The sequence below is a fragment of the Pseudarthrobacter sp. 1C304 genome (assembly GCF_052245515.1).
Taxonomy (GTDB): Bacteria; Actinomycetota; Actinomycetes; order Actinomycetales; family Micrococcaceae; genus Arthrobacter.
This window is the reverse complement of the sequence record NZ_JBQQCH010000001.1, coordinates 1-55,225: the sequence shown is the minus strand read 5'-3', so window position 1 is coordinate 55,225 and position 55,225 is coordinate 1. Positions and strand designations below refer to the sequence as shown.

The 55,225-nt window shown below is 68.0% G+C and carries 53 protein-coding genes and 1 pseudogene (1 of these 54 cut by a window edge); 36 read left to right on the top strand and 18 right to left on the bottom strand.

Annotated features, from left to right (window positions below; genetic code table 11):
- Positions 1–357, bottom strand: partial view of a uracil-DNA glycosylase gene (locus tag ACTWQD_RS00270; protein WP_443194211.1) — the 5' portion only. It extends 261 nt beyond the left edge of the window; 357 of the gene's 618 nt are visible here — the first part of the coding sequence; the start codon lies at positions 355–357; its stop codon lies off the left edge, out of view.
- A 146-nt stretch (positions 358–503) separates the two neighbouring features.
- Between ACTWQD_RS00270 and ACTWQD_RS00265 the strand changes: the two genes are divergently transcribed.
- From ACTWQD_RS00265 to ACTWQD_RS00240, 6 genes are all read left to right on the top strand, one after another.
- A complete protein-coding gene (locus tag ACTWQD_RS00265) occupies positions 504–950 on the top strand; it encodes a GntR family transcriptional regulator (protein WP_443194210.1) in 447 nt (148 codons plus the stop codon).
- Positions 947–1,894, top strand: a complete 948-nt coding sequence (locus tag ACTWQD_RS00260) for an ABC transporter ATP-binding protein (protein WP_443194209.1) — start codon at positions 947–949, stop codon at positions 1,892–1,894. The genes ACTWQD_RS00265 and ACTWQD_RS00260 overlap by 4 nt, the downstream gene beginning before the upstream one ends.
- Positions 1,891–2,580 carry a hypothetical protein gene (locus ACTWQD_RS00255; RefSeq protein WP_443194208.1) on the top strand — a complete coding sequence of 230 codons (690 nt, stop codon included), beginning with the start codon at positions 1,891–1,893 and terminating at the stop codon, positions 2,578–2,580. The genes ACTWQD_RS00260 and ACTWQD_RS00255 overlap by 4 nt, the downstream gene beginning before the upstream one ends.
- A 408-nt stretch (positions 2,581–2,988) precedes the next feature.
- A complete protein-coding gene (locus ACTWQD_RS00250) occupies positions 2,989–4,209 on the top strand; it encodes an exonuclease domain-containing protein (protein ID WP_443194207.1) in 1,221 nt (406 codons plus the stop codon).
- A gap of 8 nt (positions 4,210–4,217) precedes the next feature.
- Entirely contained in the window at positions 4,218–4,721 is a 504-nt protein-coding gene (locus ACTWQD_RS00245) for a hypothetical protein (protein WP_443194206.1), read from the top strand.
- A 141-nt stretch (positions 4,722–4,862) separates the two neighbouring features.
- Positions 4,863–6,995, top strand: coding sequence for a glycoside hydrolase family 3 C-terminal domain-containing protein (locus ACTWQD_RS00240; protein WP_443194205.1), 2,133 nt, complete (start codon positions 4,863–4,865; stop codon positions 6,993–6,995).
- A gap of 74 nt (positions 6,996–7,069) precedes the next feature.
- On the opposite strand, the gene ACTWQD_RS00235 is transcribed toward ACTWQD_RS00240, so the two are convergent.
- Positions 7,070–8,650, bottom strand: a complete 1,581-nt coding sequence (locus ACTWQD_RS00235; protein ID WP_443194204.1) for a DUF222 domain-containing protein — start codon at positions 8,648–8,650, stop codon at positions 7,070–7,072.
- A gap of 98 nt (positions 8,651–8,748) precedes the next feature.
- On the opposite strand from ACTWQD_RS00235, the gene ACTWQD_RS00230 reads away from it, so the two are divergent.
- Positions 8,749–9,258, top strand: coding sequence for a hypothetical protein (locus ACTWQD_RS00230; RefSeq protein ID WP_443194203.1), 510 nt, complete (start codon positions 8,749–8,751; stop codon positions 9,256–9,258).
- Between the two features lie 7 nt (positions 9,259–9,265).
- Here the strand turns inward: ACTWQD_RS00230 and ACTWQD_RS00225 are convergent, their stop codons facing one another.
- Positions 9,266–10,756, bottom strand: coding sequence for an amidohydrolase (locus ACTWQD_RS00225; RefSeq protein ID WP_443194202.1), 1,491 nt, complete (start codon positions 10,754–10,756; stop codon positions 9,266–9,268).
- Positions 10,757–11,084: 328 nt separating this feature from the next.
- Between ACTWQD_RS00225 and ACTWQD_RS00220 the strand changes: the two genes are divergently transcribed.
- The 9 genes from ACTWQD_RS00220 to ACTWQD_RS00180 all read left to right on the top strand — a co-directional run bounded on the left by ACTWQD_RS00220 (position 11,085) and on the right by ACTWQD_RS00180 (position 18,956).
- A complete protein-coding gene (locus tag ACTWQD_RS00220; protein ID WP_443194201.1) occupies positions 11,085–11,456 on the top strand; it encodes a hypothetical protein in 372 nt (123 codons plus the stop codon).
- Positions 11,453–12,508, top strand: coding sequence for a zinc-dependent alcohol dehydrogenase family protein (locus ACTWQD_RS00215; protein WP_443194200.1), 1,056 nt, complete (start codon positions 11,453–11,455; stop codon positions 12,506–12,508). The genes ACTWQD_RS00220 and ACTWQD_RS00215 overlap by 4 nt, the downstream gene beginning before the upstream one ends.
- Positions 12,505–12,951, top strand: coding sequence for a flavodoxin family protein (locus tag ACTWQD_RS00210; RefSeq protein WP_443194199.1), 447 nt, complete (start codon positions 12,505–12,507; stop codon positions 12,949–12,951). The genes ACTWQD_RS00215 and ACTWQD_RS00210 overlap by 4 nt, the downstream gene beginning before the upstream one ends.
- Positions 12,952–13,009: 58 nt before the next feature.
- Positions 13,010–14,794 (top strand): DUF4389 domain-containing protein, encoded by a 1,785-nt coding sequence (locus tag ACTWQD_RS00205; protein WP_443194198.1) that lies wholly within the window; start codon positions 13,010–13,012, stop codon positions 14,792–14,794.
- Between the two features lie 189 nt (positions 14,795–14,983).
- Complete coding sequence (locus ACTWQD_RS00200) at positions 14,984–15,820, top strand: DUF4397 domain-containing protein (RefSeq protein WP_443194197.1); 837 nt, start codon at positions 14,984–14,986, stop codon at positions 15,818–15,820.
- Positions 15,821–16,232: 412 nt separating this feature from the next.
- Positions 16,233–16,652: a class F sortase gene (locus tag ACTWQD_RS00195; protein WP_443194196.1), complete on the top strand. Its 420-nt coding sequence runs from the start codon at positions 16,233–16,235 to the stop codon at positions 16,650–16,652.
- Positions 16,652–17,278, top strand: coding sequence for an RNA polymerase sigma factor (locus ACTWQD_RS00190; RefSeq protein ID WP_443194891.1), 627 nt, complete (start codon positions 16,652–16,654; stop codon positions 17,276–17,278). Before ACTWQD_RS00195 ends, ACTWQD_RS00190 begins: the two co-directional genes overlap by 1 nt.
- Positions 17,265–18,074, top strand: coding sequence for an anti-sigma factor domain-containing protein (locus ACTWQD_RS00185; RefSeq protein WP_443194195.1), 810 nt, complete (start codon positions 17,265–17,267; stop codon positions 18,072–18,074). Before ACTWQD_RS00190 ends, ACTWQD_RS00185 begins: the two co-directional genes overlap by 14 nt.
- 102 nt (positions 18,075–18,176) lie before the next feature.
- Positions 18,177–18,956, top strand: a complete 780-nt coding sequence (locus ACTWQD_RS00180) for an SDR family NAD(P)-dependent oxidoreductase (protein ID WP_443194194.1) — start codon at positions 18,177–18,179, stop codon at positions 18,954–18,956.
- Positions 18,957–18,974: 18 nt separating this feature from the next.
- On the opposite strand, the gene ACTWQD_RS00175 is transcribed toward ACTWQD_RS00180, so the two are convergent.
- From ACTWQD_RS00175 to ACTWQD_RS00160, 4 genes are all read right to left on the bottom strand, one after another.
- Positions 18,975–19,634, bottom strand: a complete 660-nt coding sequence (locus tag ACTWQD_RS00175; RefSeq protein ID WP_443194193.1) for a GntR family transcriptional regulator — start codon at positions 19,632–19,634, stop codon at positions 18,975–18,977.
- Positions 19,635–19,764: 130 nt separating this feature from the next.
- Positions 19,765–20,784, bottom strand: coding sequence for a transketolase family protein (locus ACTWQD_RS00170; RefSeq protein WP_443194192.1), 1,020 nt, complete (start codon positions 20,782–20,784; stop codon positions 19,765–19,767).
- Positions 20,781–21,683 carry a transketolase gene (locus ACTWQD_RS00165; RefSeq protein WP_443194191.1) on the bottom strand — a complete coding sequence of 301 codons (903 nt, stop codon included), beginning with the start codon at positions 21,681–21,683 and terminating at the stop codon, positions 20,781–20,783. The genes ACTWQD_RS00170 and ACTWQD_RS00165 overlap by 4 nt, the downstream gene beginning before the upstream one ends.
- Positions 21,683–23,020, bottom strand: coding sequence for an MFS transporter (locus ACTWQD_RS00160; RefSeq protein ID WP_443194190.1), 1,338 nt, complete (start codon positions 23,018–23,020; stop codon positions 21,683–21,685). Before ACTWQD_RS00160 ends, ACTWQD_RS00165 begins: the two co-directional genes overlap by 1 nt.
- 207 nt (positions 23,021–23,227) lie before the next feature.
- On the opposite strand from ACTWQD_RS00160, the gene ACTWQD_RS00155 reads away from it, so the two are divergent.
- From ACTWQD_RS00155 to ACTWQD_RS00140, 4 genes are read left to right on the top strand one after another with little or no spacing between them, the layout of a single operon-like run.
- Entirely contained in the window at positions 23,228–24,052 is an 825-nt protein-coding gene (locus ACTWQD_RS00155) for a sugar phosphate isomerase/epimerase family protein (RefSeq protein WP_443194189.1), read from the top strand.
- A 38-nt stretch (positions 24,053–24,090) separates the two neighbouring features.
- The gene (locus ACTWQD_RS00150) at positions 24,091–24,867 is read left to right on the top strand and encodes an SDR family NAD(P)-dependent oxidoreductase (protein ID WP_443194188.1); all 777 of its coding nucleotides are present in this window, start codon (positions 24,091–24,093) and stop codon (positions 24,865–24,867) included.
- A 28-nt stretch (positions 24,868–24,895) separates the two neighbouring features.
- Positions 24,896–26,638 (top strand): dihydroxyacetone kinase family protein, encoded by a 1,743-nt coding sequence (locus tag ACTWQD_RS00145; protein ID WP_443194187.1) that lies wholly within the window; start codon positions 24,896–24,898, stop codon positions 26,636–26,638.
- The gene (locus ACTWQD_RS00140; protein WP_443194186.1) at positions 26,635–27,111 is read left to right on the top strand and encodes an RpiB/LacA/LacB family sugar-phosphate isomerase; all 477 of its coding nucleotides are present in this window, start codon (positions 26,635–26,637) and stop codon (positions 27,109–27,111) included. Before ACTWQD_RS00145 ends, ACTWQD_RS00140 begins: the two co-directional genes overlap by 4 nt.
- Before the next feature lie 6 nt (positions 27,112–27,117).
- Here ACTWQD_RS00140 and ACTWQD_RS00135 read toward each other — a convergent pair whose 3' ends face one another.
- The 4 genes from ACTWQD_RS00135 to ACTWQD_RS00120 all read right to left on the bottom strand — a co-directional run bounded on the left by ACTWQD_RS00135 (position 27,118) and on the right by ACTWQD_RS00120 (position 30,920).
- Positions 27,118–28,236 (bottom strand): sulfite oxidase, encoded by a 1,119-nt coding sequence (locus ACTWQD_RS00135; RefSeq protein WP_443194890.1) that lies wholly within the window; start codon positions 28,234–28,236, stop codon positions 27,118–27,120.
- Positions 28,237–28,378: 142 nt separating this feature from the next.
- Positions 28,379–29,233 (bottom strand): SDR family oxidoreductase, encoded by an 855-nt coding sequence (locus ACTWQD_RS00130; RefSeq protein ID WP_443194185.1) that lies wholly within the window; start codon positions 29,231–29,233, stop codon positions 28,379–28,381.
- Between the two features lie 3 nt (positions 29,234–29,236).
- Positions 29,237–30,241, bottom strand: a complete 1,005-nt coding sequence (locus tag ACTWQD_RS00125; protein ID WP_443194184.1) for an aldo/keto reductase family protein — start codon at positions 30,239–30,241, stop codon at positions 29,237–29,239.
- A 40-nt stretch (positions 30,242–30,281) separates the two neighbouring features.
- The gene (locus ACTWQD_RS00120) at positions 30,282–30,920 is read right to left on the bottom strand and encodes a hypothetical protein (RefSeq protein ID WP_443194183.1); all 639 of its coding nucleotides are present in this window, start codon (positions 30,918–30,920) and stop codon (positions 30,282–30,284) included.
- 232 nt (positions 30,921–31,152) lie between these two features.
- Here ACTWQD_RS00120 and ACTWQD_RS00115 point away from each other — a divergent pair, with 232 nt between their 5' ends.
- Positions 31,153–31,578, top strand: coding sequence for a YchJ family protein (locus ACTWQD_RS00115; RefSeq protein WP_443194889.1), 426 nt, complete (start codon positions 31,153–31,155; stop codon positions 31,576–31,578).
- Here ACTWQD_RS00115 and ACTWQD_RS00110 read toward each other — a convergent pair.
- From ACTWQD_RS00110 to ACTWQD_RS00100, 3 genes are all read right to left on the bottom strand, one after another.
- A complete protein-coding gene (locus ACTWQD_RS00110) occupies positions 31,575–32,399 on the bottom strand; it encodes a TIGR04086 family membrane protein (protein WP_443194182.1) in 825 nt (274 codons plus the stop codon). The two genes, ACTWQD_RS00115 and ACTWQD_RS00110, sit on opposite strands and share 4 nt — an antisense overlap.
- Positions 32,400–32,476: 77 nt before the next feature.
- Complete coding sequence (locus ACTWQD_RS00105) at positions 32,477–34,501, bottom strand: acyl-CoA dehydrogenase family protein (protein ID WP_443194181.1); 2,025 nt, start codon at positions 34,499–34,501, stop codon at positions 32,477–32,479.
- 64 nt (positions 34,502–34,565) lie between these two features.
- Complete coding sequence (locus ACTWQD_RS00100; RefSeq protein ID WP_443194180.1) at positions 34,566–34,892, bottom strand: hypothetical protein; 327 nt, start codon at positions 34,890–34,892, stop codon at positions 34,566–34,568.
- A 275-nt stretch (positions 34,893–35,167) separates the two neighbouring features.
- Here ACTWQD_RS00100 and ACTWQD_RS00095 point away from each other — a divergent pair, with 275 nt between their 5' ends.
- From ACTWQD_RS00095 to ACTWQD_RS00085, 3 genes and pseudogenes are all read left to right on the top strand, one after another.
- Entirely contained in the window at positions 35,168–36,616 is a 1,449-nt protein-coding gene (locus ACTWQD_RS00095) for a DUF3375 family protein (protein ID WP_443194179.1), read from the top strand.
- Between the two features lie 2 nt (positions 36,617–36,618).
- Positions 36,619–37,476 (top strand): annotated as a pseudogene (locus ACTWQD_RS00090) (DUF4194 domain-containing protein); the annotation flags it as partial.
- 164 nt (positions 37,477–37,640) lie between these two features.
- The gene (locus ACTWQD_RS00085; RefSeq protein ID WP_443194178.1) at positions 37,641–41,147 is read left to right on the top strand and encodes an ATP-binding protein; all 3,507 of its coding nucleotides are present in this window, start codon (positions 37,641–37,643) and stop codon (positions 41,145–41,147) included.
- 29 nt (positions 41,148–41,176) lie between these two features.
- On the opposite strand, the gene ACTWQD_RS00080 is transcribed toward ACTWQD_RS00085, so the two are convergent.
- Entirely contained in the window at positions 41,177–41,671 is a 495-nt protein-coding gene (locus ACTWQD_RS00080; RefSeq protein WP_443194177.1) for an FBP domain-containing protein, read from the bottom strand.
- A gap of 451 nt (positions 41,672–42,122) precedes the next feature.
- Here ACTWQD_RS00080 and ACTWQD_RS00075 point away from each other — a divergent pair, with 451 nt between their 5' ends.
- The 6 genes from ACTWQD_RS00075 to ACTWQD_RS00050 all read left to right on the top strand — a co-directional run bounded on the left by ACTWQD_RS00075 (position 42,123) and on the right by ACTWQD_RS00050 (position 48,594).
- Positions 42,123–43,211, top strand: coding sequence for an iron-siderophore ABC transporter substrate-binding protein (locus tag ACTWQD_RS00075; protein ID WP_443194176.1), 1,089 nt, complete (start codon positions 42,123–42,125; stop codon positions 43,209–43,211).
- 10 nt (positions 43,212–43,221) lie between these two features.
- A complete protein-coding gene (locus tag ACTWQD_RS00070) occupies positions 43,222–44,292 on the top strand; it encodes a FecCD family ABC transporter permease (protein ID WP_443194175.1) in 1,071 nt (356 codons plus the stop codon).
- Positions 44,293–44,363: 71 nt separating this feature from the next.
- Entirely contained in the window at positions 44,364–45,395 is a 1,032-nt protein-coding gene (locus tag ACTWQD_RS00065; protein ID WP_443194888.1) for a FecCD family ABC transporter permease, read from the top strand.
- A gap of 1 nt (position 45,396) precedes the next feature.
- Positions 45,397–46,233, top strand: coding sequence for an ABC transporter ATP-binding protein (locus ACTWQD_RS00060; protein ID WP_443194174.1), 837 nt, complete (start codon positions 45,397–45,399; stop codon positions 46,231–46,233).
- Positions 46,230–47,294: a siderophore-interacting protein gene (locus ACTWQD_RS00055; RefSeq protein WP_443194173.1), complete on the top strand. Its 1,065-nt coding sequence runs from the start codon at positions 46,230–46,232 to the stop codon at positions 47,292–47,294. The genes ACTWQD_RS00060 and ACTWQD_RS00055 overlap by 4 nt, the downstream gene beginning before the upstream one ends.
- A gap of 463 nt (positions 47,295–47,757) precedes the next feature.
- Entirely contained in the window at positions 47,758–48,594 is an 837-nt protein-coding gene (locus ACTWQD_RS00050; RefSeq protein WP_443194172.1) for an SGNH/GDSL hydrolase family protein, read from the top strand.
- A gap of 24 nt (positions 48,595–48,618) precedes the next feature.
- Here ACTWQD_RS00050 and ACTWQD_RS00045 read toward each other — a convergent pair whose 3' ends face one another.
- On the bottom strand, positions 48,619–48,906 hold the full coding sequence (locus ACTWQD_RS00045; RefSeq protein WP_443194171.1) for a YciI family protein: 288 nt from the start codon (positions 48,904–48,906) through the stop codon (positions 48,619–48,621).
- A 102-nt stretch (positions 48,907–49,008) separates the two neighbouring features.
- Between ACTWQD_RS00045 and ACTWQD_RS00040 the strand changes: the two genes are divergently transcribed.
- The 3 genes from ACTWQD_RS00040 to ACTWQD_RS00030 all read left to right on the top strand — a co-directional run bounded on the left by ACTWQD_RS00040 (position 49,009) and on the right by ACTWQD_RS00030 (position 52,196).
- The gene (locus tag ACTWQD_RS00040; protein ID WP_443194170.1) at positions 49,009–49,488 is read left to right on the top strand and encodes a MarR family winged helix-turn-helix transcriptional regulator; all 480 of its coding nucleotides are present in this window, start codon (positions 49,009–49,011) and stop codon (positions 49,486–49,488) included.
- Positions 49,489–49,569: 81 nt separating this feature from the next.
- Positions 49,570–51,387: a glutaminase A gene (glsA, locus tag ACTWQD_RS00035; protein ID WP_443194169.1), complete on the top strand. Its 1,818-nt coding sequence runs from the start codon at positions 49,570–49,572 to the stop codon at positions 51,385–51,387.
- Between the two features lie 47 nt (positions 51,388–51,434).
- Entirely contained in the window at positions 51,435–52,196 is a 762-nt protein-coding gene (locus ACTWQD_RS00030; protein ID WP_443194168.1) for an SGNH/GDSL hydrolase family protein, read from the top strand.
- Here the strand turns inward: ACTWQD_RS00030 and ACTWQD_RS00025 are convergent.
- Complete coding sequence (locus ACTWQD_RS00025) at positions 52,183–53,043, bottom strand: FAD:protein FMN transferase (RefSeq protein ID WP_443194167.1); 861 nt, start codon at positions 53,041–53,043, stop codon at positions 52,183–52,185. The genes ACTWQD_RS00030 and ACTWQD_RS00025 overlap by 14 nt on opposite strands.
- Positions 53,027–53,242, bottom strand: coding sequence for an FMN-binding protein (locus tag ACTWQD_RS00020; protein WP_443194166.1), 216 nt, complete (start codon positions 53,240–53,242; stop codon positions 53,027–53,029). The genes ACTWQD_RS00025 and ACTWQD_RS00020 overlap by 17 nt, the downstream gene beginning before the upstream one ends.
- A 612-nt stretch (positions 53,243–53,854) precedes the next feature.
- Between ACTWQD_RS00020 and rpmB the strand changes: the two genes are divergently transcribed.
- The 3 genes from rpmB to rpsN are packed head-to-tail and all read left to right on the top strand — an operon-like array spanning position 53,855 to position 54,568.
- Positions 53,855–54,091, top strand: coding sequence for a 50S ribosomal protein L28 (gene rpmB, locus ACTWQD_RS00015; protein WP_011693744.1), 237 nt, complete (start codon positions 53,855–53,857; stop codon positions 54,089–54,091).
- Entirely contained in the window at positions 54,091–54,258 is a 168-nt protein-coding gene (rpmG, locus tag ACTWQD_RS00010; RefSeq protein WP_011693743.1) for a 50S ribosomal protein L33, read from the top strand. Before rpmB ends, rpmG begins: the two co-directional genes overlap by 1 nt.
- Before the next feature lie 4 nt (positions 54,259–54,262).
- Positions 54,263–54,568, top strand: coding sequence for a 30S ribosomal protein S14 (rpsN, locus tag ACTWQD_RS00005; RefSeq protein ID WP_026266887.1), 306 nt, complete (start codon positions 54,263–54,265; stop codon positions 54,566–54,568).
- The last annotated feature ends 657 nt before the right edge of the window (positions 54,569–55,225 follow it).

The following is a 55,225-nucleotide window of genomic DNA, read 5'->3' as shown; positions in this document are numbered from 1 at the left end:
CAGGCCGTCGGTCTTCTCCTGGACGTTCAGGGCGGAGGGAAGGTCGGCGTCGCGAACCCAGGGGTAGGCGTTCCACGGCATGACATAGCGCGGGTCAAGCTCCACCGCCTCGTAGATCGAGGTGGCCCGGCGGGCGGCCTCGTCCTCGTTGAAGTGGGAAACAAAACCCGACTCGCAGCCCTTGCCCGGGGCGATGTGCAGGCTGACGATCCGGCATTCGTCCTCGTCGTGGACGGGATCAATGTACGGGACAACCGACCCCGGCTTCTTTTCCATCAATTCGTCGCAAAGCTGCGTCACGGCGGCGATGTTCGGTTCCTGCAGCAGCGTCTTCTTCTCGTCCCAGTCAATCGTCACGATTTCTCCCTCAGCGCTTGGCGTCCAGAATCAGGCGTCTTGTTCCACTCTACGCTTCCGGCCGGAGCGGTGTTTTTCGGCGCCGGATGCCGGCGCGGGGTCCCGGTGCCGGCCCTTGCGGGCGGGTGGCTTATGTGGTTAGCTACATGAGTAATGAACCAACGGGCCGGATTGTCCGGCTTTCCACGAAAGGGCGGCGCGCAGTGCTTGACGATTCCCGTCCGATCTTTCTTCAGATCGCAGAACTGATTGAGGGCGACATCGTCGCCGGCGCCCTGGCGGAAGAGGCCCAGGCGCCGTCCACCAACGAGTTCGCCGCGTTCTACCGGATCAACCCCGCCACTGCGGCGAAGGGGATCAACAAACTCGTCGACGAGGGAATTCTTTACAAGAAAAGGGGGATCGGCATGTTCGTGGCCACAGGAGCACGGACCCGGTTGCTGGAACGGCGGCGGGAAGAGTTTTTCCATGACTTCGTCCAGCCGCTCACCCGGGAAGCGCGCAGGCTCGGCATCAGCGCCGACGCGCTGGCCGACATGATCAGCCGCAGTAACTCAGATCCCGTACTAACGGAAAGGAGCGCGGGACGGTGAATGCACGAACGCAGCCGCCGGTCATTGAACTGACGGGCGTCACCAAACGCTACAAAGACACGAAGGCCGTTGACGGAGTCACCCTCCGCATCGACGGCGGCAAAATCTACGGCCTGCTGGGACGGAACGGTGCCGGCAAGACCACACTGATGTCCATTCTCACCGCCCAGGACCCTGAGACGTCCGGCAGCGTCCGGGTCTTCGGCCAGCACCCCTACGAGAACGACGCCGTCCTGTCGCGGATGTGCTTCATCAGGGAATCGCAGAAGTACCCCGAGGACTTCACGCCCGCGCAGGCGTTCAAGGCGGCGTCACTGTTCTTCGCGAACTGGGACCAGGGCTTCGCCGACCGCCTCGTGGAGGAATTCACCCTGCCGCTCAAGCGCCGCATCAAGAAGCTCTCGCGTGGTCAGTTGTCCGCGGTCGGCGTCGTGATCGGACTCGCGGCGCGTGCCGAGCTGACCTTTTTCGATGAGCCGTACCTGGGGCTCGACGCCGTCGCCCGGCAGATCTTCTATGACCGGCTGGTCGAGGACTACTCACGCCACCCGCGCACCATCATCCTCTCCTCCCACCTCATCGACGAGGTGGCCAACCTGCTCGAGCACGTCCTCCTGATCGATCGGGGGCGGATCATTCTGGACGACGACGCCGAGAACATCCGCGGGTCGGCCGTCACCGTCACGGGCGAGGAAACGAACGCAGCCGCGTTCACCGCCGGGCGCACGGTGCTGCACCGGGAACGGCTGGGATCGCTGGCGTCCGTGACCATCGAGGCCCGCCTCGGCTCCGCTGACCGTGCCCGGGCCGCCGAACTGGGCCTGGAACTGTCCCCGGTATCCCTGCAGCAGCTGGTGGTCCGGAAGACGACGGCGGCGGCCGGCCAGGCCGACGTCGAACCCCGCACAGTAACGGAACCGTCAGAAGTGGAGGTGGCGCCATGAATCGCGCCGTGAGTGTCGCCCGCATGCAGCTGATCAACAAGTGGACATTCCTGGGGATCCCGGCGCTGATCATCGCCGGCAGCTTCGCCCTGACATATGCCATCTGGCTCATACTTCCGAGCGGCGAGGGCTCCCGAGTCTCCGGAGCCGCGCAGTCCGTGGTCTGGTACTTTCTGGCGCTCGGCATCCAGTCGCTGACCTACACCTTCCCCTTTTCGCAGGCCATGAGTGTCAGCCGCCGCACGTTCTTCATCGGCAGCACGGGGCTGTTCGCCGTCGTGGCCCTCGGCATCAGCCTGCTCTACTTTGTGCTGGGCCGCGTGGAACTGGCGACCAACGGCTGGGGCCAGAACGGGCAGCTGTACTTCCTGGGCTGGGCGGCGGAGAGCCCGGCAGCCGTCCAGATCCTGTTCAATTTCCTCGTGATGCTGGCCCTCTACATGACCGGTTTCTGGTTTGCCACCGTGTACAAGCGCTGGCGGGCCACGGGGATGCTGGTGGCCTGGAGCATCATCGCGGTAGTGGTGGTGGGGCTGATGGCGCTCGCTGGCTGGCAGGGCTGGTGGCCGCAGGTGGGTGCCTGGTTTGCGGCCCAGACGCCCCTGAGCGTCAGCGGCTGGACCGCGTTTGTCTGCGGAGCGCTCGGTGTGGGCTCGTACCTGACCCTGCGCCGGGCAACGCCCTGACCGGGGCCCGGTGCGGCAGGTCCGCGAAAGGGCAAAGGTGCCGGAAACCGGGACCTTTGCCCTACCCATGTCCGCCGCCCGGGCGTACGCTTAAAGCGCCTGCAGGTAGCCGTCAGATTTGCTCGGGTCGTTCAGGACATTCAATTGTCCGGGCCAGCTCATAGCGAGATCGCGAAGGTACCTGCAGGCTTTGTGTTGCCCGGGCATCGCGGTGCGCGAGCTTGTCCCCCGGAGCGGCGATATCAGTTACCGCAGGCAGCACTCCTGACGTGTACGACGTGAACGGCCCGTGGTATTCCGGCAGTGACCCAAAGTGTCGGTGGTGATCAATAGGCTCGCGCGGCGCCAATCGGTGCACTGGAAGATCCGAAACAATCGGCCAAGCTACCACTTCTATTGGGGGAACAGATGAACGCAGGATTCGCCGTTGTTGACGTAGAGACGACAGGGCTGTTCCCGGGGAGCCACCGCATTGCCGAGATCGCCGTCGTGCGCGTGGAACCGGACGGCACAGTCAGCAACCGATGGGAGACGCTGGTCAATCCCCAGCGTGATCTGGGCCCGCAGCGCATCCACGGGATCCGCGCCGCAGACATCCTGCACGCCCCTCTTTTCGAAGACATTGCGCACGATGTGATGGATCTGCTCGCGGGGCGCGTGCTTGTTGCTCACAACGTTCACTTCGACTACAGGTTCGTCTCGCATGAACTGGGGCGCGCCGGCCTGGAGCTGCCGTTCGAGGTCCACGATTGTCTATGCACGATGAAACTTGCCCGACGTTATCTCCCCGGGGCTGGCCGCTCCTTGAAAGACTGCTGCGACAGTTTCGGACTTAACCTAGTGACCGCGCACAGCGCTGGGGATGACGCTGAGGCCGCCGCTCATGTACTGAGCAACTATCTCCGGATGGACACTGAAAACCCCGAGTGGTTCAGCGCTCTGGACCGGGCCTACTTTGCCTCATGGCCGGCCGTTGAGCCGAAGCGCCAGCAACCGGCCCTCCGCCGCTCGGCGCCGGATCCGCAGCCACATTTTCTGGAACGATTGGTGAACCGCTTGCCCGAGGTTGCCGGCCCGGACGAGCACAATGCTTACTTGGGCATGCTCGACCGCGCCCTCATGGACCGGCAGATTTCCGTGTCCGAGGCAGACGGGCTCGTGACGCTCGCCGATTCCCTGGGGATCGGTCGAAGCGATGCTGAAGATCTCCACATCAAGTACATGATTGCCATGCTCGCCGCAGCATGGGAAGACGGAGTTGTTACTGCCGAGGAGGAGGCTGATCTCCGGATCGTCGGTGGTCTGCTCGACATCAGTCAGGATTCCATAACCCGCGGGCTCGCTGGACCTGTCGCAGGGCAAGATGCGGAGACCGGTGCCGCAGTCCAGTCGTTGCTCCTCTCGGTCGGCGATAAGGTGGTGCTCACCGGGGACATGTCGCGGGATCGGAGCGACATTGAGTCTGATCTCCGAGCTGCCGGCTTTGTACCGCATCCAGCGATCACCAAAGCGGTGAAACTTTTGGTAGCGGCCGACCCGGATAGTTTGTCGGGCAAAGCTAAAAAGGCCCGGAGTTACGGGATTCCCGTGGTCGGAGAGCCGTACCTAGCCACGCTGCTGAGTAAGTAGGGGACGCCATGAATGAACTGTTTCTTAGGTCTGAAGGATTTGCCGGCTTTAAGACCTTCGAGGAGCTCGACTTGGGCGAAGTCCCGAGGGAACCTGGCATTTATGCGGTTCTTCATCCTGAAGGGCGCCAGCGTGCCTTTTTGGAAGAGAGCGTCGGCGGATGGTTCAAAAGGAAAAATCCTACGATCCTGCTGGACGCGCTGGCCGCTGAATGGGTCGACGGCGCAGATGTCCTGTACGTCGGCAAGGCAGGCGCAGGAACGAGCAGCGCCCGCGGGCTCCGTAAGCGCATTCAAGAGTTTATGGACTTCGGCCGCGGTAGGCCCGTCGGGCACTGGGGCGGACGGCTGATCTGGCAGTTGGCCGACTCGCAGTCCCTTCTCATCGCGTGGAAGGTCCTGCCGGCTGCGGAAGTCAACGAGGCGGAAGCCAAGTATCACGCTGAATTCCGCTGCCATTACGGCCGGCTACCGTTCGCCAACCTGGTCCAGGCGCGCTCGGCGGGCGTGTGACCCATCGCCTTCGGCCGAGCACGATGCTGACCCAACCCATAGCTCCTCCCACGGGCCAAGGGCAAGATGGAACCAAACCGCAGGTCCCCCACCCGGCGCGGCGCCCAACGCACGCGGGTTGACTCCGAAGGCAGGCCAGGCGTGAACTCTGAAGCGATGGAACGGGCCCGGGCCGTCGAAGCCCAGCTGACGGACGACGAGCGTTTCTCGCTTCTCATCAGCGTCATGGGCACCAACGAGGTCCTCAAGGAAAAGGATCCGCGCATCCCCGACGGTGTCCCGATGAGTGCCGGCTACACGCCCGGCATCCCGCGGCTGGGCATCCCCGCGCTGCTGATGAGCGATGCGAGTCTGGGCGTCACCAACCCCGGCTACCGGGAGGGCGACACCGCCACCGCGCTCCCGGCGTCGATTGCCCTGGGTGCCACGTTCAATCCCGAACTCGCCCGCAGGTCCGGGCACCTGGTGGGCCGGGAGGCCCGCAGCAAAGGACTCAACGTCCAACTGGCCGGCGGCCTCAACCTGCACCGCGACCCGCGCAACGGCCGGAACTTCGAGTACCTGTCCGAGGACCCCTGGCTCACCGGAGTGCTCGGCGCGGAGTCGGTGAAAGGCATCCAGGGCGAACAGGTCATCTCCACGGTCAAGCACTTCTCCCTTAACTGCAACGAAACCAACCGGCATTGGCTGGACGCCGTTATCGATCCCGCCGCGCACCGGGAATCCGACCTGCTTGCGTTTGAAATCGCCATCGAGCGTGCCCGGCCCGGCTCGGTCATGACGGGCTACAACAAGGTCAACGGCACCTATTCCGGCGGCAACAGGACCCTGCTTCAGGACATCCTGAAAGGCGCCTGGGGCTTCCACGGATGGGTGATGTCCGACTGGGGCGCGACGCCGAGCTGGGACTTCGCGCTGCAGGGCCAGGACCAGGAATCCGGCGCGCAGATCGACGTCATGATGTGGGGCAAGGAGCCATTCACCGCACCACTGCGCGACGCCTACGCCGCAGGGGAATTCCCCAAGGAACGCCTCTCCGAGATGGTGCGGCGCATTCTCTACGCCATCTTCGACGTCGGTATCGACCGCTGGGAGGAAACGCCCGACGTCGACCCGGCCGCCCACGCCGACATCGCGCTCGAGACGGCGCGGCAGGGGATCGTATTACTGAAGAACGACGGCGTGCTTCCGCTGCAGCCGCCGTCTGCTGGGGGCGCGCCCTTGAGGATCGCGGTGATTGGAGGACACGCCCAGCTGGGAGTTCCGATCGGCGCCGGATCGAGTGCCGTGGTGCCGCCCGGCGGCTATGCCGAAGTCCACACCATTGGCGGCCCGGGCATCATGGGCGGCATGCGGAACCTCTACCTTCTGCCGTCCTCGCCGCTGGCGGAACTGCAGAAGTTGCTGCCCGGTGCCGCGCTTGAATACGACCCCGGGATGAGCCCGGCCGAGGCGGCGCTGCTGGCCCGGCGCTGCGAGGTGGCCGTTGTCTTTGGCATCCGTCTGGAGGGTGAAGGCTACGACAATGCGGACCTGTCCCTGCCCTGGGGCCAGGATGCGGTGATCGAGGCCGTCGCGGACGCCAACCCGGCCACCGTGGTGGTCCTCGAGACCGGAAATCCCGTCGCGATGCCGTGGCTTCCGAAGGTCCGGGCCGTCCTGGCGGCCTGGTACCCCGGCCAGTGCGGCGGGCGGGCCATCGCGGAAATCCTCACCGGTGCCGTCAACCCTTCCGGGAAACTCCCGCTGACCTTCCCTGCCGGCCTGGACCAAACACCCCGGCCGGAACTGCCGGGCCTCGGCACGCCGTGGGGGACCCCGACGACCATCAACTACAACGAGGGATCCGACGTCGGTTACCGCTGGTTCGCCAGGACGGGGCACCGGCCGCTCTTCGCGTTCGGCCACGGCCTCAGCTACACCCGCTTCGGGTACGCAGACCTGGCCGTGACGCACCGGGGCGTGGTGCGAGCCGAGTTCACCGTCACCAATGCGGGCCAGCGGCGCGGCGCCGACGTTCCGCAGCTCTATCTTCTTGAGGAACCTTCCGGTCCCCGGATGCGCCTGCTCGGCTTTGAACGGGTGGACCTCGAGCCCGGCGAATCACGGACCGTCACGCTGGATGTTGATCCGAGGCTGCTGGCCTCCTTCGACACGGAGCGCGGGCAATGGCACACCGCCGGCGGCAGCTATCGGCTGGCGCTTGGCCACTCCGCCGGCAACTACACCTTGGAAGCCGATGTGGCCCTGCCGGAGAAGTGGTTCGGTAGGTAGCGCTCGGCCGGGACGGGGGTCCGGTGATGGCCGTAGTTCTGTGCCTGTGCCGTAGTTCGGTGAGATCGGCCAGCTCAGCAGTCCAGACCAGGTCTGGCCAGTACCGATACCAATGGTTGGTTTTCCCCTTTTCTGGATCTGCCCAGCATGCGGGCTTTGGCGCGGTGCCGGAGCTTGCGGCTGTGAAGACTGGTGTCTCCGGTGCCGGGTATGGGCACGGATGGGCCGGAGCGAGGAACGCCGGTTAGTGGCTTCTCGGCCGGTGGCGACCCGGGCAGCTCGGGGCCGGTGTGTCGAGTGCCGGGCAGCATTGATTCGGCGTACGGGGTGCCGGGGAGGGGTGGTGCGGTGGAGTGGTAGGTGTGGCCGGTGGGGGTCTGGATTTGGAGGGTGTGTCTGGGGCCGGGGCGGGGTTGGACCCGCCAGCCGGGGGTTTCTTTGGTGTGGTTGCAGGCTTCGCAGAGCCCGGCGCCGTTGGCGGCGGTGGTTTCGCCGCCGTCGTGCCAGGGGTTGATGTGGTCCAGGTGCCTGATGGGCGCGTCGCAGTAGGGCGTGCGGCAGGTGGCGTCCCGGGCGGTGATGAAGCGGCGGAGTCCGGGCGGGAAAATCCTTGCGCGGGAGTCGAGTGCGACCAGATCCCCGGTGCCGGGTGCGGTATAGAGCCTTCGGAGCCAGATGCGCAGGTCCTCGCGGGGGTCGGTGCCGGTGTTGGCACCTGTATCCGGTTCCGGTGCGGTTCCGCCACTTGTGAGCAGTTCCCGGGCCCAGCCGGCGGGGACGATGCCGTAGCCGGGGAGGCGGGCGGGTTCGGCGTCTGCCTGGAGGAGGGTGCGGTCGGTCATGACGAGCTGGATTTCGATGCCGGTGATCCCGCCGGGGGCGCCGGTGGTTTGTTGGACGAGGGCGTCGGCTTTGAGCTGGCCGCGGGTTCTGGGGTCTCCGGCGGCGCGGGCGGTGTCGGCGTGCCGGGTCAGGGCGGCGTACACGGCGACGCCGGCGGAGGCGGGGAGCAGGGCGGTGAGGTAGCACATGGTGTCCGGGGCCGGGCGGAGGGTCACGGTCCGTTCGGTGGCGGCGTGGGCGGCGCGCTGGGTGACGGTGCGCGGGTCCCGGCGGTAGGCAGCGGCCCGCGCGGCGGCGATGATTTGCCGGTCCCCGGCGCCGTCGAATGTTCCGGTGTCGGCGGCGAGTTCCTCGTCGACGGCGGCCCGGTCCGCCGCGGACAGGGTGGCGGTTTCCTTCACGAGGAGGGTGGCGCGCCATTCGTTGAGCTGCCCGGCCTCCAGCGCCGCCAGGGTGCGGGGCATCTCGGTGACCAGGGCTTTCGCGAGGCCAAGGAGCCGTCCGCCTTTGGCGGGGGACTCGCGCCGGGCCAGGGCGATCTGCGCCGCGACCCCGGCGCCGAGCTGGTCCGCCGGAACCCCCGCGGCGGCCTGTTTCCGGCGCTGGGCCAGATCGAAAGCGACGGACAGACGGGCCTGACGAGCAGACATCGCAGACTTCTCGTCCTCGATTTCCCGGATCTCAGCAATCAACGCGGCACTCTCACGGTCGAAACTGTCACTGGCGGCGCCCTCGTCTCCGGGCCGGCCAGTGGCCGTGATGTCTGTTGTAGCTGCTTCTGAAACCCCGCCGGGCCTCTGCTCGCCGTTCATGGATTCAAACTATCGGGCACCTCCGACATTCTTCGCGGCCGCCGGAACCGGCGCTTCCGTACACTCTGTAGGAACGCCCCGCACGATCCAAGGAACCCATGCAGATCACCAGACAGACTCTGAAGCAGGACGGGTTCACCGGATTCCGGACGCTCCGGGACCTGGAGATCAACCGGATCCCGCAGAAGCCCGGGATTTTCGCCGTGCTCCAGCCCGAGGGTTTCCGGCCGCAGTTCCTGGCCAGGAGCACCGCCGGCATCTTCAAAAAGAAAGATCCCACCCTGAAGCAGGATGTGCTCGCCGCCGAATGGGTCGACGGCGCCGACGTCCTTTACGTGGGCAAGGCCGGACCCGGCAGCAAGGGCAACCGCGGCCTCCGGCGCCAGATCCAGGAATTCGTTGACTTCGGCCAGGGCAAGCCACCCGGCCAGTGGGACGGCCGGCTCATCTGGCAGCTCGCCGCCGCCAACCAGCTGGTCATCGCGTGGAATGAGCTGCCCGTCGAGCAGCTGAACGCGGCCGAGGCCAGCTACCACGCCGCGTTCGTGGAGGAGTACGGCAGGCTGCCGTATGCCAACCTTGTCCAAGCGCGGATCAAGGGCAGCTAAAGCGGGCTTAGAGCCCGCCCCGGAACGTAAACCGCCCAGCCACCAGCGTGGCGGCCACCGGCATCGCCGCGAACCCAGCGTCCGAAACTGCCAGCGGGTCGGCGTCGAGCACGGCCAGGTCCGCCGGATCCCCCGCCCTGACTGTGCCCCGCCCACGCGTTGACGCCGTCAAGGCTTCCTGCCGGGTGAGGGCCTGCTCCGGATGCCAGGGCGCGCGCCCGTCCTGACGCGAGCGGGTGGTGGCCGCCGACATCGCGGTCCACGGCTCCAGCGGCGCCACGGGCGCATCGGAGCCCAGCGCCAGCGTCGCACCGGCCGCCAGCAGCGACCGCAGCGGGAACGCCCGGTCCGTGCGGCCGGCCCAGTTGGAATCGGCGGCATCGCGGTCGTCCAGGGCATGGGCTGGCTGGACGCTGGCGGTCAGGCCCAGCTGGCCGAAACGCGCGAAGTCCTCGCTGCGGACAAACTGGGCATGCTCAATCCTGCCGGAGATCCCAGCCGCCGCGAACGCATCCAGCGCCACCGCGTTGGCGGCATCGCCGATCGCATGCACCGCCGGCACGAAGGCGGACTCCCGGGCCCGGAGCAGCAGCTCCAGCAGATCCGCCTCGCTGACAGTGAGCAGGCCCCGGCCGCCATGCGGATAAGGGTCCACGCAATACGCCGTGCGGGTGTTCAGCGAACCGTCGATCAGCACTTTGAGCGGACCCACCCGCAGCAGCCCGGCCCCGCCGTCGAGCTCCTGACCGGTCCGCATGCCGGCCGCAACGGCCCGGTCCAGGTCCTGCGGGTACACCCCTGCGTCCACCCGGACGGCGTCGAAGCCGCCAGCCACGCGACGCAGCCATACGTCGCGGTTCCACGTCATTTCGAAATCGACAATCCCCACGATCCCGCGGGCGGCAGCCGCCCGCGCGGACTCCAGTACCCAGGCGTCCACCACGGCGTCCGGGAGTTTTCCCAGCTCACGGGTCAGCGCAAAGGCCGGCTCCTCGCGCAGCAGCCCGGAGGGGTCCACCGACACGCCATAACGCGAAGCGGCCGCGCTGTTGAGCCATACACAGTGCAGGTCATGGCTCAGCAGCGCCGTCGGCACGCCGCTGGTGGCGCCGTCGAGCAGCGCCAGGCTGGGAACATCGGCCCAGACGGCGTCCCGGAAGCCGACACCCACCACTGTCAGTCCGTCGCCGCGGGCGCGGCCCGCCACATGGGAACGTACGACGTCGGCTGCCTCACCCGCAGATTTTGCGCCGGCGAGATCGATCCGGTTGGCGGCGAGGGCCCACTGCGTCATGTGGACATGCTCATCCCACAACCCCGGAATGAGGTACCGGCCGTCAAGGTCCACCACCTGTGCGCCCGGCGCTGCCGGGCCCGCCGTCGCGACCCGCGCCACCACGCCGTCGACCACGTATACGTCGTACAGCGCAGTGCCGCCGGGCAGCCGTACGGAGGCGAGCTGGAGGTGGTTCGCAGGAGCGGCAGGAATCGCAGGCATGGAAAACAGGCTAGGGGCCGGCAGCCGCAGCACCAATCCGGACGCGCCGGGGCAGCAGCCGGCAGCCGACCCGGGACTTTCGCCCCTTGCCCCGGCAACGCGCACCGTCCAAGCTGAATTCTGGGGCGGTTCCTGCACGCCATTGGGGGATGAATCGCCTGTTTGAACAGATGTACGGTCTCGCTCGAACCTTGGGGAAGGAAAAGGGCATCCTGCGCTGGCCCGTGTCTGCGGGATCAGGGCGGGAGACCGCAGCCAACATGACTGTCCACAGCGATTTGTACACTCCGCAGCCCACCCTCGGGCACCACGGGAGCTCTGATGCCCCGTGACCCACAGACACCACGGAGCCCGGAGCAGCGCCTACTACGCCCATCCCTCACATGGTGAGCCCAAGATCAAAGTGCTCATCCGCATCGACGCCCTGGCGGAGCTGGCCCGGGTGGACGTCCGGGGAGTTGTCACGCCCGCCAACATCCGCGCCCTCTACGTCGTGTGCCGGCGGGTGGCCGCCAAACTGCCCGGTTATGAAATCGTGGTGGACCTCACCCACGCCCGCGTAACAGCGGACGCCGTCGAAGAACTCCACGAGCACGCCCGCCAGTCCATTATGTCCTCCGGCATCGACGCCTCCGTGACGCCGTGCCGGCTGCGGATCGTGGACCCGCCGACCATCCTCAGAATCAAGGAGAACGCATGAAAGCCCTCGTCTACGGCGGTCCCGGAGAGAAATCCTGGACGGATGTCCCCGACCCGAAGATCCAAAACCCCAGCGACGCGATCGTCAAAGTGGACACCACCACTATCTGCGGGACGGATCTCCACATCCTTAAAGGGGATGTTCCCGCTGTGACGAAGGGGCGGATCCTGGGCCATGAAGGCGTCGGGACCATCACCGAAGTCGGCTCCTCGGTGACCAGCCTGAAAGTGGGCGACCGCGTCATCATCTCCTGCATCAAGTCCTGCGGACACTGCGCCAACTGCAAAACCGGGCTGTACTCGCACTGCATGGGCGACGAGGGGGCCTCCGGCATCGGCTGGGTCTTCGGCCACCTGATTGACGGCACCCAGGCCGAGTATGTCCGCGTCCCGTACGCCGAGAATTCGCTTCACCTCCTGCCCGAGGGCGTTCCCGACGAACGGGCCGTGATGCTCTCCGACATTCTCCCTACCGGGTTCGAGATCGGGGTGCAGTACGGCCGCGTCAAGCCCGGAGACACCGTCGCCGTCGTGGGTGCAGGCCCGGTGGGTCTCGCCGCGATCGCCACGGCCGGCCTCTACGGCGCCGCCACCATCATCGCCGTCGACCTTGACGCGAACCGGCTGGAGAAATCACGCGAGTTCGGCGCCACCGACGTCGTCCTCTCCAGCGACGCCGACTGGAAGGACCAGGTGCTGGCGCTGACCGACGGGCAGGGCGTGGACGTGGCCATCGAGGCGGTCGGCATCCCGGCGACCTTCAGCATGTGCACGGAGGTGGTGCGCCCCGGCGGCAACGTGGCCAACGTGGGTGTGCATGGCAAGTCCGTTGAGCTGCATGTGGAGAACCTCTGGATCCAGAACATCAACATCAGCATGGGCCTGGTGAATGCGAACACCACTCCGATGCTGCTCAAGCTCGTGGCCCAGAACAAGGTGCCAGCGGAGAAATTCGCAACCCACCACTTCAGCTTCGACCAGTTCCTGGAGGCGTACGACACCTTCGCCCGGGCCGCGGAAACTAAAGCGCTCAAGGTGGTGATCACGGCGTGAAAGCTGTGGTTGTCTACGATTCGGCCTACTGCAACACCAAGTCCGTCGCCGAAGCGATCGCCGGCTCGCTCGACGGGCTCGAGGCGACGCCCGTCCCCGTGGGCGAGTTCAAATCGGAGGCACTCGCGGCGGGGGACCTCCTGGTGGTGGGCAGCCCCATCAACGGCTGGCGCCCGACGCCGAAAATCACCACGCTGCTTGCCTCCCTGGGCAGCGGAACCCTTAAGGGCGTGAACGCCGCGGCGTTCGACACCCGCGTCCGGATGTTCATCCACGGCGACGCCGCGAAGAAGATATCCCATGCGCTCAAGGCCGGCGGCGCGGACATCATCGCCGAACCCATGCCGTTCTACGTCAAAGGCAGCGAAGGGCCACTGCGCGACGGCGAAATCGAGAAGGCCGAAAGCTGGGCCCAGAGCCTTCTGACCTCGCTGGGACGCTGACCCGGCGGCCATGTTAAACCGGAGGTCCTGACCGGGACCATGTGAAAGGACGGCGCTCATGCGACCAGGCCGGATGGTTATGCTCGTGCTGGGCACGCTCAGCGCACTCCTTGGCCTGGGTCTGCTGGCCGGCGCCGGCGCCGTGGGCTGGGCAAACTACCAGCAACGCGACAACGGATTCTTCACCACCCCCGTGGAGCGCTTCACCGCGGATTCCTACGCCCTCACTTCGCCGGAACTCGACATCATGACGGAACGCAGCTTCCCGGAAACGGCTCCCGTGGTGGTCCCCGGCAGCATCCTGATCCGTGGCTCCGCCGCCGACCCGGCCCAGGCGATCTTCATCGGGATCGCCCCGCAGTCCGAGGTGTCGGCATACCTCGCTGGCGTCAACCACTCCGAAATCGCCGACGTCAGATTCGCGCCGTTCCGGGCGCAGTACCGGGATATTCCCGGCACAGCGGTTCCGGCGCCGCCTGCGGACCAGAGATTCTGGACCGCGGTGGCCACCGGGCCGGGCACCCAGGAACTTCAGTGGGACCTGCGGCCCGGGTCGTGGGCCGTAGTCATCATGAATGCCGAGCCCGCCACGCCGGTGGCCGTGGACCTGCGGGCCGGAGCCCGGTCCGACCTCCTGTGGCCCGTTTTCATCGGCCTCCTGGTCGGCGGAATCCTCTTCCTGGTCATCGGTGTGCCCCTGATCGTGTTCGGGGCCGCAGGGCTGGGCCGCGGCAAGGGCGGACCGCCGGCCGGGCCCGGCTATCCGGCGCAGCAGGGTATGCCGCCAGCCGGGCCCGGCTATCCGGCGCAGGGTTACGGCCCGCCCGGCTCTGGCATCCAAGGTCCGGCCAGCCCGGCTGTACCCGCCAGCGCGGCTGTACCCGCCAGCGCGGCTGGGCCCACCCAGCCCTACCCCGGCCAGCCCTACCCCGGCCAGCCCTACCCCGGCCAGCCCGGTCCGGGGCAGCAGGCCGTCGCTGCCCGGCCCTATACGGCGGGCGCTTTGGCCGGAACCCCGCCGGACGCGGGTGTTGTTTATCCGGCCCGGCTCAGCGGATACCTGGACCCGGACCTGTCCCGCTGGAAGTGGCTGGTCAAGTGGTTCCTGGCGATTCCGCACTTCATCGTGCTCTTCTTCCTGTGGTTTGCCTTCGGCGTGGTCACCATCGTGGCGTGGTTTGCCATTCTGTTCACCGGTCACTATCCGCGCTCGCTGTTCAATTTCAACGTGGGGGTCCTGCGCTGGAGCTGGCGGGTGGCGTTCTACTGCTACGCGGCGCTCGGCACGGACCGCTACCCGCCCTTTACGCTGGAGCGCACCGACTATCCGGCCGACTTCGACGTCGACTACCCGGAGAAGCTCTCCCACGGCCTGGTGCTGGTGAAATCCTGGCTGCTGGCCTTTCCCCACCTGCTGATCATCGCGCTGCTGACCGGCACCGCCCAGACCTGGGTGTACCACGAGGACGAATGGGTGCAGGTTGGCACCGGGATGTCCCTGTTCGGGCTGCTGGTCTTCATCGCCGGGGTCATCCTGCTGTTCACCGGCGTGTACTCGAGGGGCCTCTTCAACTTCCTGATGGGCTTGAACCGCTGGATCTACCGGGTCAGCGCCTATGTGGCACTCATGCGTGACGAGTACCCGCCGTTCCACCTCGACATGGGCCCGCAGGATCCTGGAGACGTCTCCGCCGGGCCCGCCCTGGCGCCGCCGGGTCCCGGCGACGCGGTGCTGCCCGGAAGCCCGCCGCCCGGTTACGCCCAGCCCGGCACCGGCGCGGCGCCCCAGCCCGGCACGGGCGCGGCGCCCCAGCCGGGTCCGGACACCCCGCCGCGCGCCTAGAACCAGCAGGACCAGCCACCACCCTTGCCGCACAGGACGGCCGGGCTGCCCCCGGAAAGCGCCCGGCCGTCCCGCTGCCCGCAGCAAAAAAAACTCTCTTCATGCATTTGCATCCAAATGCCACACCCCGCCGGTAGTAGGGGTGTCAGCAAAAATCGCCCGCGCGGCGGGCCGTTGAAGGAGATGTAAATGCGTACCAGCCTTTTCACCGCAGGCGCCGTGGCAATCGCGGCCTCCCTCGCCCTTGCCGGCCCCGCCCAGGCGGCCGAATCAGACGCCCAACTGTCTGTCCTCCATGGCGTTCCCGGACTCACGGTTGATGTCTGGGTCAACGGCGAACGCACCCTCGACGACTTCACCCCCGGGACCCTGGCCGGACCCCTGGCCCTGCCGGCCGGGGACTACGACCTGGCCATCACAGCCGCCGACGCCGCAGATGCCTCGGCCCCCGTGATCGGACCGGTGACGGTCACGCTCGCCGCCAGCGGAAACTACACCGCCGTCGCCAACCTCGACGCCGAGGGCAAGCCGACCGCCAACTTCTTCACCAATGACGTATCGCAGATCGACCCGGGCAAGGGCAAGCTGACCGTCCGCCACACGGCAGCGGCGCCGGCCGTCGACGTCCTCGCTGGCGGATCCCCCGTCATCTCCGGCCTGACCAACCCCAATGAGGAGACCCTCACACTGGATCCCGGCACCATCTCCGCCTCGGTGGCCGCGGCCGGCACCACGGACCCGGTGATCGGCCCGGCCGATGTGACGGTCGCGGAGGGCACACACACGATTGTGTACGCCTGGGGCAGCCTCGCCGATAACAACCTGCAGCTGGCCGTGCAGAACATTGAGGGCCTGCATTCCGCCCCCGCCGGTGTTCCCGGTGCACGCTCGGGCGCCGCTGACGCCGGCGCCGGCCTTAGCGGCCAGACGGCCGCCGCGGCAGGCATCGGGGCCGCGGCTCTCCTGCTCCTGGCCGGCGGGATCGCCGCGTCGCGCAGGCGCCCGGCGCTCCGCCGCATCCGCTAGGCAATAACCGGTAGCCCGGCCACCCGGCATTCCGCCGGGCGGCCGGGCCCTGGGTTGGTCCACAGGAGGAGGTCAGGGCATGAAGATCACGACGGCGCCGCCCGGCCGGGCACCGCGGGCAACCGGTCTGCGGGGGAGGACACAGGGCTCAGCCCGCAGCACTGTGGCACGCTTATCAACCGCCCTGGCAACAGCGCTCCTGGTCGCAGGCTGCACAGCCCCCCAAAGCACCGCCCCCCAGTACACCGCAGCGCAAGGCACCGTAGCCCCTGACCCGGCCACACAGAGCACGCAGAACACTGTTGCCCCGCAACCCCAGCAGCCAGCGCCGGCCGGGGGCTCCTCCATCCCGGTCCGGCCGGCCGCACCGCTGGCGCCGACGCCCCGGGACCCGGCCCCGCGGAACCTTACTGTGGACGGAACCACCATCGACATGCCAATTGTGGAAGTGGGAGTCAGTCCGGACGGGCAGATGGAGATCCCGGAACCCTTTGAGGAGGCCGGCTGGTACCGGTTCGGACCGGCCCCAGGAGCCGCCGCCGGCACCGCCGTGATCGCGGCGCACGTCGATACGACGTCCGATTCAGCACCCTTTTCCCAGCTCAAATCGCTCACGCCGGGCACCGTGGTGACGGTGCAGCGGGAAGGTGCCGGGCCCGTGACCTTCCGTGTGACCGGCGTCGAGCTTATGGCCAAGGACGCGTTCGACGGCGCGTCCCTCTTCCAGCGCGACGGCCCGCCCCAGCTGAAGCTGGTGACCTGCGGCGGACGATGGCTGGACGAACAGCAGGACTACGGCGACAATGTCATTGTCACGGCGGTGCCTGCATGATGCAGGACGCAGCACTCATCGTCGCCTCCAGCAGCGGGAAGGAGCCGGGCTTGGCACCTTTCACGGACTCCTCCGCGTGGGACGCGCGCCTCAACGAGTCCTTCGCGGCCGGTGACGAAACCGCGCTGGCAGAGGCGTACCGGCAGTTCTCGCCCTTGGTGCACACACTCGCACTGCGCGCACTGCGCGACAGCTCCGCGGCCGACGACGTCACCCAGGAGGTGTTCATCCGGGTGTGGCGCTCGCGGTCTGCCTTCGACCCGGCCAAAGCCCGGCTCCCGGCGTGGATCGTCGGCATCACCCGGAATGCTGTCACGGATGCCCAGGCGGCATCGACGCGGGAAACCCGGAAGGTGCTGGCCGCCGTCGAGCTCGCCCCGGCCCCGGAAGTATCCGGCGGGCATGCAACAGCGGAGGAACTGGCCGACCGCCTGCTGCTCGACGGTGAACTGGAGAAGCTGGGCGAGCCGCAAGGATCCATCCTGAAGCTCGCCTTCTACGATGACCTGACGCATTCGCAGATTTCACAAAAACTGGATTTGCCGCTGGGTACGGTCAAAAGCCACATCCGTCGCAGCCTGTCCCAGCTCAGAAGCCGATTGGAGGTAGACCGTGCAACATCTTGACGAGGAGTCCCTGAGCTTGCTGGCCCTTGGCGAAGACCTCGGAGACGACGCCGCGGACCACCTCCGCTCCTGCGCCGACTGTGCAGCGGAATTTGCGGGCCTCCGCCGGGCCGTGGTGGCGGCACGGCCGGGACCGGAGTACGCCGCACTGGCGCAGCCCGGCCCGCACGTCTGGGCCGGAATCCACAGTGTCCTGGGACTGGGCAGCGCCGTTGCCGCCGACCCGCTCGGCCCCCCGCCGGCGGGTTCCGCTCCGCCGCCGCGTCCCCAGCCGCCGACGCCGGCCTCCGCGCCGGCGCCCTTCCCGTCACCCGAGGAACGGCAGCAGAGGGACAGCCGGAAGCAGGACCGCAGCGGCGGCGCCGGCTGGATCCGCCGACCCGGCGTGTGGCTGGCCGCCGCGGCGGCCACGGCCCTGCTGGCAGCGGGGGTCTTCTGGTCCGTGCAGCAGAACCAGCCTCCGGTGACGCCCCTGGCCCGGGCCGAGCTCGCCCCCGTGGACCAGCACTCCGCCACCGGCTCGGCCCGGGTGGTCGAAGCCGCGGACGGTCAGCGCACGCTGGAGGTCCAGGTGGACAAGAACGAAGCCCGCGGGTACCAGGAGGTCTGGCTGATCGCACCGGATCTGTCCCGTCTGGTGAGCCTGGGCGTCATGACCTCGGACTCCGGCACGTTCGCGCTCCCGGCCGGCCTCGACCTGTCCGAATACCCGATCGTGGACGTGTCCGATGAGCCGGTGGACGGCAACCCCGCGCACTCCAGCGTGAGCATTGTGCGCGGAACCCTGGCCACCTGAACTGATCCATGTCTGCTCAACCGGACCATGCCTCTTGCCAGTATCCCGCGGCGAGAACATAGTTGAGGGAATTCACCACTCCACGGCGGGAGGCAGGCGACCATGCTGAACAATGAGATGCCGGGAAGCGGCCTGTTGGAGGGCAAAACGGCGCTGATCTACGGTGCGGGCGGCTCGATCGGCGGCGCCGTGGCCAGGGCCTTCGCTGCGGAGGGCGCCTTCGTCCACCTCGCCGGGCGCACCGAGTCGCGGCTCGAGAAGGTGGCCCGCGACATCCAGGAGGAGGGCGGCCGGGCGGAGACCGCCGTCGTCGACGCCCTGGATGAGGAACAGGTGGACGCCTTCGTGGACCGGGTGGCCAGGAAAACCAAGCGGATCGACATCTCCTTCAACGTCATTTCCTTTGGTGACATCCAGCAGCCGCTCATGGAGATCGACGTCGACGACTTCACCCAGCCCATCACCCTGGCCACGCGCACCCATTTCCTCACCACCCGGGCCGCGGCGGCGCACATGATCAAGCAACGCTCCGGGGTGGTGCTGATGTTTGGCGGCTCCGGCCCGCAGACAGTGCCCGGGCTCGGCGGGTTCAAAGTGGCCCTCGACGCCATGGAAGGGCTGCGCCGGCAGTGGGCGCTGGAACTGGGGAAAAACGGCATCCGTGTGGTCACCCTGGTGTCCGGCGGGATCATCGAAACCATCCCGTGGCAGGTGGAGGGGCGTGAGGAGATTGTCGTCGAGATCGCCCGGACCGCCCACCTGAACCGCACCGCAACGCTGGCCGACGTCGGCAACGTCGCCTGCTTTGTGGCCTCGGACAAGGCCGGTGCCATCACGGACGCCACGGTCAACATCTCCGCCGGCGCGATCGTGGACTACTGAACGTAGAAACCCAAGAGCCTACGCCACGAGGTTCGCTGCGGCGCCGTCCATGTGCTCCAGGATGGTCTGCCGGGCGAGCGTGGCGTCCCCGGACTCGATAGCCCGCACGATGTCGTAGTGCCTGTCGACACTCATGTTGCTGACAGCGCGTTCCACGCCCGCATACATGATGGACATGCGGATTGAACCTTCGAGGGACTCCCACGAGTGCAGCAGGGTCTCGTTGCCGGTGAGCCGGCACAGGGTCCGGTGGAACTCAAGGTCGGATTCGATCCGGCCCTCCAGGCTCCCTTCTGCCGCGGCGGCCATGGCACCGATCGCGGAGCGCAGCGAGGACGTGACCTGCACCCGGTCCGGGAGCTCGCACAGCGTCCGGGCGGCGAGTGACTCGAGCGCGGCCCGTACCGCGAAGATGTCCCGGATCTCCTTCGCGTCCAGGTGGCGCACCGAGAGCCGGCCCCGCGGACCGGCCGCGAGGAGGCCTTCCTGCTCCAGCTGGCGCAGGGCCTCGCGCAGGGTGCCCCGGCTGATCTGCAGCATGTCCGACAGTTCGGTCTCCACCAGGTGGCGTCCGGGTTCGAGTTCGCCGCTGGTAATGGCGGTGCGCAGCGCGGACAAGGCCTGCTCGCGGAGACTCTTCTTTTCCAGTCCCAGCAAGGGTGCTGTCAGTCCGGCCATGGCATGTGTCCTCAATATTGCGGGCTCCGGTTGACAACCCACTGTCAACCGTTGGTGTGTTAACTGTTGATCTTACGGCAGAGGCGCGGCGCAGGCCGTGGCCCTCCGCCGCGCCTCTGCCCTGCACCGGCTAGCCGAGTTCGGCGAGGACCTTCGCGACGATTTTGTCGACGGTGAGTCCGTAGCGGTCGTGGAGGGTGGGCAGGGCGCCGGCGTCGAGGAACTCGTCCGGCAGCGCGACGGGGACTACCCGTTTGCCCAGTCCAGCGGTGACGACGGCGGACGCGACGGTTTCGAAGAGCCCGCCCACCACGGAGTGGTTCTCCAGGGTGACGGCGAGCCGGTCCGTGTTGATCTCCGCCAGGACGGTCTCGGCGTCGAACGGCTTGATGGTGGGGGTGTGCACGACGGCGACGTCCACGTGGTGCGCCGCGAGGGCCTTGGCTGCCTGCAGGGCCCGCATGGTCATCAGCCCGGAGGAAATGAACACGACGTCGTTGCCGCCGCGCAGCACCTTCGCCTTGCCGAGCTCGAACGTGTAGTCGTATTCGTCCAGGACCGTGGGGACGTTGCCGCGGAGCAGGCGCAGGTAGCTGGGCCCTGCGCTGGCGGCGAGCTGCGGCACGGCCTGCTCGATGTCGAGGCTGTCGCAGGGGTCCACGATGGTCAGGTTGGGCATGCCGCGGAAGATCGCCATGTCCTCGGTGGCCTGGTGGCTCGGTCCGTAGCCGGTGGTCAGGCCGGGGAGCCCGCCCACAATGTTGACGTTGAGGTTCGGCTCGGCGGCGTCCAGGCAGAGGAAATCGTAGGCGCGCCGGGCGGCGAACACCGAGTACGTGGACGCGAACGGCACCAGCCCGGTTTCGGCCAGGCCGGCGGCGGCGCCGAACAGCAGCTGCTCGGCCATGCCCATCTGGAAAAACCGTTCCGGATAGGCCTGGGCGAAGATGTGCATGTCCGTGTACTTGCCCAGGTCCGCGGTCAGGCCCACGATCTTGTCGTTCTCCTGCGCGGCCTTGACCAGGGCGTGCCCGAACGGTGCGGACGCGGTTTTCTGGCCGGGGTCCGCGAAGGACGCGATCATGGCCGAGGTCTTCAGTTTCGGCTTTGCGGCCGCTGCAGTGTCGGGGGCCTCGGTGGTGGTGCTCATGCTGAAGCCTTTCCTTCGTAGCCGGCGGTGAGCTGCTCGCGGCAGGTCTGCCATTCGTGTTCCTCGATGCGCATGAAGTGCGCCTTTTCCCGGTTTTCCAGCAACGGCACGCCGCGGCCCACCTTCGTGTCGCACAGGATCACCGAGGGCTTCCCGGTGACGGCGGCCTGGGCTGCGGCGTTGTCGAACGCTGCGAGCAGCGCGCCGACGTCGTTGCCATCCACGCGCTGGGCGTACCAGCCGAAGGCCTCCCATTTCTGGGTGACGGGCTCGGTGCGGAGCACGGTGTCGGTCTCGCCGTCAGCCTGCAGGGCGTTGATGTCCACCATCGCGGTGAGGTTGCCTAGCTGGTGGTGGTGGGCGCCCATCGCGGCCTCCCAGGTGGACCCCTCATCGAGCTCGCCGTCGGAGAGGAAGTTGTAGACCCGTGCCGCGGAGCCCTGGTGCCGCAGGCCCAGGGCGATGCCGACGGCGATGGACAGTCCGTGGCCCAGGGAGCCGCCGGAGATCTCCATGCCGGGGGTGTAGGTGGACATCCCGGACATCGGCAGCCGGGAATCGTCCGACCCGTAGGTGTCGAGTTCACCAACCGGGATGATCCCCGCTTCGGCCAGTGCCGCGTAGTGCCCGATCGCGTAGTGGCCGGTGGAGAGCAGGAACCGGTCACGGGCGGCCCAGTGCGGGTCCGCCGCGCGGAACCGGAGCTGGTCCGCGTACACCGCGGCCAGCATGTCCGCCGCGCCCAGGGCCTGTCCCACGTAGCCCTGGCCCTGGACCTCGCCCATGTTCAGGGCGTGATGCCGGATCCGGTAGGCGGCGGCGCTGACCCGCTCTTTCCGCTCGGCTACGGTTTCGCCGGCGGTGGGGCCGGCCGTCTGCAGTGCGTCGGTTGCTGTCATCAGACGTTCACCGACTCGGGGGTGCTTTTGCTGGCTTCCTCGGCGAGCTGGCGCTCCCGCTTGCCCCAGGTTTCCCGGGTGGCGATCGCAGCCCAGAGGCCGATTGCGGCGTAGAGGCTGAAGAGCAGGGCGGGGCCCATCCAGCCGAAGCTGACGAACAGGAGGGTGGTGATGAAGGGGGTGAACCCGGAGACCATGGCCGAAATCTGGTAGGCCAGCGAGGCTCCCGATGCGCGGGTCTTGGCCTGGAACAGTTCCGGGAACCAGGCGCCCTGGGCGCCGGCGAGGGAGTTCTGGCATACGGCGTAGGAGATCACCAGCGTGGCGATGATCAGGACGAACAATCCGGTGTTGACCAGCAGGAACATGGGGATGCCGAACAGTGCCGCGAAGGCGCAGGACCAGACGTAAAGGGGGCGGCGGCCCACCCGGTCCGTCAGGCGGGCCCATGCCATGGTCGCAAAGATACCGACCGCCGACGCGATGCAGAGGGCGATCAGCGTCTGGGACTTGTCCGCCAGCTCCTGCGTGTGGAGGTAGGAAATCATGTAGGTGATGGAGACGGCGTAGCCCGCAGTCTCGGCGATGCGGAGGCCGATGCCCTTGACGATGTTGCGCCAGTCGGTCTTGATGACCTCCACGATCGGGGACTTCACGATAGTGCCGCTGTCCTTGACCTCGTCAAAAACGGGGGATTCGGGAACCTTGGAGCGGATGATCAGGCCGACGACGACCAGCACGATGCTGGCCAGGAACGGGATGCGCCAGGCCAGTTCGCCGCCCAGCTGGACGCTGAACAGAAACACGAGGTTGGCCAGCAGGAGCCCCACCGGGAAGCCGGCCTGGACGATGCCGGTGTACTTGCCCTTGGCCTTCCACGGGGCGTGCTCGTAGCTCATCAGGATGGCGCCGCCCCATTCCGCGCCGAAGGCCAGGCCCTGGACGATGCGGACGAAGACGAGCAGCGCCGGGGCCAGCAAGCCCACCTGGCTGTAGGTGGGGAGCAGGCCGATCAGGAAGGTGGCGACGCCCATGAGGATCAGTGACGCCACGAGGACGGGCTTGCGGCCGAGCTTGTCACCAAGGTGGCCGCCAATGATGCCGCCGATAGGCCGGGCGGCAAAGCCGACGCCCAGGGTGGCGAAGGCGGCGAGGGTGCCCGTGACAGGGTCGCCCGTGGGGAAGAACGCGGTGCCGAAATACAGGGCGGCAGCTGTGCCGAAACCAATGAAGTCATAGGTCTCGATCACTGCGCCGACGCCGGAGCCGAGGGCGACCCGCTTAGCGTCCTTGGTGCCATGCACCGGCCCCCGCATGCTCAGAGCTTCGTTGCTCATGTGAATCCCTTTCGAAGAGTGGCTGGTGCCGCAGCACCATCACTGTCGACTGTTAACAAATGATACGCCAGTGTGACCCGCGCCATAGGTAAATGTCAACAGTCAACTTCAAAGGTTGACTGTTGACAGTCGACGTCAGTAGTGTGGTCTGCATCACCACCGCACTGCATCAGCACCGCATCAGGCACAACCAGAGGATCAACGACGATGTTCACCCCACGGCTTGGCTGCTCGTCCATCAGCTTCCGGCACCAGGACCTGCCCGCGGCCCTCCGCACCATGGCCGGCCTCGGCTTCGAGGAGATCGACCTTGGCGCCCTCCCGGGCGTCTGTGACCACGTCCCGTACGACCTGGACCTGGCCGCCGTCAATGTCGTGGCGGACGAGGTCGCGGCCTCCGGACTCCGGGTGCGCTCGGTCAACGGGGACATCGGGGACCTCAACGCCGTGCTCGACGCCGGGGCGGAGGCGGCGCGCGAACGGCACCTCACGGCGCTGCTCACCCTCACGGCCGCCACCGGCGCGAAGGCCCTGGTCCTTCCCTGCGGCGCGCTGGACCACGAACCGGTGCGGAGCGTCGAGGAGGATCTTGACGCCGTCGCAGCCGGCCTCATCCACGCCGCACGCCGGGCGACGGAGTTCGGCGTCGAAGTCTGGACCGAGTCGCTGCACTTTCTTCGGTTCTGCTGGAACCTCGAGCGGGCCGAACAGCTCGCCCGGCGGCTGGCAGGGTCGGGCGTCGGGATCGTCATGGACTTCAGCCACATCGTGGCCGCCGGCGAGGACCCGCTCGAGTACCTCCGGCGGCACGAGGGGCGGATCTCGCACGTCCACCTGCGCGACGCGGTGCCGGGCAACATCAACCTCAGCATCGGCAACGGCCAGGCGGACTTCGCCGCGGGACTCCGCGGCCTGGCGGCGCAGGGCTACACCGGACATTTCTCCCTCGAACTCGAGACCCGGGACGTCACCCACGACGAACGCCCGGCTGCGGCAGCGAAAGCCGCGAGCTTCATCACCGACCTCATCTGACCACCCAACAGGCACACCCGTCACACCCTAGGAGCATCATGAGCACCACCATCCAGCGCACCGCCGTCCTCACCGGAGCCACTTCGGACCGGGGCATCGGCATCACCACCGCACGCCGCTACGCCAACGACGGCTGGGCGGTGGTGATCCTGGACCTCGACGGCGAGAAGTCCGCCAAGGTCGCCGCAGAGATCGGCAACGAGTTCAACGTCCCCGCGTTCGGCCACGAGGTGGACGTCGCGAACGAGGGGTCCGTCAACGCCGCCTACCAGGCCGTGGCCGCCGAAGTCCGCTCCGGCAACCTTCCCCCGGTCGGTGCCGTGGCCAACATCGCCGGGATCACCTCGCCGGTGCCGTTCCTGGAAACCACGCTGGACCTGTGGAACAAGGTGATGGCAGTGAACGCGACCGGCACCTACCTCGTCACCAAGGCCTTCCTCCCGGACATGATCGCCAGCGGCTGGGGCCGGATCGTCAACATGTCCTCCGTGTCGGCGCAGCGCGGTGGCGGCGTGTTCGGCAAGGTCCCCTACTCCGCCGCGAAGGCCGCGATCCTGGGCTTCACCAAGGCCCTGGCCCGTGAACTCGGCAACAGCGGTGTGACCGTCAACGCCATCACCCCCGGTGCCGTGGACACCAACATCCGCGTCGGCAGCACCGAGGAGCAGGAAGCGGCCATCAACGCCGGCATCCCGCTGGGGCGGAACGCCTCCACCGAGGAAATCGCCTCCGTCATCGCCTTCCTGTCCTCGGAAGAATCCGCGTACCTCACCGGAACCACCATCGACATCAACGGCGGAAGCCACCTCCACTAGCAGCCCGCCGCAGCCGAGAGAGCCCACCATGACCCGAATATTCAACGACCCGTCCGACTTCGCCGAGGAGGCCCTCGCCGGCTTCTGCGACCTCCACTCCGACCTGGTCCGGCAGGTGCCGGGCGGCACCGTCCGCCGTCGCCGGTCCGCCCGCCCCAAGGTTGCCGTGCTGGCCGGCGGCGGCTCGGGCCACTACCCGGCCTTCGCCGGGCTGGTCGGTGCCGGGCTGGCCGACGGCGCCGTGGTGGGCAATATTTTCACCTCGCCCTCGGCGCAGCAGGCCTATTCCGTGGCGAAGGCCGCGGAAAACGGCGCCGGCGTCATCTTTGCCTACGGCAACTACGCCGGTGACGTGATGAACTTCGGCATGGCCAGCGAACGGCTGGCCGCGGAGGGGATCGCCGTGGAAAACGTCCTGGTGACGGACGACATCGCCAGCGCCCCGCCGTCGGAATCCGCCAAACGCCGCGGCATCGCCGGGGACTTTACCGTCTTCAAGATCATGGGCGCCGCCGCCGAGACGGGGGCCGGCCTGGCCGACGTCGTCCGGCTCGGCCGCAAGGCAAACGGGCTGACCCGAAGCATCGGAAGCGCCTTCCACGGCTGCACCTTCCCGGGCGCCGAGGCGCCGCTGTTCACCCTCGATGACCGCACAATGGGCCTTGGCCTGGGAATCCACGGCGAACCCGGGCTGTTCGACACCGAGCTGCCCCCGGCCCGGGAACTGGGCCAGGAACTGGTGTCCCGGGTGCTCGCGGAGACGCCGCCCGGCGCCGGCCGCCGGATCGCCGTGCTCCTTAACGGCCTCGGCTCCACCAAGCACGAGGAGCTCTTCGTGCTGTGGCTGGCCGTTGCCCCGCTGCTGCGGGAGGCAGGCTACACGCTGGTCATGCCGGAAGTCGGGGAACTGGTCACCAGCCTGGACATGGCCGGGGTTTCGCTGACCGTCACCTGGCTGGATGAGGAGCTCGAGCCGCTCTGGACAGCCCCGGCCGAGACACCGGCCTACCGGCGCGGCACGGCAGCCGCGCCGGCGGGGGACGCAGCGGCCGAGCAGACGCTTGACGACGACGCCGGCGCCGGAACCTTTGACGCCGGGCCGGGCTCGCGCGCCTATGCGGACAGCTGCCTCGCCGCCCTCGGGGCCGCACGCACCGCCCTGCATGACGCCGAGCAGCGGCTGGGCGACCTCGACGCCGTCGCCGGGGACGGCGACCACGGGCGGGGGATGGTCCGGGGCATCGATGCGGCCCATGCGGCCGCCGCCGCCGCGCTGGCCCGCGGGGCCGGTGCCGGGTCCGTGCTGGCCGCGGCGGGTGATGCCTGGGCCGACAGGGCCGGCGGAACCTCCGGCGTGCTCTGGGGCGCCGGACTGCGGGCCCTTGGTGAAGCCCTCGGCAACGAGGGCGCGCCCGGGACGGAGGACCTCGTGGCCGGGGTCCGGTCCTTCGCAGCCCGGATCGTCGAACTGGGCGGTGCCGAGGTCGGGGACAAGACCATGGTGGATGCGCTGGTTCCGTTCACCGAATCCTTCGCCCTGCTGGCGTCCGCAGGGTCACCGTCCGCGCAGGCGTGGGCGGAGGCAGCCGCCGCGGCCGCTGCCGCGGCGGAAGGCACCGCCGCCCTGCGCCCGCGCAAGGGACGCGCCCGCCCCCTGGCGGAAAAGAGCCTGGGGACCCCGGATCCGGGGGCCACCTCCCTGGCGATGGTTTTCGACGTGATGGGCCCGCACCTGGCCTCCGTCCGCCAGCCGGCCGGGGCACGGGCATGAGCCCCGGCATCCGCCTGGTCCTCGGCGCGGACGAGGCCGGCGTCGACTACAAGAACCGCATCCTCGAGGATCTCCGCTCCGATCCGCGCGTCGGCGAGATCATCGACATCGGCGTCAACCGCAGTGACGCGCCCGAGCAGTTCACCCGGCCCTACCCGTACGTGGGCATCGCGGCCGGGGAGCTGATCCGGGACGGGCACGCCGACCGGGCCATCCTTTTCTGCGGCACGGGAATTGGTGTGGCCATCGCGGCGAACAAAGTGGACGGCATCCGGGCCACCACGGCCCACGACTCCTTCAGCGTGGAACGGTCGGTGCTGTCCAATGACTGCCAGGTCCTGACGATGGGCCAGCGGGTGGTGGGCCTGGAACTGGCCCGCCGGCTCGCCCGGGAGTGGCTGGGGTACACGTTCGACCCGGCGTCGGCGTCGGCGGACAAGGTCAGGGTGCTCACGGACTTCGAGGGGTGCTGAGCCGGGTTACTCCACCGTCACCTTGATCCGCTGGACCACGTTGTTGCCCATGCCCTGGTAGTTCCAGGCCTGCTCCAGCGGCTGGACTGCTCCGGTGGCGTCAGTGGCCCGGCACGCCAGCTCATGCCCGCCGCGGTCGGCCACCCACGGCAGGGACCACGCGCACCAGGCAAAGGGGCCCGCCGGGTGTTCCAGGTGCGCCGGGGTCCACTGGCCGTCGATCCCCACGTCGACCCGCTCCACCGCACCCTCGCCCGACCAGGCCCGGCCGGTCAGCATTACCGGCCCGGCCGGCAGCACCCGGCTCCGCGTGAAGAAGTCCGGTACACCGGGCGGGACCATCAGAGAGCGGACCTTGATCCACGTGACCGGAGTGCCGGCGTCGTCCGCGTCCTGCTGGTAGCGGTAGGCCACCGCCTGCTGGAAACCGTCGAACGTCCTGGTCAGCACATTGATCGAGGAGAGCCACTTCACGCTGGCCATGCCGTACCAGCCGGGGACCACCAGCCGCAGCGGGTAGCCGTGCTGCGGGGGCAGGTCGTTGCCGTTCATCCGGTAGGCCAGGACGATGTCCGGCCGCAGCGCCTCATTAATCGGGAGGCTGCGGGCGAACTGCTGCCGGACACCGCCCTGGAGGCCGCTGTCCGCGCCGGTGAAGACCACCTCGACGGCGTCGTCCTCCACCCCGGCCTGCGCCAGCAGGTAGGCGAGCGGCACCCCGCTCCACACGGCCGTGCCGACGGCTTCCAGTTGCCACGGCTGGCTCAGCGGCCGGGGCCGCAGCAGGGAGCGGCCGTTGCCGGCGCATTCCAGGGTCACGGGGATGCTGATCCTCGGTGCCCGGCGGAGCGCCTTGAGGTTCAGTTCCAGGGACCGCTGCACGGCGCCGCCGATCCGCAGGTGCCAGTGCTCGGCGTCGATGAACGGGATGTCGAAGTGGTTCAGCAGGTAATGCAGCCCTGCGGGGGTGGTGTCGTTCTGCAGGGCTTCCAGCGGCATGGAGTGGTTCCGCGCCGCGAGCTGGAGTTCCTCCGCCGTCAGCGGGCCGTGGCTCGGTTCGCCGGGGTGCGGCGAGTGCGTCCGGCCGTGGCGGGGGCTCTTGAGGATGGAGGAGTGGCGGGACATCTGCTTGGGCATGGCGCTGCGATTCTCCTGAAGGACCAGCCCGGTGGTGGACCGGTGTGACCTTTAATCAGGTCTACGCCGCGGCCCGGAAACCGTCAACACCGGGGATGGCCGCGCCCGGGCTGGTTAGGGCGCATCCGCGCTAGATCGTGTGCGACCCGGCCAGGAACCGGGCGAGGCTCAGCGGTTCGCGGCCGGTGAGTTCGTGCACGGCCGACGTCGGCCCCGCGAGTTCGCCGGCGGCGATCGCGGTGTACGTGCTCACCCACGCGTCCACCTGCCACGGCGGGGCGCCATACGAAGCCCGGGAGGCGTACGCCTCCTCGACGGTCTCGTTGTGGAAGGAGATGGTCCGGCCGGTCCCGGCGGTGAGGAGCCCTGCGGCCGCCGCCAGGGAGAGGTCCTCGGGGCCGGTGAGGTTGTACGTCCGGCCAACATGCAGGGCGGGGTCCCGGAGCACGGTCACGGCGGAGCGGGCGATGTCCTCCCGGGCGACGGCCGCCATCACACCGTCCCCGGCCGGCCCGCGGATCACGCCGTCCGCACCGGCCAGCAGGGGCAGGAAATCGAGATAGAAGTTGTTCCGCAGGAAGGTGTAGTCCATGCCGGAGGCCTTGATCCATTCCTCCGTGGCGTAGTGGTCCCGGGCCAGGGTGAAGGTGGAATCGGGCGCGGCGCCGAAGAAGGAGGTGTACACGATGTGCCGGACGCCGGCGGCCATCGCAGTGTCCACAAACGAGTAGTGCTGCTGCAGGCGGTCCTCCGCCTCGGAAGCGGAGACCATAAACAGCGTCTCCACCCCGTCCAATGCCCCCTTGGCCAGCACCGGGTCGGCGTAACTGCCGACCACCGGGACCGCGCCCTCCAGTTCCGGGGCGCGGCCGGCGTCGCGCACCAGCAGCCGCTGCGGGCTGCCCGCCTCGGCCAGGAGCCGGGCCACCATGCCGCCCAGGTGGCCGGTGGAGCCGGTGACGGCGAGTGCGGGCGCCGCAGCCATCCCTTATGCCTCCCGGGAAGCGGGGGACTTGGTCCGGGCGGGGTCCCGTTCGGCGAGCGGGCCGATCACGTCGTCAATCTTCGCCATGATCCCGGCGTCCAGCTTCACGCCGGCGGCCGCCACGTTCTTCTCGATCTGCTCGGGCCGGGACGCGCCCATGATGGCCGAGGCCACGTTCGGGTTCTGCAGCACCCAGGCGATGCTCAGCTGGGCCATGGTGAGGCCCGCCTCGTCGGCGATCGGCTTGAGCCGCTGCACGCCGGTAAGGACCTCGTCGGACATCCAGCGCTCGATCATCTTCGAGCCGCCCTTGGCATCCGTGGCCCGGCTGCCCTCCGGGGCAGGCTTGCCGGGGTGGTACTTGCCGCTCAGCACACCCTGGGCAATGGGCGACCACACAATCTGGGAGAGGCCCAGCTCCTCAGACGTCGGCACCACTTCGGCCTCGATGACGCGCCACAGCATGGAGTACTGCGGCTGGTTGGAGATCAGCTGGAAGCCCAGTTCCTTGGCGAGGGCGTGCCCGTCGCGGATCTGGGCGGCGGTCCATTCGCTGACGCCGATGTAGAGGGCCTTGCCCTGCCGCACGATGTCGGCGAACGCCTGCATGGTTTCCTCCAGCGGCGTCTCGTAGTCGTAACGGTGGGCCTGGTACAGGTCCACGTAGTCCGTCTGGAGCCGGGTCAGTGAGCCGTTGATGGCCTCCATGATGTGCTTGCGGGACAGGCCAAGATCATTGTGGCCCTTGGGGCCGGTGGGGCCGAAGACCTTCGTGAAAATCTCCAGCGACTCGCGCCGCTCGTCCGCCAGCGCCTTGCCGAGGACGGTCTCCGCGGCCGTGTTGGCGTAGACGTCAGCGGTGTCGAAGGTGCTGATCCCGGCGTCGAGCGCGGCCCGGACACACTGGGTGGCGACGTCGTTCTCCACCTGGGAGCCGTGCGTCAGCCAGTTGCCGAACGTGATTTCCGAAATTTTGAAGCCGCTGTTCCCGAGGTATCTGAATTCCATGGGTTCCAACGTAGCCGACATGCTTGCCCGGGGTAAGGGTTCAGCCGGCTTTGCGTTCCTGGGCCCGGGCTGCCGGCCGCTGCTGGGCCTGTTGCGTATGGGGAGGTTTCTGCGGCAGCGGCAACCGGCCAGGAACGGAGACCAGCGAGCCCGTGTCCAGCAGGGATTGTGCGGCAGGCATCGCGGCCTTTTTGAAGGCAGGCGGGACAGTTCCGAGCTGGCCGTTGCGGTCCGTTGCGGACTCCACGAGGGGAGCCACCGCGGTCACGTCCCGCGCGGGAACGGTGGGGCTGGGGAGTTCGCGGACGGATACCCTGACGGCGGGGGCCGCCTCCGCCTTGGCCCGTGCGGCGGCGCGGGCATCGGCCTGCGCGACGGCGGCAGCCCAGTCCGGGGACAGCTCCGGTTCCTTTTTGGCCGGCTTAGCCGGCTTAACGGGCTTCGCAGCCTTCCCTGGCTTCGTCACCTCGGGGGCCGTTACGGCGGGCCGCGCTGAACGGCCGGTGGCCTTCAGCAGCACACGCCCCACGGCCATGATGATCACCGCGGCGAGCCGGCCAAGGCCTGCGAGCACCAGCGTGGCCACAAAGACGAGGAATAGACCGAAGAACATGACCAGCGCCACTGCGAGGGTGCCGAAGAAGGTCAGGTTGAGGGCGATGGTTGTCGGATCTTCCATGTCACCTCTCCTGGCCGGCCTTGCAGCGACGTTGCCCGCCACGAGCGGCGGGCAACAGCACCCCTTAACCATACGGACTTTTTCCGCCGCCGTGCCGCCATCGGGTGTCCACGCCGGGGTATGTTGCCCCCGGCCGGGGCTGCGGACCCCCGGCCCGCCGGGCCCCGCGCCTATAGTCTGGAGGAACGCTGCCGGCGAAGCCCGGCCCGCTGAAAGGACAATTGTGACGCCCCTGTCTGTTTCCGGCCACGGCCCGGGTGCCCGGCCGGACCAGCCGCCGTTTCGCGGCAACTGTCCCTGCCTGTCCGGGGAGCAGTACGCGGACTGCTGCGGCCGCTTCCACTCCGGCGCGGCGGACGCCCCGACAGCGGAACAGTTGATGCGGTCCCGGTACAGCGCCTTCGTGGCGCTGGACGCCGGCTACCTGCTGCGCACCTGGCACCCGGACACTCGGCCGGCCTCACTGGAACTGGACCCGGACATGCAGTGGCGGCGCCTGGACATCCTTTCCACCGCTCGCGGCGGCCCGCTGGACACCGAGGGCACCGTGGAGTTCAAAGCCCACTTCCGGCACGACGGCGACCGCGGAGTCCACCACGAGACCAGCCACTTCCGGCGCGTCAGCCGCCGCTGGTACTACCTTGGCGAAGCTGGCTAGCGTTCTTCGACGGTATCCACCGGGGTGAAGCCTGCACGGTCCACCTTGCGGTGGAAGCGCATGCCCGCGGTTCCACCGAGGACGGCGCCCACCAGGGCGACGGCGGCTACGACCACCGCTGCGATGATGCTGGTGGTGGTCAGTTCGCCCTCGTTGACCGGGATGCGCGGGAAGCTGTTGAGCTGGGCCAGGATGTTGTATTGCTGGCCGGCCACGAGGCCGAGAATGGCTACGACCACCGCGGCGATGAGTGCCCAGACCCACACCATAAAGCCCTGTTTGGCGCCGTTGAAGCGCGCCATCCGGCCGGCGACATAACCGCCGGAGAAGTACGACACGAACAGGATGACCAGCAGCACGATAATCCCGGCCATTCCCACCGTTTGGTCGGCGGAATTCACAGCCGCGTTGACGTCCGTGTTGGTGGCGAGGCCGACGGCGGTGCCGGCGGCGGCGACCAGCGCGGTCAGCAGCACGGCCATGCCGGTGGCGGCGAGCCAGCCGAAGAACGCAGAGCCGACCTTGATGCCGCCGAACTGCTCCTTCTCCCGGGCCACCACGGTTTCCCGGGTGGGCACCTCCTCGACGATCGTCTCACGCACCGGTTCCTCATGGCGCACCGCCGTCACCGGCTGGCTGCGCGTCGGTTCCGTGCGCGCTGTGTCCGTGCGCGCTGTATCCGTGCGCGCTGTATCCATGCGGACGGTATCCGTGCGGGCCGTGTCCTCCCGCGCGTCGTGGATCCGTGCGTTCTGGCTGTCGGCCGGGGTGCCGGCGGCGGATCGTGTGGTGCGGTCCTCGGGACCTGCTGGGCTGCTCATGTGGTCCACCTAACCACGGGCACCACAAGGTAGCAAGGATGCTTACTATGTGTTGGGCGTGCCCCGCCGTGCCCTGGTCACCGGTACCTGCGGTGCAGGTTCTCCTTGACCGAGGCGCGGGGAGTTGCATCGGCGATCCAGGGGCCTGTGCCTTCGGACTGGTCCAGGACGCCGGCCTCCAGCCACTCGTAGTCGCCAGCCAGGACGTTGCGCGCGAGCACATGGTCGCCGTCGTCCGTATTGCGCCAGAGCTGGTCGAAGTACTCATCCACCCGCACGCGTGCCTGTTCGCAGTACGCCTCGGCAAGTTCGTAGGCGGAAGCGCCCCGCTCCGGGGAGGTGCGCAGCAGCATCTCAGCCCGGGAGCAAGCGGCGGCCATCGCGAACAGTTCGGCGCCGATGTCCACAATCCTGCCCAGGAAGGCCTGTTTGTGCTCAAGTTTCGCCTGCCAGCGCCCCATTCCGTAGAAGGTCTGGCGGGCCAGCCGCCGGGAGGACCGTTCGACGAACCGCAGCTGCTTCGCGAGCCGGCCGAAGTCGCTGTAGGACCGCGGGTCCAGGCCGGCCCCGGCCACAAGCCTGGGAAGCCACCGCGCGTAGAAACCGGACGCGCCCACAGCGGCCCGGGCCTTGTCCGACAGCGTGGCGTCCTCCGACGCGAGGTCCCCGGCGGCCGCGAGGTGCGCATCCACGGCTTCCCGGGCAATGAGCAGTTTCATGATTTCCGAGGAACCCTCAAAAATCCGGTTGATGCGCAGGTCGCGGAGCTGCTGTTCGGCCGGCACGGCGCGCTCGCCGCGGGCCTCCAGCGAGTCCGCCGTTTCGAAGCCGCGGCCGCCGCGGATCTGCACCAGCTCGTCGGCGATCCGGCAGCTGATCTCGGTGGACCAGAGCTTGGCCAGGGCAGCCTCGATCCGGACGTCCTTTTGGCCGGCGTCGGCCATTTCGGCGGACAGCTCAAACACGGCGTCCAGCGCGAACGTGCTGGCCGCGATGAACGCGATCTTCTTGCCCACGGCTTCATGCCGGCCGACGGGCCGGCCCCACTGGGTGCGGGCATTGGACCACTGGCGGGCGATCTTCAGGCTCCACCGCCCGGAACCGACGCAGAGTGCGGGCAGCGCGAGACGGCCGGTATTGAGCGTGGTGAGGGCAATCTTCAGGCCCTGCCCTTCCCTGCCCAGCCGGTTCGCCGCGGGTACACGGACCTGGTGGAAACGGGTGACGCCGTTCTCGATGCCCCGCAGGCCCATAAAGGCGTTGCGGTTCTCCACGGTGATGCCGGGGGAATCCATCTCAACTACAAAGGCGCTGACGCCGCCCTTGTGGACCGTGCCGTCCGCGTCCGTGCGTGAGGGGACCACCGCCATGACCACCACCAGCTCGGCGATCACGCCGTTGGTGGTCCAGAGCTTCACGCCGTCCAGCACGTAGGACTCGCCGTCCTCGGACGGGACAGCGGTCGCCCCCATCCGGGCGGGGTCGCTGCCGACGTCGGGCTCGGTCAGTAGGAACGCGGTGATGGCCCCGGAGGCGCAGCGCGGCAGGTATTCCTGTTTCTGTGCGGGGGTGCCGAAGACCTTGACCGGTTCCGGGACGCCAATGGACAGGTGGGCGGACACCAGGGCGCCGAGGCTGGGGTGGATCGAGCCCAGAAGCGCCAGGGCCCGGCCGTAGTACACCAGCGAGAGGCCCAGGCCGCCGTAGTCGCGGGGGATCTTCATCCCGAAGACCCCCAGCCCCGCCAGCCCCCGGAGGTATTCATCCGGAATCCGGGCATCGCGCTCAATGGTGCGCCCGGACAAGGTGCGGCAGTAGTCGGTGAGGCGGGCCATGAACGCTTCGCCGCGCTCGACGTCGTCCGCCGGGGCTTCCGGCCACGGGTGGATCAGGCTGAGGTCGAAGCTGCCAAGGTACAGGCCCTTGGCGAAACTGGGCCGGTCCCAGCTGGTCTCGCGGGCGGCCTCGCTCAGGGCCCGGGCGTCGGCGGCGGTGGCGTCGGGCCCCAGCGCCTCGGGCGGGACGGGAACCTCCGTGGCGGTGCCTCCGGACGCGTTGCCGGCTGAGTTGTCGGTGGCTGGGTTTTCAACGGCGGAGCTCATCGGGCATCTCCTCTGACCGGGGTTACCGGCTCGAGCCCTGGATCCGCCGCGGGTGGAGGACCCTTCAGCTGTCCCGCAATACTACCCGCGGGTAAGTGCCGGTACTAGGGGCCGGTTGGCCCATAATTTCGGCGGCGATGTCCCCGGCGAAGTCGCCGGAAAGCTCCACTGCCGAGGCGTGGTGGACCAGCCGGTCCCAGGCGTGGTTGATGCCGTGAACCAGCCACAGCAGGACGTTCGACGCGACGATCCAGGCGAGCCGGCCGACGCCCACCAGCACCAGGGCGAGGAACGACGCCGTCATCAGAAAGACTGTGATTACCAGGGCAAACACCAGCGTTCCGATGAACACCAGCGTCGCCGTTTCCACTGCGCTTAGGTCGAACTGCATTCTTCCCCCTGCAACATCGCTTTCGGTTGAATCAGTAGCCCGAGCGTAGGGGGCGGGAGTTGGGCCAGCCAGCGCCGGACACGCGTGCCGCGCCTCTTGATATGGGATCGAAATGCTACCGGGGCGTAGGTCACGGCGTGGTCGCGAAAACCTCACCTGCCCGGCTGGCGGGGGGCGGCCGGCGGGGACACCCGGGGCCTGCGTTAACCTTGTAGCTGGCAGTTTTACGTATCCGCTGCCCCTATCCCCATCCCACGGCAGCTGAAGGAGAGTGCGTGTCCCGCTCCGCCCTGTCCTCCGCCGACGCCATCAGCGCCCGGCTGCGGGACCTCGAACTCCTCACCAAGGGGCCGGCCTGGGCGCTGACGCGCTCTGCGCCCTGGGTGATCGCCGTGCTGCAGGCGTCCTTCACCCGGACCCGGCCGCAGCTGCCGCTGGAACAGTTCCACGCCGACGTCGACGCCTTCCTGGAGCAGCTCCGCCGCCAGGACCCGGGGCTGGGCGGCTCGGCGAACGGGAAATCGTTTGGCGACGAATGGACCCGGAAGAACTTCCTGACTCGACGGAACCAGTCCGGGCAGATCGTGTATGAAGTCACCGAACCCGCGGCCCGCGTGCTGGCCTTCCTGGACAGCCTCTCCAGCGAACGTTCCACGCTCAACGGCTCGCGCCTGGGCACGCTGCTGGGCGACGTCGAGAAGCTCGCCAACGAGACCAACCCGGACCAGAGCGCCCGGCTGGAGTCCCTCGAAGAGGAAATCGGCGAGCGGCGCCAGCTGATTGAGGACATCAGCTCCGGTGATTTCGACGGCCTGCTCGACGACGAGGAAGCCGTTGAAGCGGCCGGGAACATCCTGGACCTCGCCGCCAGCCTGCCCGCGGATTACAAAAAGATGCGTGACCGGATCGAGGAGCTGGTGGGTGAGCTCCGGAACCAGATCATTGAGGAATCCCTGAGCAAGGGCGCCACGATGGCCCAGGTGCTGGACGCGGACAAACGCCTCCGGCAGAGCCCCGAGGGCCGGACCTTCCGTTCCTTTACGGCGTTTCTGGAAGACCCGCAGCAGCAGCTGCGGTTCCGGTCGGCGATCGGCGAGGTGCTGAGCCGGCAGTTCGCGGACGACCTCAGCCATGAGGAACGCGAGACCCTGAAGAACCTGGTGGCGGAACTGCGTGCCCAGCACAGCCAGATCCAGCGGATCTACGGCAAGCTCAGCGAAAGCCTGAACACCTACGTCCAAAGCGACGACTTCCGCCAGTCCGTGCGGCTCCGCAAGGTCCTCCGGGAGGCGGAACAGGCCATCCGGTCACTGCCGTACGAACGGGAACGCCCCGGCCTGGTCCGCGGTCCTGTCCTGTTCAATGCCGGCTTCGAGTCCCTGGCCATGGTCAAGCTGTTCGACCCGGACGAGTTCGCGGCCCCGCCCAGGCTGGCCGACCCGATCGCGTTCAGCGACTCGGACCGGGTGCGCTCGCCGCGGACCGGCAAGGCCCGGCCGGAGGCCATCCGCGCCGCCCTTGCCGGCGCCGCGACACTGCCCGAGGCCTGGGAACAGCTTCCGGCCGAGGAACGCCACATCAACTCGATCCGGGCACTGCTGTCCCACGCCCTGCACGGCGGTGCGGGCTTTGACCGCGCGGCCTGGGACACCGTCGAGTTCGAACAGATCGACGGCTCCACGCGCACCGCGTACCTGCCGGTGGTCACGCTCAAGAAGGACTGAAGATGACTGAACTTTCCCACGACACGGCGGAGAGCACCGTGGAAGACGCGGCCCAGGCGGCGGACGGCGCGGCGCAGCCCGCGGAGCCGGCCCAGCAGGGCGGCCATGTGCACAGCGACCCCTTTTCGGTTACCCCGCGGGACACCTTCGTCGACGGCGCAGCCCTGTTCCCCGGAGATACCGGCGTGCTCCCGATGAAGGTCCGGCAGGCCCTGGTGAAGCTCCTCAAGGGCCCGTACATTGACGGCGGCCGGGACGAAAAGCTCTGGACCACCCTGCTGGACAACCAGCTGATCCTGCGCAGCCGCCTGTCCGAACTTTTCCTGACCCTGCAGCTGGACCATGACCGCAAGGTGGCAGTGCTGCGTCCGGTGGACCCGGAGGCTATCGGCGGCAGCACCCGTTCCAGCATCCTGCGCCAGCAGCGGGCCCTCAGCCGGGTCGAGACGATCGTGCTGCTGCGCCTCCGGCTGCTCCTGGACCGCCACGTCACGGCCCAGACCGACCCCACTATCACCCGCGAGGAAATCGCCGACCTGGTGGCCCACTACCAACCCGCCGGCCACCAGGACGCCCTCCGCGATGCCGACGTGGTCAACCGCGCCATCACCAAGCTCCTGGCCCGCCAGCTCCTCCTCGCCACCGGCCTGGACGAGGTCTACACCATCTCCAACGCCCTTCCCCTGGCCCTCCCGTTCGACAACATCGGCGACATCCCCGCCCAAATCGAAGCCCTGGTCGCAGCCAGCACCGACCAGTCAGGAACAGAACCCCTCTTGGAGCTCGACGGCGAAAACGACGGCGATGCCGCCGCAGATGAAGCAGAAGGCGACGACAGCGACGACGCCGAGAATGTCGCCCGAGGTGACCTGACCAACGAAGACGACGACGGCGATGCCGCCCCGGGAGTGGCATCGGGCCTGTCGGAGCCGCGCGCTGAGCTGATCGAAGATCAGCTGCGCGGCGAAGGGGCGGGGGCGGCATCGCCGTCGGCGTCGAAGGCAACCACGGAGGCGGAGGCCAAGTGAGCATCGCAACCATGCTCCCGATGGGAGACCTCACCAACCCCGGCCAGATGCGCCTTGCCCTGGTTCAGGTGGTCAACTGGGGCACGTTCCACGGCGCCCACACGATGCACGTGGACCGCAACGGCACCCTGCTGACCGGCAACTCCGGCGTCGGCAAATCCACGCTGTTCGATGCGATGCTACGGGTCTTCGATGCCCGGCCGCGCTCCAACGAGGCCGCGGCCCAGCGCGCCGGCGGCGCTGTCGAGGACAAGCGCACCACGTTCACGTACATGCGCGGCAAGGTGGGGGACAAGGCGGTGGGCGAGGGCTCGGCCAGCGCGTACCAGCGCCCCGGCGCCACCTGGTCCGCCGTCGCCCTGACCTTCGACAACGCCGCGGGCACCCGGGTGACGGTGTCGGCGCTGTTCGACCTGCCCAAGAACGGCACGGAGTCCAGCGTCGGGCGGTACTACCTGATCGACAACAAGCCCTTGGACCTTGCGGCGCTGGAAGGCATCGCGGAGAAGCGCTTCACCAAGGCGGCGCTGGACGCGATCTTCCCGGATGCCCAGGTCTTTGACGTGCACAAGGCCTTCGCGGAGCGCTTCCGGCGGCTGCTGGGCATCAACTCGGACCAGGCCCTGCCGCTGTTGCGCGTCATCCAGGCGGGCAAGGGCCTCGGCGGCAGCGTCAACAACTTCTTCCGCGACCAGGTCCTGGACGCGCCCGCCACGCTCGCCGCCGCGGACGACGTGGTCGAGGAATTCAGCAACCTGATGTCCATCCGGCAGCGCCTGGAGGACGTCCGGCAGCAGCGCGACCAGCTGGCGCCGGTTCCCGGGCTGAACAAGGACTATGCCCAGTCCCTGCTCGACGCGAACCGGCTCCGGGAGCTGGCCGGCGAGGAATTCGAGGCCTACCGGCAGCAGCTGGCCGTCACCGTCCACGAGAAGACGCTGGCCCGGTTCAAGGACCTCGCCCAGGCCAAAGCCAAGGAACTCGGGGCCGAGCGCGGCATCCGCGACGGCCTGGCGAAGGAGCTGCGCCAGCTCGAGGCGGACTACAACAACCAGGGCGGCAACGCCATCTCCGCGATCGAACAGTCGCTTGAGAACGCCCGGGTGGGGCTCAAACTCCGCCAGCAGGTGGAGGAGTCCGCCCGGAAGGCGCTCTCCGACGCCGGCCTGGAACTTCAATGGTCCGCGGCCGGCTGGGAGCTGGCGCACGAGCACGCGGCTGCCCGCTCGGCCGAACTGAAGGACGACTCGGAGGCCCTCAAGGAGCTGCGGTTCGAGGCCTTCGATGGCCACGCGACCCGGAAACGTGAGCTGGCGGCGGCCCAGCAGGAACTCTTCTCGCTGAAGACACGGAAGTCCCTGCTGCCGCCGTCGAGCATTGAAAACCGAAGCGCCATCGCGGCTGCCACCGGCGTCCCCGAGGAGCGGATGCCGTTCGGCGGCGAGCTGATCGACCTCGCCGAGGGGCAGGAGCAGTGGCGCCCGGCCGCAGAGCGGGCACTGCGGAGCCTCGCCACCACGTTGCTGGTCCCGGGCGAGCATTTCGCCGCCGTCACCCGGTACCTCAACGACCATTCGGTGCGCGGCGCCCTGCGCGCCGTCGACGTCTCCAAGCCCCTGGCCGGCGGGGCGCTGGCTGTGGAGGACGCGGCCGACGGCGACCTGCTCACCAAACTGGACATCCTCCGCACCGGACCCAGCGCCGACGCCGGCGAGTGGATCCGGGAGCGGATCGCGCTCGACTTCGCGTACCCGTGCGTCGAAGACCCGGACCAGCTCGCCGGCCTGGACAAGGGCCTGAGCCTGGGCGGTGTGGTCAAACGGAACCGCCACACCGTGGAAAAGGACGACCGCTTTACCAGCCGGCAGGACTACGTCCTCGGCTTCGACAACGCCGCCAAGCTGGAGCTCGTCGCGGCCCAGGTGGAGGACCTGCAGCAGGAACTGGCGAAGGCTGCCGAGCTGGCCCAAAGCCGGGAAGAATCACACCAGGGGATGACCCGGCAGCTGGAGGCCCTGCGCCGGGTGGCCGAAGACCACCGGCCCTGGGAGCAGGTCTCGGCCGCGGTGGCCGCGGACGAACTCGCCCGGATCGAGCAGCGCCTCAAGGACGCCCTCGCTGCGCAGGCGGACCTTGAACCGCTGCGCGCCGGCATCGAGGCGGCCCGCTCCAAGCACCAGTCCAGCACCGAAGCCGCAGCCGTGCTGCAGAGCGAATACAAGGCCCTCGACTCGCAGCTGTCGGCTGCGGACTCGCTGCTGGACGCCGCGCGGGCCCGGCTGGCCCAGTCGCCGCCGTCGGACGCCACCGCCACGGCGCTGGAACAGTACTTTGCTGAATTCGGCGGCGTCGGCGACGTCACGGAAATGCATGAGCTGGATAACCTCGCCAACCAGGTCCGCGCCCGGCTCCTCGCCGAACTGCACGCCGCCGAGTCCCGCGGCCAGGCCACCTCGGAGCGGCTCACCCGGATCTTCGAGGGCTTTGTGCGCGAGTGGGGAACATCCATCTCCGCGGACCACGGCACCTCGATCGGTGCTGCGGGGGAGTTCGAAGCCCGCTACCACGCCATTGTCAGCGACGGCCTGCCCGCGCAGGAGGCCGAGTTCCGGCAGTTCTTCAACCAGCGCACCCACGAGTCCTTCAGCACGCTGCTGCACCTGCTGGACGAGGAGCGCCGCTCCATCACCAGCCGGATCCTCCCGCTCAACGGGATCCTGTCCGAGGTGAACTTCCATGAGGGCAGCTTCCTGGAACTCGACATCAAGCAGACGCTGCCCGCCACCGCGAAGCAGTTCAAGGACGCCATCCAGAACGCGCTCAAGGTGCGGCACACGCGCCCCGGCAAGACGGCGAACCCTGCGGCTCCCGGGGCTGAGGCGGACGACGACGCCGAGCTCACCAACCGCTACAAGTCCCTCGAAACGCTCGTGAAGCGGCTTGGTTCGCAGACCCCGGAGGACCGGCGCTGGCGCGCCGAAGTCCTGGACGTCCGCGGGCACCTCTTCATCCAGTGCAAAGAGCACCGCGAGGTCCAGGCGGCCAAAACAGCCAAGGGCGGCGGCAAGAACGGAGCCGGCAAGGCCGGTGCGGTCAAGACCGAGGTCTTTATGCACGCGGACACCGGCTCGATGTCCGGCGGCGAGCGGCAGCGGTTCACTGCGTTCATCATGGCCGCGGCGCTGAGCTACCAGCTGGGCATCGCCGAGCAGGGCTTCACCACCTACGGCACCGTGATGATGGACGAGGCCTTTGTGCTGGCTTCGGAGGAATTTGCCGGCGCCGGCATCAAGGCCCTGCATGAGTTCGGCTTCCAGCTGCTGCTGGCCGCACCGGAAAACGTGATTGACCTGTCGCGGCACCTCGGCTCCGTCACGGAGATCCTCCGCGACAAGCGCACCAACCGCTCCGGGGTGCTCACTGCCCCGGTCATCGGCCCGGGGCCCGCCGCGGCCGGCGCCTGGCGCTCCGAGGCGAACCCGGTGGACATCGTGCTCCGCTAAGCGCACGTTGCAGGGGGCTGTTGCCGGCGCTACGTTCCCCTGACGCGGTTCAGGAACTGGGCGGTTCGGCCTGCCAAGTCGTCGATCTGTCGGCGCACTACGGCGGCCGGGTCCGGGTTGATCTCGTTCACCGGAGGCTCCACCCGGACGTTGCGGCAGCACCCGAAGTCGGCGCAGATCAGGGTGCCCACCGTGTTGCCGTTGCGGCCGGACTGCCCGGCACGTTTGGCCACCCACAGCAGGACGTCGTCCTTGGAGTAGATGTCGCGGCACAGCTCGCAAAGGACGGCGCGGTTCTTCTTGGGGCCGCCTTCGGGTGCCCGGAGCATCATGCCGGTGGGGCCGTTCGGGCCGGCCAGCACCAGATAACCGCGCAGCGGCATTTTTCCGTCGCGCCAACCGAGGAAATCCAGGCTGTCCCAGTCCAGGGCATCGAAGTTAGGCGGCAGGTTGAGTTTGGCAGCTTCGGAGCGGCTTGCGTTGACAAAAGACGAGCGGATCTGCTGCGCTGTGAGTTTTTGCATGACGGAATCTTTCGGAATCGGCTGGTCCCGGCCCGGCGGTCATAAGGCACGCCAGGGCGGTAGAGAGGGCAGGATGCAGCCAGCCTTGGACTCCGGCGGGGACCTGGTGTTCCCGCGGATCTAGTCCGCGGCCGAGCCAGACTGCCGGGGGAGGGCTGGCAACTGTGCGGGCGCGTTGCAGGCCAGAGCGGCCACCCCGCTGACCGTGACAGCAGACATCATCTCGATGCGCATGCTCACTTCCCCTACTAGTCGCCGAACTCGATCACGGAACCGGTTCGGATTCGACCGGTCCGGCCCATCCTCGCAAACCTCCGTGACGCGTGTCCAGTTTCGGGCCGCACTTCCGCGCAGCGAGCCGTCGAAGCAATTACGTTACGAAAGGTTTGCTTATTTCTTGAAAGGATAGGCTAGCCTTACTTAGGTTCGCATCATTGATCTAAGGAATCCCATGCCTCTCCCTGCCCCGCGCCCCGCCCTGCCCCGGCGCCGTTTCCTCCGCGCCACAGGCAAAGCGACTGCCGCCCTGGCCGCCGTCGCCCTTTCCCTGACCGCGTGCTCCACCGGCCCGGCAACCTCCACTGCGGCGGAGGCCCCCAGCCAGTCGGCCAGCTCCGCCTTCCCGGTGACCATCAATCATGCGTTTGGCGAGACCACCATCAAGGAGCAGCCGCAGCGGGTAGTCACCGTGTCCTGGGTCAACGACGATGTGGCGATTGCCCTCGGCGTGGTCCCGGTGGGTGTCCCCAAGAACGAATGGGGCGGCAACGAGCAGGGTTCCACCCCGTGGAAGGACGCCGCCCTCGAAAAGCTCGGCGCAAGCTTCGGTTCGGACAAGGCCCCGGCCCAGTTCTCCGAGGCCGACGGCGTCAACTTCACCGAGATCGCCAAGCTCAACCCGGACGTCATCCTCGGCGCCTACTCCGGCCTGACCGAAGAGGACTACAAGAAGCTCAGCGAAATCGCCCCCGTGGTGGCCCACCCCGAGGTGGCGTACGGAACCTCGTGGCAGGACTCCACCACCATCATCGGCAAGGCCCTCGGCAAGGAAGCCGAAGCCACCAAGCTGGTCGCCGACACCGAGGCCACCATCAAGGAAAAGGTGTCCCAGTACCCGCAAATCGCAGGCAAGAGCTTCATCTACGGCAACCTGGAACCCGCTTCAGCTGACGGAGTCAACGTCTACACCGCCAACGACAACCGCCCCCGCTTCCTCAGCGAGATCGGCATGAAGCTGGCCCCCGTGGTGGAAGAAAACTCCCAAGGCTCCGAGGAGTTCTTCATCCCGTGGTCCGCCGAGAAGGCCAACGAACTCGAATCCGACATCTTCGTCACCTGGGTTCCGGACGCAGCCACCACCGATTCCATCAAAGCAGACCCGCTGCTCGGCCAGATCCCGGCCATCAAGAAGGGCACCCTGGTCGCCGACTCGGACAATACCCTGACGCTATCCATCTCGGCTTCGTCGCCGCTGAGCCTGCCGTGGTCGCTGGACACGTTCCTACCGCAGCTGGCGAGGGCAGCGGACGCGGTGAAGTAAGCACATTCCCATGAGCCCACTGACGACGACGGCGGCCCCCGCCGCCCGGACCGCGCCGGGAATCCCCGCGGGTTTTGCCGCCCCCGCCCGGGGTCCCCGCGCGCCCTGGCTGCTGGCCGCCGTCGCCGTCCTTGCTCTGGTGGCCGCGGCATCGCTGGCCATCGGCGCCCGGGGTCTGGCCCTGGACACAGTGTGGCAGGCGCTGACCCAGTTCGATCCCGCCAACGGTGACCACGCCGTGGTCCACTCCCGCATTCCGCGCACGGTCCTGGGGCTGCTCGCGGGCGGTGCCCTGGGACTCGCCGGTGCAGCCATGCAGGGCGTGGCCCGGAACCCCCTCGCGGACCCAGGCATCATCGGCATCAACGCCGGTGCCGCGCTGGCAGTCGTCACCGGCATCTACGTGTTCGGCGTGGCCTCGATGGCAGGGTACATCTGGTTCGCGTTCATCGGCGCCGCCGCCGCCGCCGTCGTGGTCTATCTGATCGCGTCGCTGGGCAGGGACGGGGCGACGCCGGTGAAGCTCGCCCTCGCGGGCGCGGCCCTGAGCGCAGGGCTGTTTTCCCTGATGAACGTGATCCTGGTGTCCAGCCAGGACACCCTGGACCGGTTCCGGTTCTGGCAGGTGGGCGGGATCGCAGGCCGCGAGTGGTCCGTGATCGTCCCCGCCCTGCCGTTCCTGCTGCTGGGCGCCGCGATTGTGCTCGCCACCGGCCGGATCCTCAACAACCTTGCCCTCGGCGACGACATTGCCCGCGGCCTGGGCCAGCGGGTGGGGCGGGCCCGCGCCGCCACGGCCCTGGGGATCGTGCTGCTTTGCGGGTCGGCCACGGCGCTGGCCGGCCCCATCGGGTTCGTGGGCCTGGTCATTCCGCACGCTGTCCGTTTCCTGACCGGCCCCGATTACCGCTGGATCCTGCCGTTCTCGCTGGTGCTGGCACCGGCCCTGCTGCTGGCCGCGGACGTGGCCGGCAGGGTGATCCTCCTGCCGGGTGAAGTGCCCGCCGGGATCATGACCGCGCTGGTGGGTGCCCCCGTGTTCGTGTGGCTGGTCCGGCGCAGCAAGGGGGCCGGACTGTGACACTCACCGAAGCCAAAGCCCCCGTTGACCTATCACTTACCGGTGCCAAAACCGCGTCTGAGCGACCAAAACTGATAGCGCAACACTGGCGGACCGCCGTCCTGGCCCTGGCCGTCGTCGCGCTCTTCGCCGTGAGCGTGCTCCTGGGCAGCTACACCGTCACCATCCCCGACTTCTTCCGGATCCTGGCCGCGCACCTCACCGGCGGCGAGAAGATCCCCGGCGCCAGCTTCATCGTGATGGAGCACAAACTGCCGCGCGCCGTCCTGGGAACGCTGATCGGCGCCGCGTTCGGGCTCTCCGGCGCCTTGTTCCAGACCATGCTCCGCAACCCGCTGGCCAGTCCGGACGTTATCGGCATCAGCTACGGGGCCAGCGCCGCGGCAGTGACAGCGATCGTCGTCTTCGGCGCCACCGGGGCAGCGGTTTCGGGTGCCGCCTTTGCCGGGGCCCTGGGCGTGGCCGCCCTCATCTACGCCATCTCCCGCAGGGGATCGCTTGGTTCCGGCGGACAGCGCGGCGATGCCGCGGGCAGCCGGTTGATACTCGCCGGGGTGGGCATCGCCGCCGCCCTCCAGGCCGTGGTCAGCTTCCTGCTGAGCCGGACGGACATCCGCACCGCCGCCGACGTCCTGGTCTGGCTCAACGGCTCGCTCAACTCCGCGAACTGGGACCGGGCCGGAGTCCTCGGCTCAGCCCTGCTGGTGCTGGTTCCGGCCACCGCACTACTCTCCGGCCCGCTGCGCATCCTGGAACTTGGCGACGACACCGCCGCGGGCCTCGGCGTGCGGGTCGGCGCGGCGCGGCTGGGAATCGTGATCACCGCCGTCGGACTGGCCGCCGCGGCGACGGCGGCTGCCGGGCCTGTGGCGTTCGTTGCGTTCCTCGCCGGACCGATTGCGCGCCGTTTCGTCCGCAGGGCAAGCCTGCCGGCAGCGGCCCTGACCGGGGTGCTCATTGTCCTGGCCGCCGACTTCGTCGCCGCCAACATCGCGCCGCTCCTGCTGGACGGAACGGTGCTGCCAGTCGGGGTCATCACCGGCGCCCTGGGCGCGCCGTTCCTGCTGTGGCTGCTTGTGACCTCCAACCGAAAGGACGCCTGAGATGGCGACACTCCAGACCTCCGGCCTGCGGCTGAAGTACGACCAGCGGACCGTCATCGAGGGCCTCAGCACGGAGATCCCCGAGGGCAAGGTGACCATGATCGTCGGCGCCAACGCCTGCGGCAAATCCACCCTGCTGCGGGGCCTCGCCCGGTTGCTCAAGCCCGCGGCCGGGACCGTCACCCTGGACGGGAGGGACATCCACCGCCGCCCGGCCCGCGAGGTGGCCCGCACCCTGGGCCTGCTTCCGCAGCATCCGACGGCGCCGGACGGCCTCATCGTCCGGGACCTGGTGGGCCGCGGGCGCTACCCGCACCAGGGCTTCTTCCGGTCCCGGCCCGCGGGCGGTTCCCCGGACGATGAGCGCGCCGTGCACGAAGCGATGGCCGTCACCGACACCCTGGAACTCGCGGAACGGAACGTGGACGAGCTCTCCGGCGGTCAACGGCAGCGCGTCTGGATCGCGATGGCCCTCGCCCAGGAAACCGACGTGCTGCTGCTGGATGAGCCCACCACCTACCTGGATCTCACCCACCAGGTGGAAGTCCTGGACCTCATCACGGACCTTAACCGGCAGCGCGGCACCACCGTGGCGATCGTCCTGCACGATCTCAACCTCGCCGCGCGGTACGCGGACCACATCATCGCCATGAAAAGCGGGCAGATCGCGGCTGAGGGCGCCGCCCGGATCGTGGTCACGGAGGAGCTGGTCCGTGACGTGTTCGGCCTGGAGTCCCGGGTGCTGCCGGACCCGGTGTCCGGCAAACCCCTGATCATCCCCCTGGGCCGGCACCACGCCGATGCCCCGCAAACCACCACCCTGGAGCTGGTCCCATGACTGCCAAGAAAACCACCGCAGCGGCCCTCAAGACCGCCCCCGCCACTGAACCCATGACGCTGGCCTTCGAGGTGCAGGTCACCGCGGCCCAGCAGCTGGGTCCCAACTTCCGGCGGATCACCCTGGGCGGCTATTCGCTGCGGAACTTCGGCGTCAGCGGCAACACCCTGGACCTGCGCATCAAATTGATGATCCCCTCGCTGGCCGCGGACGGCACTGCGCTGCCGCTGCCCGAGTTCCGGATGGAGGAAAGCGGCTGGTACCGCGAATGGCTGGCCATGGACCCCCGCACCCGCGGTTCCATGCGCACCTACACCGTCCGGCAGGAACGCCTTGACGCCGTCTACCCGGAAATCGACGTCGACTTCGTGCTGCACTTTGACGACGCCGGCCACGGCGGCCCCGCCGCCAACTGGGCCCTCAACGCCAAACCGGGGGACACCCTCACCCTGATCGGGCCCAACAACCGGGCCGCGCACTGCGTTACCGCGGAAACGTACTCCGGCATCGAATGGCGGCCCGGCCTGGCCCAGCGGGTCCTGCTGGCCGGCGACGAGACCGCCGTCCCCGCCATCAGCGCCATCCTCGAAAGCCTCCCGCCGTACGTCAGCGGCCACGCGATTCTGGAGGTGCCGGAAGCCGGCGACTTCCAGGGCATCACCACCGCCGCCGACGTCGAGATCACCTGGCTGGCGCGCGGTGCCGCGATCGGCCGGTCGCGTCCGCACGGTGCCCTGCTGCAGGAAGCGGTCCGGGCCGCCGTCACGCGTCCGGGCTGGGTGGGGCTTTCGTCCCCGGAGCCGGCCGCCGGCCCCGAGCCGGAAGAGGTCAACGTGGACCGCGACATCCTCTGGGAAACCCCGGCCAGGATGGACGCCGCGGCCATCAGCGCCAGCCGGAACCCGGACAAGCCCGCCGGCGCGATGCCCTTCTACGCCTGGATCGCCGGTGAAGCCGGCGTGGTCAAGGAGATGCGCCGGTACCTGGTGCGGGACGTGGGGATTGACCGGAAGCAGGTTGCGTTCATGGGGTACTGGCGGCAGGGCAAGGCCGAACTCTGACGCTCCCGCAGGTTTGGTCGCTTTTGCTGCGACGCTGCCGCAGGTTTGGTCGCTTCTGCTGCGACGCTCTCGCAGTTCCTGCCGGGCTTTCGGCCGCAACCGCTGCTTTGCCGTCGCTTAGCGGTCGGCCGCTTCCCAAACTTCGCAAGCTCAGTTCGGGTCCCTCGCGGCCTTCCTTCCTCCCGCCGGCCGCGGGCGGCCTTAGTCGGCGATGCGCTCCTTTGCAAAGCACCGGCAGCGGCCTTGTGGTTGGGTCACCTTCTGTGCGGTCAGGTCAACGTTTGTGATTCGGCTTCGTCAACTGCAACGCGGGGTCAGTTGGCGCCCATAGTCGCCGTCGGGATGGGCCGGAGGTGACCCCGCGTTGTTTTTCTGACGGCCTTCCGCGGCGGCTGGGCGGGTGGTCTTTTGTTGTGTGCTGCTTGTTCACCCCGGCGTCGTTTGGCGGGCCTAATGTGGCTGCATGGTTGAGGACCTTCTTGCTCCGGGCGCCCATGGGCGGCGGGTTTATGTTGCCTTGGGGGACTCCTTTACCGAGGGGTTGGGGGATTACAGTCCGCGGCTGCCCAACGGGGTGCGCGGGTGGGCGGACCGGGTGGCGGAGCAGCTGGCCAGGGCGGATCCGGGGTGGGAGTACGCCAACCTCGCCATCCGCAGCAAGAGGATGCGGCACATCATCGCCGAGCAGCTGGAGCCCGCGCTGGCCATGGAGCCGACCCTGGTCACCCTGTATGCGGGCGGCAACGACATCCTCGACATCGGGACCGACATCCACGCCCTCATGAAGGACTACGAGTTCCTCGTCGCCCGGCTGTCCGCCAGCGGCGCTACGGTGGTGCTCTTCACCGGCTTCGACGTCAGGGTCTCCCCATTGCTGGAACCGCTCAAGCGGCGCAACGCCATCTACAACCGGCGGGTCCGCGAGGTGGCGGCGCGGTACGAGGCCGTGCTGGTCGATTACTGGTGTTTCGATGCCTTCTACGATCCGCGGATGTGGGATGCGGACCGTCTGCACATGTCGACGGCGGGCCACAAGTACCTTGCCGGCCAGGTGCTGGACCAGCTCGGGGTGCCGCACAAGGTCAAGACGAAGGCGTGGGGGCCGGCGCCGAAATCCGGCCTTCGGGACTGGGAACGCCGCCAGCGGCGCTGGGTCCACGACTGGGTGCTGCCGCTCTTCGGGCGCAAGATCCGCGGCGTCACCCTGGGGGACCAGCTCAGCCCGCGCTGGCCTGCGCCGGTCAAGGTCCCGCCGAAGGCCGGGCTGAAGAAGCTGGCCGCCAAAATCCCCGCAGGCTGAAGAAGGAAGCAGGGCCAGCCGGCGTCAGCTGTCCAGCAGGTTCTCGTACCCCGGGGCCACTCGGCTCGCGTGGAATTCCTCGACGTCGAACTCTGCCACCCCGTTGACGTAGAACGGGTCCTTGGCCAGGGAGGCGTCCAGGTCGGCGCGTTCCGCGGTGGAGAGGAGCAGCGCGCCCGTGCGCGGAATCTTGCGGCCCGCGACCAGGAAGATGCCCTGGTCGAAGGCATCCTGCAACCACGCCACGTGCGCCGGGAGATGGAAGTCAACGATCTCTTCGGGGACCTTGTAGGTCAAGGAGACTACATACATAGGGTCAGCCTACAGTTTGACCGGCACGCACCGGCCGGATTCTTAAGGTGCGACATAAGACGCGCTTGAACCGTCAAGCTTCAATGCTCCTAAACTGTACCCATGACTGAACCGCGCTGGCTGAACGCTGACGAACGCCGGGCCTGGCTGGCCCAGGTGAGCATCAACACCCTCCTTCCGGCGGCCCTGGACACCCAGCTCCACCACGCGCGCAAGCTTTCCCTCTTCGACTACAACGTCCTGGCGATGCTGTCCGAGGCCGAAGGCCGCTTCCTGCCCATGAGCGAGCTGGCTGCACGGACCAGCGCGTCCCTGTCCCGGCTGTCCCACGTGGTCACCAAACTGCAGACCCGAGGCTGGGTGGAGCGCCGTCCGCACCCGGGGGACGCCCGGGTAACGACGGCGCACCTCACCGACGCCGGAATGGAAACCATCGTGGAGCTCGCCCCGGCCCACGTCGAGGCCGTCCGGTCGCTGTTCCTCGATGCCCTGAGTAAAGAGGACGTGGCCGATCTTGCCCGGATCGGTGAGAAGATCGTGGGCCGCCTGGACAAGGACCACTGGATCCTGCGGGAGGGCTAGCAGCCCTGGGGCTGACACGACGGCTGACACAACGGGCTGCCCGGCGGCTGGCCCAGCGCACGGTCGCCTAGTGTTGGCGGTATGGAATCGCCGATCGAGAGCTACCTGCGCCAGATCCACGCCGAGATCGCCGAGCTCCGGGACGGCAAGCCCTACAGCACCATTCCGGCCATGGCCGCCGTGGATCCGGACAACTTCGGCATCGCCCTCGCCACCGTGGACGGCACGGTCTACGAGATCGGTGACACCCGCGAGGAATTCACCATCCAGTCCATCTCCAAGCCGTTCACGTACGGACTGGCCCTTGAGGACCTCGGGCCTGAGGCGGTGGACGAAAAAGTCGATGTGGAACCGTCCGGCGATTCCTTCAACGAGATTTCCCTGGCCGAGGGAACGGGCCGGCCGGCCAACGCGATGATCAACGCCGGCGCACTGACCGCCACCTCGCTGATCCGCGGATCCGGCGGACAAACTGGGTTCAAACGGATCCTCAGCACCTACTCCGCCTTCGCGGGCCGCCAGCTCTCGGTCAGCGAGGAGGTGTACCAGTCCGAGCTCAAGCACGGCCACCGCAACACGGCACTCGCGTACCTGCTCCGCTCCTTCAACATCATCGAGGACGATCCGGAACCGGTCCTTGAGGACTACTTCCGCCAGTGCTCCGTGCTGGTGAACTGTTTCGACCTGTCCATCATGGCCGCGACCCTCGCCAACGGCGGCCGGAACCCGCTCAGCGGCAAACAGGTCCTGGGGATCGGTCCGGTGGAACGCGTCCTGTCCGTCATGATGACATCCGGCATGTACGACGACGCCGGCGCGTGGATCAGCAGCGTGGGCATGCCCGGCAAGAGCGGCGTGGCCGGCGGGATCATCGCCGTACTGCCTGGCCAGGTGGGCCTTGCCGTCTATTCACCTCCGCTGGACCAGCACGGCAGCAGCGTCCGCGGCGTGGCCACGGCACAGCGTCTCTCCCAGGACATGGAACTGCACTTCGTCCGGGCAGCCCGGACCGGCCGGTCGGCCATCCTCGCCGCGTACGACGTGACCGAGACGCCGTCCGGCATCCGCCGCAACGACGAAGCGGCCGACGTCCTCCGCGCCCACGGACACCGGGCTGCCGTGATCGAACTCAATGGAGACCTGCTGTTCGCCGGAACAGAGTCCATGGTCCGCGAGCTCAGCAGCCTCGGGGACGACGTCGAGCTGGTGGTGCTGGACCTGCGCCGGACCGACCAGGTCAGCGACGTGGCGCTGCGGATTCTGGAAAGGTCGCGGGAAGGACTGTCCGGTGCCGGCCGCGAACTGGTGCTGATCGAGGCGGACGGTGCGGTAGCGGAGAGCCTGGGATCGTCCAAGCAGGGGCCGGTGGCGTCCTTCGCGAGCCGGAACGCCGCCGTCGAGTACTGCGAGAACCGGCTGCTGAAACGCTACGGGGACCAGCTGCAGCTGCCGGACCACGTGCCCGTCACGGCGTCGCCCGCCCTGGCGCCGCTGGAGGACTCGGACGCCGCGGCTCTGGAGGCGCTGATGACGCCGAAGTCCTTCGCGGACGGTGACGTCATCCGCCGCGTCGGGCTGCGCTTCGGCGGGGTCTACTTCATTACCTCGGGCCAGGTCAGCAGCACCTCCTCCGGTCCCAGCGCAGAGCGGGTCCAGCTCAACACCCTCAGCGCCGGTATGACGTTCGGCGAGCTGGCGCTGGGCAGCGGCAGCCGGCAGGAGACCACGGTCCGTGCCGTCGGGCCGGTGGAAGTGATGGTGCTCAGCGCGGACGCGATCTCGGCGCTGGAACGTGACGATCCGCGCCTCGCCATCGCGCTCTGGAAGGCCCTGACCCGGGACGCGTACACGCGGGTGGAGCAGTACCTGCGTGAATCGGCGGTCCGGATCCGGGAATAAAGCGCGGCACTTTGTTTGCTTGGGGCAACTGCTGGCAGACTGGATCCATGGATTTCACGTCCCGTTATGTTGCCCTCGGCGATTCCTTCACGGAAGGCGTCGGCGACGACGATCCCGCCCGCCCCAACGGTGTCCGCGGCTGGGCGGACAGGGTGGCCGAGCAGCTCTCCGCCGCCGATCCGGGCTTCGGCTACGCGAACCTCGCCATCCGCGGACGCAAGATCCGCCAGATCATGGCCGAGCAGGTGGATGCCGCCGTCGCGCTCAACCCCACCCTGGTCAGCATCTACGCCGGGGCCAACGACATCCTCCGGCCCAAGGTCGACATCGACGACCTCCTGGTGGACTACGACGCCGGTATCCGCAAGCTCAAGGCCACCGGCGCCACGATTGTGATGTTCACCGGCTTCGACTCCCGCGGCTCAAAGATCTTCGGCACGACGCGCGGCAGGACCGCCATCTACAACGAGCTGGTCCGCGGCATCGCCGGAGACCACGGCGCCCTCCTGGTGGATTACTGGCGGTTCAGCGAGTACTACGACTGGGGAATGTGGGCGACCGACCGGATGCACATGTCCGCCGCCGGTCACGCCAACATGGCCAAGCGCGTCCTCACCGTCCTGGAACACGACCACTCGATCGACGTCCCGCCCATGACCCCGGTTCCGGAGCTCAGCCGGGCCGAGGCGCTCCGGGCCAACGCCCGCTGGGTGCGCGAGTTCGCCGGACCGTGGGTGGTCCGCCGGGTGACTGGAAAGTCCTCAGGAGACGGGCTGGCGCCGCGCTACCCGCGCCTTACGCACCTCTAGCGGCGCTGAACCCGGGCGTCGCAAGGAGTTCCCCGTTGCCAAGGACGGCCAGCACCTCGACGTCCCAGCTGTCCGTGGCCCAGTCCACCATGGCCCTCCCGCCGGCGACGATGGCGGTGGCCAGCACATCCGCGGTGACAATGTCCGGCGCCACCACCGACGCCTGGCGGAATTCGGTCCGACGAAATTCCGTGCGGCCCAGCCCGGCCCGCCAGATGTGGTCCCCGCGCTCCGAGGTTCCCGAGGTCGCCAGCGCCTCGAAACGGCCGCCGCCGCCCAGCGGGAAGGCCGACAGCAGCGATGCCCGGTCCAGCGGGTCCACGATCCCGGCAAGCCACGGGGTGCCGCTCCCCGGCACGGGTGAGCCGCCCACCAGCACGTCAGCCCCGGCGTTCAGGCACCAGTCCTCGACGCCGGCAGCGTCCAGAGCCGCGGCTGCCTGGCCGATCGCGTGGCCCTTGATGATTCCGGAGAGGTCCAGGACGCCGTCGGGCCGTTCCGGGGTGAAAAATCCTTCGGTCAGCAGCCGCCAGCCGGTGGCGTCCGCAAAGCGGGCCCGGAAAGCCGACGAGGCGTCCCGCAGCGTCATGTCGCCGCTGGCCCGGCAGGCCTCCGAATCCGGGCGGTAGAGGCTGAACATTGCATCAAGTTCGGTAAACACGCGTTCGACGGCGGCCGTGGCGCCTTCCAGCACGGGAACGGTGCGCGGTGCCCCGTTGTCGGGCAGGGCGAGGCTGATGACGGTACCCATGCACCGGAAGGTCCGGCTGCGCAGGGCGGGGCCGCGCCGGGTGGACGGGCTCGGCACCGGCTGCCCGGCGGGCGCGGGTTCAGAGGTTCGCTGCATCGATGGCTGCCTGGAGTGAGGTGAGGTAGGCGTCGCTGGTGACGGTGGCGCCGCTGGTCGTCTGGACATCCGCGGACTGGGTCTTCAGGACGGCGGCCCGGAGGAGGGGCGCGGCCCGGTTGCTGATTTGCACGGACTTGCGGTCGAACAGAATCCCGCCCGAGGCCAAGGCTGCTGATATCGCTGCTCGTGTTCTCACCAGTCGAACCTTTCGTAGTGGAGTTGCTCTTCGGTGACGCCGGATGCCCGGGCCTCACTGAGGACGCTCTGCGCCCAGGCATCGGGGCCGCAGATGTAGACGTCGGCGTCCGGCACGGACCAGCCGGGGTGAAGAGGTCATGGCACCACCGTCCGCCCGTGGCCTATCAATTGCCTGTGAATGGGCTGGGGTGCCGATGTGACTTCTCGCCTGACCGAGGCGCCATCGACGGGCCCCCGGATACCGGATTGGCCTTTAATTCGTCAAGCTCGTAGACTTGGTAGGCGCTAGGTGGCGCGGAGCGTGTGCAATTGCTCCGGTTGGCGGGAACTGTCTGCAGTATGGCAGCCCCAAAGGCCGGTAGTTAGGGGCTCAAGTTGCGTGCACTCCTGTATTCGCCCAGCATCCCGGTGCTTTGCAGCGGCTCTCCGAAAGGTCCAGCCGCCCGGCAACCGAGGCCCACAATCTTCGCCGAAATGTGAAATGCAGCCGGTTCACGCCGTCTGTCCGACCGTTACGGAACTGCCTGTGGGTGCTGGATGCGAACGCCGCCTGCCGCACGGTTTGCGGGAACTCTGCAACCGTTTCGTTTATTTTTTGAGGAGAGTCGTCATGGCAGCACACTGCCAGGTGACCGGAGCCGAGCCGGGCTTTGGACACAGCATTTCGCACTCGCACCGACGCAACAAGCGCCGGTTCGACCCGAACATCCAGAAGAAGCGCTACTGGGTTCCGTCCCTGCGCCGTAACGTCACGCTGCAGGTCTCTGCGCGTGGCATCAAGACCATCGACGTACGCGGCATCGACGTAGTCGTCGCCGCCATCCTTGCACGAGGAGTGAAGCTCTAGTGGCAAAGGACAAGGACGTACGTCCGATCATCAAGCTCAAGTCGACCGCGGGCACGGGCTACACCTACGTGACGCGCAAGAACCGTCGTAACGACCCGGACCGCATGGTTCTGAAGAAGTACGACCCCCGCATCCGCAAGCACGTCGAATTCCGAGAGGAGCGCTAAACACATGGCTAAGAAGTCAATGATCGCTAAGAACGAACAGCGTAAAGTCATCGTCGAGCGCTACGCTGCGAAGCGCCTCGAACTGAAGAAGGCTCTGGTTGACCCCAACTCGACCGATGAAGTTCGCGAAGCCGCACGCCTCGGCCTGCAGAAGCTGCCCCGCAACGCCTCACCGGTACGTCTGCGTAACCGCGACATCATCGATGGCCGCCCGCGCGGTACCTTCCAGAAGTTCGGCATCTCCCGTGTTCGCTTCCGCGACATGGCTCACCGCGGTGAGCTCCCGGGCATCACCAAGTCTTCCTGGTAATTCAGCACTCCTGAAGCCAGTGGCTTAGGGAAAGGGCCGGCAACCGTTTGGTTGCCGGCCCTTTCTTGCTTTAAGCGCCCGACGGCGGAGGCCTGCCTTTGCGCTGTGGCGGAAGCTCGACGGCGGGGCCGGCGGGGCCGTCGACCTCATGCCGGTTGGGGCCAGGCACCAGTGGCGCCGGGGTGTGGCCCAGTACACAAAAACCCGATTTCGCCGTTTCGGCCTGCGCTGGGCCCGGCGAGTGGCTGAGTTCGTTGTGGTGGCGGGGTTTTTGGGGTGGTGGGGTGGTGTTGGGGGTGGATTTGTTTTGGTGGTGGTTCGTGTGTAAAGTTATTCGAGTCGCCGCCGCTGATGCGGAGAGAGTGCGACCGACCCCCTTCTGAATGGCCTGAAATATGGTTCGCTGTTGAGCGTGCCGGAGTAGGGTGGGGATCCTCTTGTGGGGCTGTGAATCGCGGTAAAGCGCCGGTTTGCAAAGCTTCGCGGGTTCGGGTAAGTTTGGGAAGTTGCTCCGGAGCGATCCGCGACCAGGTTTGGTTGTGGTGGTGCCGGGTGTGTCTGTTGTTTGAGAACTCAATAGTGTGCCAAGTTTGTTGATACCAATTGTTTATTGATTGGTTGTTTTGGCTGTGTTGTCCACCCCGTGGATGGCATGGT

What these genes read in the sequence shown, in the direction of transcription:
- ACTWQD_RS00265 (WP_443194210.1), top strand. Translation starts at nt 504, where the DNA reads ATGAGTAATGAACCAACGGGCCGGATTGTCCGGCTTTCCACGAAAGGG.
- ACTWQD_RS00255 (WP_443194208.1), top strand. Translation starts at nt 1,891, where the DNA reads ATGAATCGCGCCGTGAGTGTCGCCCGCATGCAGCTGATCAACAAGTGG.
- ACTWQD_RS00250 (WP_443194207.1), top strand. Translation starts at nt 2,989, where the DNA reads ATGAACGCAGGATTCGCCGTTGTTGACGTAGAGACGACAGGGCTGTTC.
- ACTWQD_RS00245 (WP_443194206.1), top strand. Translation starts at nt 4,218, where the DNA reads ATGAATGAACTGTTTCTTAGGTCTGAAGGATTTGCCGGCTTTAAGACC.
- ACTWQD_RS00235 (WP_443194204.1), bottom strand. Translation starts at nt 8,650, where the DNA reads ATGAACGGCGAGCAGAGGCCCGGCGGGGTTTCAGAAGCAGCTACAACA.
- ACTWQD_RS00230 (WP_443194203.1), top strand. Translation starts at nt 8,749, where the DNA reads ATGCAGATCACCAGACAGACTCTGAAGCAGGACGGGTTCACCGGATTC.
- ACTWQD_RS00225 (WP_443194202.1), bottom strand. Translation starts at nt 10,756, where the DNA reads ATGCCTGCGATTCCTGCCGCTCCTGCGAACCACCTCCAGCTCGCCTCC.
- ACTWQD_RS00215 (WP_443194200.1), top strand. Translation starts at nt 11,453, where the DNA reads ATGAAAGCCCTCGTCTACGGCGGTCCCGGAGAGAAATCCTGGACGGAT.
- ACTWQD_RS00205 (WP_443194198.1), top strand. Translation starts at nt 13,010, where the DNA reads ATGCGACCAGGCCGGATGGTTATGCTCGTGCTGGGCACGCTCAGCGCA.
- ACTWQD_RS00200 (WP_443194197.1), top strand. Translation starts at nt 14,984, where the DNA reads ATGCGTACCAGCCTTTTCACCGCAGGCGCCGTGGCAATCGCGGCCTCC.
- ACTWQD_RS00190 (WP_443194891.1), top strand. Translation starts at nt 16,652, where the DNA reads ATGCAGGACGCAGCACTCATCGTCGCCTCCAGCAGCGGGAAGGAGCCG.
- ACTWQD_RS00180 (WP_443194194.1), top strand. Translation starts at nt 18,177, where the DNA reads ATGCTGAACAATGAGATGCCGGGAAGCGGCCTGTTGGAGGGCAAAACG.
- ACTWQD_RS00175 (WP_443194193.1), bottom strand. Translation starts at nt 19,634, where the DNA reads ATGGCCGGACTGACAGCACCCTTGCTGGGACTGGAAAAGAAGAGTCTC.
- ACTWQD_RS00170 (WP_443194192.1), bottom strand. Translation starts at nt 20,784, where the DNA reads ATGAGCACCACCACCGAGGCCCCCGACACTGCAGCGGCCGCAAAGCCG.
- ACTWQD_RS00165 (WP_443194191.1), bottom strand. Translation starts at nt 21,683, where the DNA reads ATGACAGCAACCGACGCACTGCAGACGGCCGGCCCCACCGCCGGCGAA.
- ACTWQD_RS00160 (WP_443194190.1), bottom strand. Translation starts at nt 23,020, where the DNA reads ATGAGCAACGAAGCTCTGAGCATGCGGGGGCCGGTGCATGGCACCAAG.
- ACTWQD_RS00155 (WP_443194189.1), top strand. Translation starts at nt 23,228, where the DNA reads ATGTTCACCCCACGGCTTGGCTGCTCGTCCATCAGCTTCCGGCACCAG.
- ACTWQD_RS00150 (WP_443194188.1), top strand. Translation starts at nt 24,091, where the DNA reads ATGAGCACCACCATCCAGCGCACCGCCGTCCTCACCGGAGCCACTTCG.
- ACTWQD_RS00145 (WP_443194187.1), top strand. Translation starts at nt 24,896, where the DNA reads ATGACCCGAATATTCAACGACCCGTCCGACTTCGCCGAGGAGGCCCTC.
- ACTWQD_RS00140 (WP_443194186.1), top strand. Translation starts at nt 26,635, where the DNA reads ATGAGCCCCGGCATCCGCCTGGTCCTCGGCGCGGACGAGGCCGGCGTC.
- ACTWQD_RS00135 (WP_443194890.1), bottom strand. Translation starts at nt 28,236, where the DNA reads ATGTCCCGCCACTCCTCCATCCTCAAGAGCCCCCGCCACGGCCGGACG.
- ACTWQD_RS00130 (WP_443194185.1), bottom strand. Translation starts at nt 29,233, where the DNA reads ATGGCTGCGGCGCCCGCACTCGCCGTCACCGGCTCCACCGGCCACCTG.
- ACTWQD_RS00125 (WP_443194184.1), bottom strand. Translation starts at nt 30,241, where the DNA reads ATGGAATTCAGATACCTCGGGAACAGCGGCTTCAAAATTTCGGAAATC.
- ACTWQD_RS00120 (WP_443194183.1), bottom strand. Translation starts at nt 30,920, where the DNA reads ATGGAAGATCCGACAACCATCGCCCTCAACCTGACCTTCTTCGGCACC.
- ACTWQD_RS00110 (WP_443194182.1), bottom strand. Translation starts at nt 32,399, where the DNA reads ATGAGCAGCCCAGCAGGTCCCGAGGACCGCACCACACGATCCGCCGCC.
- ACTWQD_RS00105 (WP_443194181.1), bottom strand. Translation starts at nt 34,501, where the DNA reads ATGAGCTCCGCCGTTGAAAACCCAGCCACCGACAACTCAGCCGGCAAC.
- ACTWQD_RS00100 (WP_443194180.1), bottom strand. Translation starts at nt 34,892, where the DNA reads ATGCAGTTCGACCTAAGCGCAGTGGAAACGGCGACGCTGGTGTTCATC.
- ACTWQD_RS00080 (WP_443194177.1), bottom strand. Translation starts at nt 41,671, where the DNA reads ATGCAAAAACTCACAGCGCAGCAGATCCGCTCGTCTTTTGTCAACGCA.
- ACTWQD_RS00075 (WP_443194176.1), top strand. Translation starts at nt 42,123, where the DNA reads ATGCCTCTCCCTGCCCCGCGCCCCGCCCTGCCCCGGCGCCGTTTCCTC.
- ACTWQD_RS00070 (WP_443194175.1), top strand. Translation starts at nt 43,222, where the DNA reads ATGAGCCCACTGACGACGACGGCGGCCCCCGCCGCCCGGACCGCGCCG.
- ACTWQD_RS00060 (WP_443194174.1), top strand. Translation starts at nt 45,397, where the DNA reads ATGGCGACACTCCAGACCTCCGGCCTGCGGCTGAAGTACGACCAGCGG.
- ACTWQD_RS00055 (WP_443194173.1), top strand. Translation starts at nt 46,230, where the DNA reads ATGACTGCCAAGAAAACCACCGCAGCGGCCCTCAAGACCGCCCCCGCC.
- ACTWQD_RS00050 (WP_443194172.1), top strand. Translation starts at nt 47,758, where the DNA reads ATGGTTGAGGACCTTCTTGCTCCGGGCGCCCATGGGCGGCGGGTTTAT.
- ACTWQD_RS00045 (WP_443194171.1), bottom strand. Translation starts at nt 48,906, where the DNA reads ATGTATGTAGTCTCCTTGACCTACAAGGTCCCCGAAGAGATCGTTGAC.
- ACTWQD_RS00040 (WP_443194170.1), top strand. Translation starts at nt 49,009, where the DNA reads ATGACTGAACCGCGCTGGCTGAACGCTGACGAACGCCGGGCCTGGCTG.
- glsA (WP_443194169.1), top strand. Translation starts at nt 49,570, where the DNA reads ATGGAATCGCCGATCGAGAGCTACCTGCGCCAGATCCACGCCGAGATC.
- ACTWQD_RS00030 (WP_443194168.1), top strand. Translation starts at nt 51,435, where the DNA reads ATGGATTTCACGTCCCGTTATGTTGCCCTCGGCGATTCCTTCACGGAA.
- ACTWQD_RS00025 (WP_443194167.1), bottom strand. Translation starts at nt 53,043, where the DNA reads ATGCAGCGAACCTCTGAACCCGCGCCCGCCGGGCAGCCGGTGCCGAGC.
- rpmB (WP_011693744.1), top strand. Translation starts at nt 53,855, where the DNA reads ATGGCAGCACACTGCCAGGTGACCGGAGCCGAGCCGGGCTTTGGACAC.
- rpsN (WP_026266887.1), top strand. Translation starts at nt 54,263, where the DNA reads ATGGCTAAGAAGTCAATGATCGCTAAGAACGAACAGCGTAAAGTCATC.